This is a genomic window from Pseudomonas sp. TYF_14, assembly GCF_043105275.1.
Taxonomy (GTDB): Bacteria; Pseudomonadota; Gammaproteobacteria; order Pseudomonadales; family Pseudomonadaceae; genus Aquipseudomonas; species Aquipseudomonas alloputida.
On sequence record NZ_JBICLK010000054.1, the window covers coordinates 57,048 to 112,361 of the forward strand.

54 protein-coding genes and 1 pseudogene (1 of these 55 cut by a window edge) are annotated in these 55,314 nt (G+C 62.4%); 29 read left to right on the plus strand and 26 right to left on the minus strand.

Annotated features, from left to right (window positions below):
- Positions 1-129: 129 nt before the first annotated feature.
- Complete coding sequence (gene radC, locus ACF8O8_RS13915) at positions 130-810, minus strand: DNA repair protein RadC (protein WP_121160857.1); 681 nt, start codon at positions 808-810, stop codon at positions 130-132.
- A gap of 125 nt (positions 811-935) precedes the next feature.
- Between radC and coaBC the strand changes: the two genes are divergently transcribed.
- From coaBC to argB, 4 genes and pseudogenes are all read left to right on the plus strand, one after another.
- A complete protein-coding gene (gene coaBC / locus ACF8O8_RS13920; RefSeq protein WP_003253409.1) occupies positions 936-2,147 on the plus strand; it encodes a bifunctional phosphopantothenoylcysteine decarboxylase/phosphopantothenate--cysteine ligase CoaBC in 1,212 nt (403 codons plus the stop codon).
- A 5-nt stretch (positions 2,148-2,152) separates the two neighbouring features.
- Entirely contained in the window at positions 2,153-2,608 is a 456-nt protein-coding gene (dut, locus tag ACF8O8_RS13925; protein ID WP_392509864.1) for a dUTP diphosphatase, read from the plus strand.
- A 144-nt stretch (positions 2,609-2,752) separates the two neighbouring features.
- Positions 2,753-4,120 (plus strand): annotated as a pseudogene (locus ACF8O8_RS13930) (phosphomannomutase/phosphoglucomutase); the annotation flags it as partial.
- Between the two features lie 30 nt (positions 4,121-4,150).
- Positions 4,151-5,056 (plus strand): acetylglutamate kinase, encoded by a 906-nt coding sequence (argB, locus tag ACF8O8_RS13935; protein WP_004575216.1) that lies wholly within the window; start codon positions 4,151-4,153, stop codon positions 5,054-5,056.
- 179 nt (positions 5,057-5,235) lie between these two features.
- Here the strand turns inward: argB and pyrE are convergent, their stop codons facing one another.
- Positions 5,236-5,877, minus strand: coding sequence for an orotate phosphoribosyltransferase (gene pyrE, locus ACF8O8_RS13940; RefSeq protein ID WP_003253405.1), 642 nt, complete (start codon positions 5,875-5,877; stop codon positions 5,236-5,238).
- 80 nt (positions 5,878-5,957) lie between these two features.
- On the opposite strand from pyrE, the gene ACF8O8_RS13945 reads away from it, so the two are divergent.
- The gene (locus ACF8O8_RS13945) at positions 5,958-6,737 is read left to right on the plus strand and encodes an exodeoxyribonuclease III (protein WP_003253401.1); all 780 of its coding nucleotides are present in this window, start codon (positions 5,958-5,960) and stop codon (positions 6,735-6,737) included.
- A 33-nt stretch (positions 6,738-6,770) separates the two neighbouring features.
- Here ACF8O8_RS13945 and ACF8O8_RS13950 read toward each other — a convergent pair whose 3' ends face one another.
- Positions 6,771-7,139, minus strand: a complete 369-nt coding sequence (locus ACF8O8_RS13950) for a DUF4870 domain-containing protein (RefSeq protein WP_003253399.1) — start codon at positions 7,137-7,139, stop codon at positions 6,771-6,773.
- 23 nt (positions 7,140-7,162) lie between these two features.
- Complete coding sequence (rph, locus tag ACF8O8_RS13955; RefSeq protein ID WP_003253397.1) at positions 7,163-7,885, minus strand: ribonuclease PH; 723 nt, start codon at positions 7,883-7,885, stop codon at positions 7,163-7,165.
- Between the two features lie 227 nt (positions 7,886-8,112).
- Here rph and ACF8O8_RS13960 point away from each other — a divergent pair, with 227 nt between their 5' ends.
- Both ACF8O8_RS13960 and gmk read left to right on the plus strand, forming a co-directional pair.
- On the plus strand, positions 8,113-8,976 hold the full coding sequence (locus tag ACF8O8_RS13960) for a YicC/YloC family endoribonuclease (RefSeq protein ID WP_010955794.1): 864 nt from the start codon (positions 8,113-8,115) through the stop codon (positions 8,974-8,976).
- Positions 8,977-8,989: 13 nt separating this feature from the next.
- Positions 8,990-9,610, plus strand: coding sequence for a guanylate kinase (gene gmk / locus ACF8O8_RS13965; RefSeq protein WP_010955795.1), 621 nt, complete (start codon positions 8,990-8,992; stop codon positions 9,608-9,610).
- Between the two features lie 33 nt (positions 9,611-9,643).
- Here the strand turns inward: gmk and ACF8O8_RS13970 are convergent, their stop codons facing one another.
- The 3 genes from ACF8O8_RS13970 to ACF8O8_RS13980 all read right to left on the minus strand — a co-directional run bounded on the left by ACF8O8_RS13970 (position 9,644) and on the right by ACF8O8_RS13980 (position 13,459).
- Positions 9,644-11,185 (minus strand): APC family permease, encoded by a 1,542-nt coding sequence (locus ACF8O8_RS13970; RefSeq protein WP_014592854.1) that lies wholly within the window; start codon positions 11,183-11,185, stop codon positions 9,644-9,646.
- 119 nt (positions 11,186-11,304) lie between these two features.
- The gene (locus ACF8O8_RS13975; RefSeq protein ID WP_392509865.1) at positions 11,305-12,072 is read right to left on the minus strand and encodes a gamma-glutamyl-gamma-aminobutyrate hydrolase family protein; all 768 of its coding nucleotides are present in this window, start codon (positions 12,070-12,072) and stop codon (positions 11,305-11,307) included.
- Positions 12,073-12,076: 4 nt separating this feature from the next.
- The gene (locus tag ACF8O8_RS13980) at positions 12,077-13,459 is read right to left on the minus strand and encodes a glutamine synthetase family protein (protein WP_392509866.1); all 1,383 of its coding nucleotides are present in this window, start codon (positions 13,457-13,459) and stop codon (positions 12,077-12,079) included.
- Between the two features lie 205 nt (positions 13,460-13,664).
- Between ACF8O8_RS13980 and ACF8O8_RS13985 the strand changes: the two genes are divergently transcribed.
- The 5 genes from ACF8O8_RS13985 (at position 13,665) to ACF8O8_RS14005 (ending at position 18,401) form a co-directional block, all read left to right on the plus strand.
- Complete coding sequence (locus tag ACF8O8_RS13985) at positions 13,665-14,537, plus strand: LysR family transcriptional regulator (protein ID WP_003253385.1); 873 nt, start codon at positions 13,665-13,667, stop codon at positions 14,535-14,537.
- A gap of 240 nt (positions 14,538-14,777) precedes the next feature.
- Complete coding sequence (rpoZ, locus tag ACF8O8_RS13990; protein WP_003253383.1) at positions 14,778-15,041, plus strand: DNA-directed RNA polymerase subunit omega; 264 nt, start codon at positions 14,778-14,780, stop codon at positions 15,039-15,041.
- Between the two features lie 59 nt (positions 15,042-15,100).
- Positions 15,101-17,209 (plus strand): bifunctional GTP diphosphokinase/guanosine-3',5'-bis pyrophosphate 3'-pyrophosphohydrolase, encoded by a 2,109-nt coding sequence (gene spoT / locus ACF8O8_RS13995; RefSeq protein ID WP_010955800.1) that lies wholly within the window; start codon positions 15,101-15,103, stop codon positions 17,207-17,209.
- 23 nt (positions 17,210-17,232) lie between these two features.
- Positions 17,233-17,613 (plus strand): RidA family protein, encoded by a 381-nt coding sequence (locus ACF8O8_RS14000; protein ID WP_009684531.1) that lies wholly within the window; start codon positions 17,233-17,235, stop codon positions 17,611-17,613.
- Positions 17,614-17,669: 56 nt separating this feature from the next.
- Positions 17,670-18,401, plus strand: coding sequence for a lipoprotein (locus tag ACF8O8_RS14005; RefSeq protein ID WP_010955801.1), 732 nt, complete (start codon positions 17,670-17,672; stop codon positions 18,399-18,401).
- Between the two features lie 169 nt (positions 18,402-18,570).
- Here ACF8O8_RS14005 and ACF8O8_RS14010 read toward each other — a convergent pair whose 3' ends face one another.
- The gene (locus tag ACF8O8_RS14010; RefSeq protein WP_064493086.1) at positions 18,571-19,428 is read right to left on the minus strand and encodes an NAD-dependent epimerase/dehydratase family protein; all 858 of its coding nucleotides are present in this window, start codon (positions 19,426-19,428) and stop codon (positions 18,571-18,573) included.
- 190 nt (positions 19,429-19,618) lie between these two features.
- Here ACF8O8_RS14010 and exbB point away from each other — a divergent pair, with 190 nt between their 5' ends.
- The 6 genes from exbB (at position 19,619) to ACF8O8_RS14040 (ending at position 26,326) form a co-directional block, all read left to right on the plus strand.
- Complete coding sequence (exbB, locus tag ACF8O8_RS14015; protein ID WP_392509867.1) at positions 19,619-20,581, plus strand: tonB-system energizer ExbB; 963 nt, start codon at positions 19,619-19,621, stop codon at positions 20,579-20,581.
- Positions 20,582-20,584: 3 nt separating this feature from the next.
- The gene (exbD, locus tag ACF8O8_RS14020; RefSeq protein ID WP_003253367.1) at positions 20,585-21,013 is read left to right on the plus strand and encodes a TonB system transport protein ExbD; all 429 of its coding nucleotides are present in this window, start codon (positions 20,585-20,587) and stop codon (positions 21,011-21,013) included.
- Complete coding sequence (locus ACF8O8_RS14025) at positions 21,010-21,741, plus strand: energy transducer TonB (protein WP_010955804.1); 732 nt, start codon at positions 21,010-21,012, stop codon at positions 21,739-21,741. The genes exbD and ACF8O8_RS14025 overlap by 4 nt, the downstream gene beginning before the upstream one ends.
- A gap of 94 nt (positions 21,742-21,835) precedes the next feature.
- Entirely contained in the window at positions 21,836-22,762 is a 927-nt protein-coding gene (locus tag ACF8O8_RS14030; RefSeq protein ID WP_003253362.1) for a hydrogen peroxide-inducible genes activator, read from the plus strand.
- A gap of 3 nt (positions 22,763-22,765) precedes the next feature.
- Complete coding sequence (recG, locus tag ACF8O8_RS14035; protein ID WP_392509868.1) at positions 22,766-24,844, plus strand: ATP-dependent DNA helicase RecG; 2,079 nt, start codon at positions 22,766-22,768, stop codon at positions 24,842-24,844.
- Between the two features lie 78 nt (positions 24,845-24,922).
- Complete coding sequence (locus ACF8O8_RS14040; protein WP_010955806.1) at positions 24,923-26,326, plus strand: aminoacyl-tRNA deacylase and HDOD domain-containing protein; 1,404 nt, start codon at positions 24,923-24,925, stop codon at positions 26,324-26,326.
- A 180-nt stretch (positions 26,327-26,506) separates the two neighbouring features.
- Here the strand turns inward: ACF8O8_RS14040 and ACF8O8_RS14045 are convergent, their stop codons facing one another.
- The 4 genes from ACF8O8_RS14045 to ACF8O8_RS14060 all read right to left on the minus strand — a co-directional run bounded on the left by ACF8O8_RS14045 (position 26,507) and on the right by ACF8O8_RS14060 (position 28,849).
- The gene (locus tag ACF8O8_RS14045; protein ID WP_010955807.1) at positions 26,507-26,881 is read right to left on the minus strand and encodes an SCP2 sterol-binding domain-containing protein; all 375 of its coding nucleotides are present in this window, start codon (positions 26,879-26,881) and stop codon (positions 26,507-26,509) included.
- A gap of 148 nt (positions 26,882-27,029) precedes the next feature.
- Positions 27,030-27,329, minus strand: coding sequence for an HU family DNA-binding protein (locus ACF8O8_RS14050; RefSeq protein WP_003253355.1), 300 nt, complete (start codon positions 27,327-27,329; stop codon positions 27,030-27,032).
- A gap of 187 nt (positions 27,330-27,516) precedes the next feature.
- A complete protein-coding gene (locus ACF8O8_RS14055; RefSeq protein WP_392509869.1) occupies positions 27,517-28,665 on the minus strand; it encodes an NAD(P)/FAD-dependent oxidoreductase in 1,149 nt (382 codons plus the stop codon).
- Positions 28,666-28,681: 16 nt separating this feature from the next.
- Positions 28,682-28,849, minus strand: coding sequence for a rubredoxin (locus ACF8O8_RS14060; RefSeq protein WP_003253349.1), 168 nt, complete (start codon positions 28,847-28,849; stop codon positions 28,682-28,684).
- 224 nt (positions 28,850-29,073) lie between these two features.
- Between ACF8O8_RS14060 and ACF8O8_RS14065 the strand changes: the two genes are divergently transcribed.
- Entirely contained in the window at positions 29,074-29,631 is a 558-nt protein-coding gene (locus ACF8O8_RS14065; RefSeq protein WP_010955810.1) for a chorismate lyase, read from the plus strand.
- The gene (gene ubiA, locus ACF8O8_RS14070) at positions 29,631-30,521 is read left to right on the plus strand and encodes a 4-hydroxybenzoate octaprenyltransferase (protein ID WP_392509870.1); all 891 of its coding nucleotides are present in this window, start codon (positions 29,631-29,633) and stop codon (positions 30,519-30,521) included. The genes ACF8O8_RS14065 and ubiA overlap by 1 nt, the downstream gene beginning before the upstream one ends.
- A gap of 33 nt (positions 30,522-30,554) precedes the next feature.
- Here ubiA and ACF8O8_RS14075 read toward each other — a convergent pair whose 3' ends face one another.
- Positions 30,555-30,926: a hypothetical protein gene (locus ACF8O8_RS14075; protein WP_020190123.1), complete on the minus strand. Its 372-nt coding sequence runs from the start codon at positions 30,924-30,926 to the stop codon at positions 30,555-30,557.
- Positions 30,927-31,100: 174 nt separating this feature from the next.
- Here ACF8O8_RS14075 and phoB point away from each other — a divergent pair, with 174 nt between their 5' ends.
- The 3 genes from phoB to ACF8O8_RS14090 all read left to right on the plus strand — a co-directional run bounded on the left by phoB (position 31,101) and on the right by ACF8O8_RS14090 (position 34,660).
- Positions 31,101-31,790, plus strand: a complete 690-nt coding sequence (gene phoB, locus ACF8O8_RS14080; RefSeq protein ID WP_003253341.1) for a phosphate regulon transcriptional regulator PhoB — start codon at positions 31,101-31,103, stop codon at positions 31,788-31,790.
- 48 nt (positions 31,791-31,838) lie between these two features.
- Complete coding sequence (gene phoR, locus ACF8O8_RS14085) at positions 31,839-33,146, plus strand: phosphate regulon sensor histidine kinase PhoR (protein ID WP_350298424.1); 1,308 nt, start codon at positions 31,839-31,841, stop codon at positions 33,144-33,146.
- Positions 33,147-33,319: 173 nt separating this feature from the next.
- Entirely contained in the window at positions 33,320-34,660 is a 1,341-nt protein-coding gene (locus ACF8O8_RS14090; RefSeq protein ID WP_010955814.1) for a hemolysin family protein, read from the plus strand.
- A gap of 12 nt (positions 34,661-34,672) precedes the next feature.
- On the opposite strand, the gene ACF8O8_RS14095 is transcribed toward ACF8O8_RS14090, so the two are convergent.
- The 8 genes from ACF8O8_RS14095 to ACF8O8_RS14130 all read right to left on the minus strand — a co-directional run bounded on the left by ACF8O8_RS14095 (position 34,673) and on the right by ACF8O8_RS14130 (position 45,187).
- A complete protein-coding gene (locus ACF8O8_RS14095) occupies positions 34,673-35,569 on the minus strand; it encodes a peptidoglycan DD-metalloendopeptidase family protein (protein WP_392509871.1) in 897 nt (298 codons plus the stop codon).
- A 146-nt stretch (positions 35,570-35,715) separates the two neighbouring features.
- A complete protein-coding gene (locus tag ACF8O8_RS14100; protein ID WP_010955816.1) occupies positions 35,716-36,606 on the minus strand; it encodes a response regulator in 891 nt (296 codons plus the stop codon).
- Between the two features lie 162 nt (positions 36,607-36,768).
- The gene (gene phoU, locus ACF8O8_RS14105; RefSeq protein WP_003253329.1) at positions 36,769-37,539 is read right to left on the minus strand and encodes a phosphate signaling complex protein PhoU; all 771 of its coding nucleotides are present in this window, start codon (positions 37,537-37,539) and stop codon (positions 36,769-36,771) included.
- A 101-nt stretch (positions 37,540-37,640) separates the two neighbouring features.
- The gene (gene pstB / locus ACF8O8_RS14110; protein WP_003253327.1) at positions 37,641-38,474 is read right to left on the minus strand and encodes a phosphate ABC transporter ATP-binding protein PstB; all 834 of its coding nucleotides are present in this window, start codon (positions 38,472-38,474) and stop codon (positions 37,641-37,643) included.
- Between the two features lie 72 nt (positions 38,475-38,546).
- Positions 38,547-40,163 carry a phosphate ABC transporter permease PstA gene (gene pstA, locus ACF8O8_RS14115; protein ID WP_173881456.1) on the minus strand — a complete coding sequence of 539 codons (1,617 nt, stop codon included), beginning with the start codon at positions 40,161-40,163 and terminating at the stop codon, positions 38,547-38,549.
- Between the two features lie 71 nt (positions 40,164-40,234).
- On the minus strand, positions 40,235-42,523 hold the full coding sequence (locus tag ACF8O8_RS14120; protein ID WP_049588393.1) for an ABC transporter permease subunit: 2,289 nt from the start codon (positions 42,521-42,523) through the stop codon (positions 40,235-40,237).
- Between the two features lie 138 nt (positions 42,524-42,661).
- Positions 42,662-43,660 carry a phosphate ABC transporter substrate-binding protein PstS gene (locus ACF8O8_RS14125; protein WP_010955820.1) on the minus strand — a complete coding sequence of 333 codons (999 nt, stop codon included), beginning with the start codon at positions 43,658-43,660 and terminating at the stop codon, positions 42,662-42,664.
- Positions 43,661-43,897: 237 nt separating this feature from the next.
- A complete protein-coding gene (locus ACF8O8_RS14130) occupies positions 43,898-45,187 on the minus strand; it encodes an MFS transporter (RefSeq protein ID WP_003253318.1) in 1,290 nt (429 codons plus the stop codon).
- Positions 45,188-45,548: 361 nt separating this feature from the next.
- On the opposite strand from ACF8O8_RS14130, the gene ACF8O8_RS14135 reads away from it, so the two are divergent.
- Both ACF8O8_RS14135 and ACF8O8_RS14140 read left to right on the plus strand, forming a co-directional pair.
- The gene (locus ACF8O8_RS14135; protein ID WP_003253317.1) at positions 45,549-45,947 is read left to right on the plus strand and encodes an acyl-CoA thioesterase; all 399 of its coding nucleotides are present in this window, start codon (positions 45,549-45,551) and stop codon (positions 45,945-45,947) included.
- Between the two features lie 71 nt (positions 45,948-46,018).
- Positions 46,019-46,915 carry a D-hexose-6-phosphate mutarotase gene (locus ACF8O8_RS14140; RefSeq protein WP_392509872.1) on the plus strand — a complete coding sequence of 299 codons (897 nt, stop codon included), beginning with the start codon at positions 46,019-46,021 and terminating at the stop codon, positions 46,913-46,915.
- Positions 46,916-46,976: 61 nt separating this feature from the next.
- Here the strand turns inward: ACF8O8_RS14140 and ACF8O8_RS14145 are convergent, their stop codons facing one another.
- The 5 genes from ACF8O8_RS14145 to ACF8O8_RS14165 form a co-directional block, all read right to left on the minus strand.
- Positions 46,977-47,510 (minus strand): DUF3299 domain-containing protein, encoded by a 534-nt coding sequence (locus ACF8O8_RS14145; RefSeq protein WP_012054120.1) that lies wholly within the window; start codon positions 47,508-47,510, stop codon positions 46,977-46,979.
- Positions 47,511-47,558: 48 nt separating this feature from the next.
- The gene (locus ACF8O8_RS14150) at positions 47,559-47,804 is read right to left on the minus strand and encodes a GlsB/YeaQ/YmgE family stress response membrane protein (RefSeq protein WP_010955824.1); all 246 of its coding nucleotides are present in this window, start codon (positions 47,802-47,804) and stop codon (positions 47,559-47,561) included.
- A 108-nt stretch (positions 47,805-47,912) separates the two neighbouring features.
- Positions 47,913-48,995 (minus strand): 5-(carboxyamino)imidazole ribonucleotide synthase, encoded by a 1,083-nt coding sequence (locus ACF8O8_RS14155; RefSeq protein WP_392509873.1) that lies wholly within the window; start codon positions 48,993-48,995, stop codon positions 47,913-47,915.
- Between the two features lie 10 nt (positions 48,996-49,005).
- Positions 49,006-49,497 (minus strand): 5-(carboxyamino)imidazole ribonucleotide mutase, encoded by a 492-nt coding sequence (purE, locus tag ACF8O8_RS14160; protein WP_003253304.1) that lies wholly within the window; start codon positions 49,495-49,497, stop codon positions 49,006-49,008.
- Between the two features lie 267 nt (positions 49,498-49,764).
- Positions 49,765-50,682: a LysR substrate-binding domain-containing protein gene (locus tag ACF8O8_RS14165; RefSeq protein WP_010955826.1), complete on the minus strand. Its 918-nt coding sequence runs from the start codon at positions 50,680-50,682 to the stop codon at positions 49,765-49,767.
- A 182-nt stretch (positions 50,683-50,864) separates the two neighbouring features.
- Between ACF8O8_RS14165 and aspA the strand changes: the two genes are divergently transcribed.
- The 4 genes from aspA to ACF8O8_RS14185 form a co-directional block, all read left to right on the plus strand.
- A complete protein-coding gene (aspA, locus tag ACF8O8_RS14170; RefSeq protein ID WP_029380744.1) occupies positions 50,865-52,289 on the plus strand; it encodes an aspartate ammonia-lyase in 1,425 nt (474 codons plus the stop codon).
- A gap of 229 nt (positions 52,290-52,518) precedes the next feature.
- The gene (locus ACF8O8_RS14175; protein WP_020191297.1) at positions 52,519-53,511 is read left to right on the plus strand and encodes an AraC family transcriptional regulator; all 993 of its coding nucleotides are present in this window, start codon (positions 52,519-52,521) and stop codon (positions 53,509-53,511) included.
- A 229-nt stretch (positions 53,512-53,740) separates the two neighbouring features.
- Positions 53,741-54,784 carry a histone deacetylase family protein gene (locus tag ACF8O8_RS14180; RefSeq protein ID WP_392509874.1) on the plus strand — a complete coding sequence of 348 codons (1,044 nt, stop codon included), beginning with the start codon at positions 53,741-53,743 and terminating at the stop codon, positions 54,782-54,784.
- A protein-coding gene (locus ACF8O8_RS14185) for a polyamine ABC transporter substrate-binding protein (RefSeq protein WP_003253292.1) crosses the window boundary here: on the plus strand, positions 54,784-55,314 show its start. The gene runs 573 nt beyond the window's last position; the window shows 531 of its 1,104 coding nt (coding positions 1-531); its start codon is at positions 54,784-54,786; its stop codon lies beyond the right edge, outside the window. Before ACF8O8_RS14180 ends, ACF8O8_RS14185 begins: the two co-directional genes overlap by 1 nt.

Consider the following 55,314-nt stretch of genomic DNA (forward strand, 5'->3'; position numbering starts at 1 on the left):
GGCGTTACTGGCCCGAAACAGATGTAGGAGCGAGCTTCGCTCGCGATGCGCCGCGCGGGCGGCGCTCGATCTCCCAGGCACCACAAACCTCAAGACAGGCGCCTGCTAGCCCTGACCGCATTGACCTGCCTACGCCACAATCCACCCATGCTCGACCATCGACAACGGCTCCCCGTCGCCGATGATGATGTGGTCCAGCACCCGCACGTCGATCAACGCCAACCCCCGCTTCAACGTCAGCGTCAAATGCACATCGTCCTGACTCGGTTCACTGATCCCTGAAGGATGGTTGTGGCACAGGATCAATGCCGCAGCGTTGTGCACCAGCGCCCGCCGCACCACCTCTCGCGGATAGACACTCGCCCGATCTATCGTGCCCCTGAACAGGATCTCGAATGCCAGTGGCCGGTGCTTGGTATCGAGAAACAGACACCCGAACACCTCGCTGGCCTCATGCCTGAGCATGGCTTTCAAGTAGCGTCGCACCGCTGCCGGGCTGTCCATGGCAGACTCCCGCTCAATCGACGTTGCAAGGTGCCTGCGGCCTATCTCAAGCAGTGCCTGCAGCTGGCTGTACCTCACCGGGCCCAACCCAAGCTCGCCGACGAAGGCTTCGCGGTCAGCCTCCAGCAACCGACGCAAGCTGCCGAACTTCACCAACAAGCCTCGCGAAAGCTCCACGACATTACGCCCACGTACGCCTGAGCCGAGAAAAACGGCCAGCAGCTCCGTATCTGTCAGGCTCCCTGCCCCTCGCTGCAACAACTTCTCCCTAGGCCGTTCTTGCGCCGGCCACTCCCTGATGTTCATTCCACCCCTGCCTTTGCTGCGGCCCATTTCGGCCCTGTGTTAATCTATTTCGCCTCGTACATGCGACGTTCCGCCGCAGGCATTTCAAACGTCGTCGCCCGCTCTCACTGGAAAAAGGCAAGCCTATGCAGCGGCTGTATCGCAAGCGCATCGTTCTCGGCGTGGGTGGCGGCATTGCCGCCTACAAAAGCGCCGAGCTGATTCGCCGTCTCCTGGAGCACGGCGCGCAGGTGCGCGTCGTCATGACCCGGGGTGGTGCAGAATTCATCACCCCGCTGACCCTGCAGGCGCTGTCGGGCCACCCCGTACACATGGACCTGCTCGACCCGGCCGCCGAAGCTGCCATGGGCCATATCGAACTGGCCAAGTGGGCGGACCTGGTGCTGATCGCCCCAGCTACCGCCGACCTCATGGCACGCATGGCCCAGGGCATGGCAGACGACCTGCTGACCACGCTGGTGCTGGCCACTGACGCCACCGTCGCCGTGGCGCCGGCGATGAACCAGGCCATGTGGCGTGACCCGGCCACCCAAGCCAACCTCGAGCTGCTCAAGAGCCGTGGCATTCAGGTGTTCGGCCCGGCATCCGGCAGCCAGGCCTGTGGCGACGTCGGCCTGGGGCGCATGCTCGAAGCCACCGACCTGGCCTGGTGCGCCGCGGAAAGCTTCAAGCGCCAGGCACTGACCGGCAAGCACGTGCTGATCACCGCCGGGCCGACCCAGGAAAACATCGACCCGGTGCGCTACATCACCAATCATAGCTCCGGCAAGATGGGCTTCGCCCTGGCCGAAGCGGCCGCCGAAGCAGGGGCTCGGGTGACCCTCGTCACGGGCCCTGTGCATTTGCCAACCCCTGACCGGGTCAGCCGCATCGACGTCGTCAGCGCGCGGGACATGCTCGCGGCCTGTGAAGCGGCCATGCCGTGCGACCTGTTTATTGCCTCGGCAGCGGTTGCGGACTACCGCCCCGAAGTGGTTGCCACACAAAAACTGAAGAAAGATCCTACGACCGGCGACGGCATGCTGCTGCAGATGGTGCGTAATCCCGATATCCTTGCCACCATTGCTGGCCGCGCCGACCGCCCGTTCAGCGTCGGCTTTGCCGCCGAAACCGAGCACCTGCTCGATTACGCCACGCGCAAGCTCAAGGACAAGAACCTCGACCTGATCGTCGCCAATGATGTGGCCAACCCCAGCATCGGCTTCAACAGCGAAGAAAACGCCTTGACCGTGATCGACCGCCAGCAGCACCAGACCCTCTTCGCGCAGACCAGCAAGGGCAAGATCGCCCGGCAACTGGTCGCCTTCATCGCCGAACGGCTCAACCAGGTTCAATAAGTTACATGCACGCTCTTCAAGCCAAGATCCTCGACCCACGCCTGGGCAGCGAATTTCCGCTACCCGCATACGCCACCCCCGGCTCCGCCGGCCTCGACCTGCGCGCCCTGCTCAAGCAAGACACCATCCTCGAACCGGGCCAGACCGTTCTGATTCCTACCGGCCTGTCGATCTACATCGGCGACCCGGGCCTGGCGGCAGTCATCCTGCCGCGCTCGGGCCTGGGCCATAAACACGGCATCGTGCTGGGCAACCTGGTCGGCCTGATCGATTCGGACTACCAGGGCGAGCTGATGGTGTCGTGCTGGAACCGCGGCAACACGCCGTTCACCATCGCGGTTGGCGAGCGCATCGCCCAGCTGGTGCTGGTGCCGGTGGTGCAGGCTCACTTCGACATCGTCGAAGCGTTCGACGAAAGCCAGCGTGGCGCTGGCGGCTTCGGTCACTCCGGCAGCCACTGAGCCGGCAAATGACCGTTCAGGCCAAGGATGGCGAACTCTCTGGCGAAACCACCGTCCAAGCGTTCAGTTTGCGCCTGCCCAGAAAGCCTTTGACTAATGGAGCTTCCAGAGATGAACGACATGGCCCACCTGGTCCCCGCCGCATTGCCCGACAGCATTTTCCGCGCATATGACATCCGCGGCGTGGTCGGCAAGACCCTTCACGCCGAAACCGCCTACTGGATCGGCCGCGCCATCGGCGCGCAAAGCCTGGCCCAGGGCGAACCGCAGGTTTCGGTAGGGCGCGATGGCCGCCTGTCGGGCCCGATGCTGGTGGAACAGCTGATCAAAGGCCTGGTCGATGCGGGCTGCAACGTCAGCGACGTCGGCCTGGTGCCTACCCCGGCGCTGTACTACGCAGCCAACGTGCTGGCCGGCAAGTCCGGTGTGATGCTGACCGGCAGCCACAACCCGTCGGACTACAACGGTTTCAAGATCGTCATCGCCGGTGACACCCTGGCCAACGAACAGATCCAGGCCCTGCTGACCCGCCTGAAAACCAACGACCTGACCCTGGCCCAAGGCCGCGTGGAAAAGGTCGAGATCCTCGACCGCTACTTCAAGCAGATCGTCGGCGACGTGAAGCTGGCGAAAAAGCTCAAAGTGGTGGTGGACTGCGGCAACGGCGCCGCTGGCGTGGTTGCACCGCAACTGATCGAAGCCCTGGGCTGCGAAGTGATCCCGCTGTTCTGCGAGGTCGACGGCAACTTCCCCAACCACCACCCGGACCCGGGCAAGCCGGAAAACCTCGAGGACCTGATCGCCAAGGTCAAGGAAACCGGTGCCGATATCGGTCTGGCCTTCGACGGTGACGGCGACCGCGTCGGCGTGGTGACCAACACCGGCAGCATCGTCTACCCCGACCGCCTGCTGATGCTGTTTGCCCAGGACGTGCTGTCGCGCAACCCGGGCGCCGAGATCATCTTCGACGTCAAATGCACCCGCCGCCTGACCCCGTTGATCGAACAGCACGGTGGCCGCGCCTTGATGTGGAAAACCGGCCATTCGCTGATCAAGAAGAAGATGAAGCAGACCGGTTCGCTGCTGGCAGGCGAGATGAGCGGTCACATCTTCATCAAGGAACGCTGGTACGGTTTTGACGACGGCATCTATAGCGCCGCGCGCCTGCTGGAGATCCTCAGCAAGACCGAGCAGAGCGCCGAAAACCTGTTTGCCGCCTTCCCGAACGACATTTCCACGCCGGAAATCAATATTGATGTGACCGACGAGGGTAAATTCAGCATCATTGATGCACTGCAACGCGACGCCGACTGGGGCGAAGCCAACCTGACCACCATCGACGGTGTGCGGGTCGACTACGCCAACGGCTGGGGCCTGGTTCGCGCCTCCAACACCACCCCGGTGCTGGTACTGCGTTTCGAGGCCGACAGCGACGCCGAATTGCAACGTATCAAGGATGTTTTCCGCACCCAGTTGCTGCGGGTAGAGCCTGAGCTGCAACTGCCGTTCTGACCGACTATCTGTTCCTTACAGGAGCCCTGCATGACCCTCGATCGCGATGCCGCTTCCCATGTAGCCGAGGTTTTGTCCGAAGCACTGCCTTACATTCGCCGCTTTGTCGGCAAGACCCTGGTGATCAAGTACGGCGGCAACGCGATGGAGAGCGAGGAGCTCAAGACGGGCTTCGCCCGTGACATCGTGCTGATGAAGGCTGTGGGCATCAACCCGGTGGTAGTCCACGGTGGTGGCCCGCAGATCGGTGACCTGCTCAAGCGCCTGTCGATCGAAAGCCACTTCATCGACGGCATGCGCGTCACCGATTCGGCGACCATGGACGTTGTGGAGATGGTGCTGGGCGGCCAGGTCAACAAGGACATCGTCAACCTGATCAACCGCCACGGCGGCAGCGCCATCGGCCTGACCGGCAAGGACGCGGAGCTGATTCGCGCCCGCAAGCTGACTGTCAGCCGCCAGACGCCTGAGATGACCACTCCGGAAATCATCGACATCGGCCACGTGGGCGAAGTGGTGAGCGTGAACACCGACCTGTTGAACATGCTGGTGAAGGGCGACTTCATCCCGGTCATCGCGCCAATCGGCGTGGGTGCCAATGGCGAGTCGTACAACATCAACGCCGACTTGGTGGCGGGCAAGGTGGCCGAAGCGCTGAAGGCCGAGAAGCTGATGCTTCTGACCAACATCGCCGGCCTGATGGACAAGCAGGGCCAGGTGCTGACTGGCCTGACCACCGAGCAGGTCAACGAACTGATCGCTGACGGCACCATTTATGGCGGCATGCTGCCGAAGATCAAATGCGCGCTGGATGCGGTGCAGGGCGGCGTGAACAGCTCGCACATCATCGATGGCCGCGTGCCGAATGCAGTGCTGCTGGAGATCTTCACCGACAGCGGCGTGGGCACCCTGATTACCAACCGCAAGCCGCGCTGATCGTTGACCTGTCCCGGCCTCATCGCCGGCAAGCCAGCTCCCACAGGATCCTCATAGCGCTCAAAGGCAGCGCGGTCCATACCTGTGGGAGCGGGCAAGCCCGCGAAGAGGCAGGAACTGGCGGCACAAAAAAAGGCGACCTTCACACGAAGGTCGCCTTTTTATTTACCCGGCCAGGATCAGATCCCGTACTGCGCCCGGTAAGCCTCGACAGCCGGCAGATGCTGCTTGAGCTGTGGGTCATCGGCCAGGAACTCCAGCACCTGGGTCAGCGAAACAATGCTGACCACCGGGATACCGAAGTCGCGTTCCACTTCCTGGATCGCCGACAATTCGCCATTGCCGCGCTCTTCACGGTTCAGCGCGATCAGTACACCAGCGGCCTTGGCCTGCTGGGCGTTGATGATCTGCATGACCTCACGAATGGCGGTACCGGCAGTAATCACGTCGTCGATGATCAGCACGTCACCGGCCAGCGGCGCGCCGACCAGGCTGCCACCTTCGCCATGGTCCTTGGCTTCCTTGCGGTTGAAGCACCATGGCACGTCCAGCTGATGCTGGTCGGCAAGGGCCACGGCGGTAGTCGCCGCCAAAGGGATACCCTTGTAGGCCGGGCCGAACAGCACATCGAACGGGATCTTGCTATCGACGATGGCGGCGGCGTAGCAACGCCCCAGCTCAGCCAGTGCGGAGCCGGTGTTGAACAAGCCGGCATTGAAGAAATACGGGCTGGTACGCCCCGATTTCAGGGTGAATTCACCGAAACGCAGTACCCCGCGATCGATGGCAAAACGGATAAAGTCGCGCTGATACGGCTGCATGAATAGTCCCGGACACCACGGATTTAGCTAAATGGGTTGAGCTCGGGTATCATACACGCACGAGATTTATGGGGCCATTTATGCGGATCATCAGTGTGAACGTAAATGGCATTCAGGCTGCGGCCGAGCGTGGTTTGCTCAGCTGGCTGCAAGCCCAGAATGCCGACGTCATCTGCCTTCAGGATACCCGCGCCTCGGCCTTTGAACTCGACGACCCAGCTTTCCAGCTCGATGGCTATTTCCTTTATGCCTGCGACGCGGAGGTGCCTGCCCAAGGTGGTGTGGCCCTTTACTCGCGCATGCAGCCCAAGGCAGTCATCACCGGCCTGGGCTTCGAGACAGCCGACCGCTACGGGCGTTACCTGCAAGCAGATTTCGACAAAGTCAGTATTGCCAGCCTGCTGCTGCCTTCGGGCATGAACGGCGACGAAGACTTGAATCAGAAATTCAAGTTGATGGACGACTTCGCCAAGTACCTGGACAAGCAGCGTCGCAAGCGTCGCGAATACATCTATTGCGGCTCGTTCTACGTGGCGCAGCAGAAGCTCGACATCAAGAATTGGCGTGACAGCCAGCAGTCGCCGGGCTTCCTGGCGCCAGAACGCGCCTGGATGGATGCGATCACTGGCGAGATGGGGTATGTCGATGCCTTGCGCGAAGTCAGCCGTGAAGGCGACCAGTACAGCTGGTGGCCGGACAACGAGCAGGCCGAGATGCTCAACCTGGGGTATCGGTTCGACTACCAGATCCTCACCCCGGGCCTGCGCCGCTTCGTGCGCAACGCTCGCCTGCCGCGTCAGCCACGCTTCTCCCAGCATGCGCCGCTGATCGTCGACTATGACTGGACGCTGACCATCTAAAAGGCCATTGGGGCTGCGTTGCAGCCCCAATGGTTATTTGATCGGCCGCCAGATCATCGGGTAGCGATAAGGCTTGCCCTCATTCGCCCGCACCGCCGCGATGATGATCAATATCATCACTGCCACCGTGAGCATGGCAAACAGCACCAGCCCGATAAACACGAACATCAGCAGGAAGCAGATGAACCCGGCAATGGTCACGCTGATCTGAAAGTTCAGCGCCTCTTTGCCCTGGGCGTCGATAAAAGGGTCTTGCTCGCGCTTGAGGTGCCATAGCACCAGCGGGCCCAGCAGGTGCCCAAGCGGCACTACCAGGCCCAACAGCGCGGAGAGGTGGCAGAACATCGCCCATTGCCGGATTTCGGCATTGGGCGGGGTGATCGACAGGTTCGAATCGCTCATGCCCCGCACCTCCTTGGCCGGTTTCAGTCAGCCAGTGCTGCCTGCTGCAGCTCGAAAATCTCGTTCATGCCCTTCTGCGCCAAAGCGAGCATGGCGTTGAAATCTTCCGGCTGGAACGGTGCGCCTTCAGCAGTACCCTGCACTTCGATGAAACCACCAGCGCTGGTCATGACCACATTCAGGTCGGTCTCGGCTGCGGAGTCTTCCAGGTAGTCCAGGTCGAGCACCGCTTCGCCCTGATACATGCCTACCGACACGGCAGCGATCATGTGCTTGAGCGGGTTGCCGCCCTTGAGGCCGCCGCGCTTCTTGATCACTGCCAAAGCGTCGCACAAGGCAACCATGGCGCCGGTGATGGACGCGGTACGGGTACCGCCATCGGCCTGGATCACGTCGCAATCGACGTACAGGGTGATGTCACCGAGCTTGCTCATGTCCAGCGCGGCGCGCAGCGAACGGCCGATCAGGCGCTGGATTTCCAGGGTGCGGCCACCCTGCTTGCCACGGCTGGCTTCGCGCTGGTTACGTTCGCCGGTGGAGCGCGGCAGCATGCCATACTCGGCGGTCAGCCAGCCTTGGCCCTGGCCTTTGAGGAAGCGCGGTACACCGTTTTCAACGCTGACCGTGCAGATGACTTTGGTGTCACCGAACTCGACCAGTACCGACCCTTCGGCGTGCTTGGTGTAGTTGCGGGTGATGCGGATCGAGCGGAGCTGATCGGCAACGCGACCACTTGGACGTTTCATCTGGGATACCTGTACTGGGACTTTGAATCTGCCGAGCATTATAGAGCCCGCAGCCCGGGGAAGACATGCCTATTGTCGCGCCCGGCACAGCCCGTCGCCTTTTCCTACCGCAGTAGCCACCCGTCAGTAACATAGGCGGATTGGGCGCCACGGCGACACTGCGCTACAATCCTGCGCCTTGCAGCCGAGAGGCTCCCACCGTTCATTCATTACGCGAGGTACTCCCCATGGTGCACAGCATGACCGCTTTTGCTCGTGTCGAGCGCGCCGGCAGCCAAGGCACCCTGGTCTGGGAGCTGCGTTCGGTCAACCACCGTTACCTGGAGCCGCACCTGCGCCTGCCCGAGGCCCTGCGCGACCTCGAAGGCGGCGTACGTGAAGGCCTGCGCCAGGGCCTGTCACGCGGCAAGGTGGAATGCACCTTGCGCCTCAACGAAGACAGCAATGGCAAACCGCTGAAAGTGGACCATGAGCGCGCCGCGCAACTGGTTGCCGCCGCCGAGGAAGTGGCTGGCCTGATCAAGCAGCCGGCCCCCCTGAACCCGCTGGAAGTGCTGTCATGGCCAGGCGTGCTGGTGGCCGACACCAGCGACCCCCAGGCACTGAACGCCGAAGCCATGGCGCTGTTCGACGAAGCGCTGGCCGAACTCAAGGCCGGGCGCCAGCGCGAAGGCCAGGAACTGGCCCGGCTGATCAACGAACGCCTGGACAACATGGCCAGCGAAGTCACTACCCTGCGCGCCCTGGTGCCGCAGATGCTGGCGGCGCAGCGGCAGAAGATTCTCGACCGCTTCGGCGACATGCAAGCCGAGCTGGACCCACAGCGCCTGGAGCAGGAGATGGTACTGCTGGCCCAGAAAAGCGACGTGGCAGAGGAACTCGACCGCCTCAGCACCCACGTCACCGAAGTGCGCCGCGTGCTCAAGGGTGGCGGCGCCGCTGGCCGGCGCCTGGACTTCCTGATGCAGGAACTCAACCGCGAGGCCAACACCCTCGGCTCCAAGGCCTTCGACCCACGCAGCACGCAAGCGGCGGTCAACCTGAAGGTATTGATCGAACAGATGCGTGAACAAGTACAGAACATCGAGTAAGGCCACCCCGACCATGAACCACAGCAGCGGCACCCTCTACATCGTTTCGGCCCCTTCGGGTGCCGGCAAGACCAGCCTGGTCACCGCCCTGACCAAAGACGACCAGCAGATCCGCGTCTCGGTCTCGCACACCACTCGCGCCATGCGCCCGGGCGAGCAGCACGGGGTGAACTATCACTTCGTGGTCCACGAGGAATTCAAGGCGCTGATCGCGCAAGGTGACTTTCTGGAGCATGCCGAAGTGTTCGGCAACTTCTACGGCACTTCACGCAGCGCGCTGCAGCAGACCCTGGACCAGGGCTACGACCTGATTCTGGAAATCGACTGGCAAGGTGCACAGCAAGTGCGCAAGCTGATGCCACAGGCGCTGTCGGTGTTCATCCTGCCTCCAAGCCAGGAGGCGCTTCGCCACCGCCTGGACGGACGCGGGCAGGACAGCGAAGAGATCATTGCCGGGCGCATGAAGGAAGCGGTCAGCGAGATGGTGCACTACGACGAGTATGACTACGTCATCATCAATGATGATTTCGACACGGCGCTGGCAGACTTGAAAGCAGTGTTCCGCTCGAATCGGCTGCTGCTGAAGAAGCAGCAGCAGCGTCATGCGGCATTGCTCAAGCAAATGATCGGCTGAAGATCGATGGGGCTGCATTGCAGCCCCAATGGTTTAGTCCTGCAGCGGCAAGGTAGCCTGCTGACGCAGGGTAGCCCCGAGGAAGTACGCCGGCGCACGCATGCGCGACAGCATCATCAGGCCGATGCCAAGCACCGAGATGATCGCGGCAATCACGAACACCAGCCCCAGCCCGCCCACATGCGAGCCGCTGCCAAAGTCCGGCGAAGCACTGTCGATGGCGGTGCGCACGAAGATCACCGACAAGATAACACCCCCCACCAGCGGGCACAGGCCGCGCATGATGAAGTGGCGCAGGCTGTCGAACAGGCTGCCGCGGAAATACCAGACGCAGGCAAACGCGGTCAGCGAATAGTAGAAGCAGATCATCATGCCCAATGCCGTGATGGTATCTGCCAGCACGTTCTCGCTCAGCGTACGCATGGTCACGTAGAACAGGCCTGCGGCCAGGCCGGCGCAGATGGTGGCATAGCGCGGCGTTTGCGAGCGCGGGCAGACGCTGGCGAACTTCTGCGGTACCGCACCGTAATAACCCATGGCCAACAGGGTGCGCGCCGGCGCCACGAAGGTGGACTGCAGCGACGCCGCCGTACTGGCCAGCACGGCGATGGACATCAGGATCGCCAGCGGCCCCATGACCGGGCCGGCCAGGTGGGCAAAGACGTTCTCCTGGATGCGCGGGTTGTTCAGGCCCAGACCCGTTTCACTGATACCGGCAAACTGCAGGGTGGCGATGGCGGTGAACAGGTACAGGCCCAGGATCAACATCACGGTCCAGGTAGCGGCCTTGCCCGGCACCTCTTCGCTGCCCACCGACTCTTCACTGACGGTCAGACAAGTGTCCCAGCCCCAGAAGATGAAGATCGACAATGACAGGCCAGCGGCAAAGGCCGAGAACGACTCGACACCGAACGGGTTGAACCAGGCGAAATCGAACGCCAGCGGTGGCGGCGCGGTAGTGCCGCCGAAAGCGGCGAAAGCAAAGCCGATCAACACCAACAGCTGCAGGGCCACCAAGCCGTACTGCACGGTCATTGTGGTGGCGATACCCCGACAGCAGATCCACACTGCCAGGCCAATGAACACGCAACAGGTAACGATGTTGATCAACAGGTTGTCGGCCAACGCTGCCAGCTCATGCTTGCCGGTGATCTGGCCAAGGAACAGGTAGAAGAAATCCACCGCCACACCTGCCAGGTTCGACAGCACGATCGTGGTGGCAACCACCAGTCCCCAGCCGCCGATCCAGCCGATCATCGGGCCGAATGCACGCGCCGACCAGGTAAACGAAGTACCGCTGTCAGGCTCCGCCGAGTTCAGCTCGCGATAGCCCAGGGCCACCAGCAGCATCGGCAAGAAGCCCACGATGAACACGGCCGGCAGGTGGGCGCCCACCTCACGCACGGTAGGGCCAAGGGCGCCGGTCAGGGTATAGACCGGGGCGATGGTGGAAATGCCCAGCACCACGCTGGCCAGCAGCCCCAAGCGGCCCTTGGCCAGGCCTTTGCTGCGCTGAGTGTTGCCCGCGTCGGCCGCCACATCGGGTGGGCGGCCGGCTTCTGTGTAATTGCTCATGAGTATTTGCCGTAAATTTTGGAATTGTTTTAACAAGCCTTGGGTACAAGGCTTGCTTTCACTCATTGAAAGCTTGCTATCGGGAACGAGTCATCCGAGACCTTCGGCTGACGTCAGAATCATTCCTGCCGTAAGCCCTCCCGTGCTGCGTAGGCATTGCAGGCCTCGCGAAACGCCTGAAACAGACGCAGCGAGACCGGGTTTTCGTTGAAGCGCCACTCCGGGTGCCATTGCACCCCGAGCACAAAGCCCGGTGCCGCAGGCATGGACACCGCCTCGACCAGGCCATCCGGGGCCCGTGCCTCGACGCGCAGGCCCGGGGCCAGACGGTCGATGCCCTGGCTGTGCAGCGAATTGACCTCGAACTGCGCCCCCAGGCCCAGGCGCTCGAACAACCCGCCAGGCTCGATACTGACCGAGTGGCGAGGGCTGTATTGCACCTCCAGGGGGGCATCCTCGGGTTCGCGGTGGTCAAGGTAGCCAGGCAGCTCCTGCACACGCTGGTGCAGGCTGCCGCCAAGGGCCACGTTCAGCTCCTGGTAGCCTCGGCAGATGCAGAATACGGGCACACCGACGGCAATGGCTGCCTGCAGCAGCGGCAGGGTCAGGCGATCACGCGCCAGATCATGCCGGGTACCCGCCACACTGGGGGCGCCATTGTAATGATGCGGCTCGATATTTGAAGGCGAGCCGGTAAAAACAATGCCGTGCAGGCGAGCCAGCAGCGCTTGCGTGTCGCTGCCGCCATCACGGGCCGGCAAGATCAGTGGCAAGCCGGCAAAGCCGGCCGCCTCGACATACTTGTCGCCGACCGTGTGCGAGGAGTTCTTCCCTACCTGCTGACGGCAGGCGCTGACACCGATCAAAGGGACCGCATTTGCGCTCATGGGCTTACACCGTGTGCAGGTACCAGTTGTACTCAAGATCGGAAATCGACACTTCGAACTCGGCCAGTTCGCTTTCCTTGCAGGCCACGAAGATATCGATGTAGTCCGGGCTGATGTATTGGTTGAGGACTTCGCTGTCATCCAGCGCGCGCAGGGCATCGCGCAGGTTGTTCGGCAGGCTTTGCTCCAGCTGCTCGTAGGAGTTGCCTTCGATCGGCGCCTCGGGCTCGACCTTGTTGGTCAGGCCATGGTGAACGCCGGCAAGGATCGCCGCGAGCATCAGGTACGGGTTGGCATCGGCGCCGGCTACACGGTGCTCAAGGCGCACGTTTTCGCTGCTGTCGGTGGGCACGCGTACGGCCACGGTGCGGTTGTCCAGGCCCCAGCTCGGCGCATTGGGCACGTAGAACTGCGCACCGAAGCGGCGGTAGGAGTTGATGTTGGGGCACAGGAAGGCCATCGACGCCGGCATGGTTTCCAGCACGCCACCAATGGCGTGGCGCAGCGTATCGCTTTGCAGCGGATCGTCACTGGCGAAGATGTTCTTGCCGGTTTTCTTGTCCAGCAATGAAATGTGCACATGCAGGCCGTTGCCTGCCTGGCCCGGGTAGGGCTTGGCCATGAAGGTGGTGTCCATTTCATGGTCGTAGGCGATGTTCTTGATCAGGCGCTTGAGCAGGATCGCGTAATCGCAGGCCTTCAGCGGATCCGCCACGTGGTGCAAGTTGACCTCGAACTGCGCCGGGGCGCTTTCCTTGACGATGGCGTCGGCGGGCAGGCCCTGTTCCTTGGCCGCTTCGAGCATGTCCTGCAAGCAGTCGGCGTACTCGTCGAGGTCGTCGATCAGGTACACCTGGGTCGACTGCGGGCGCTTGCCGGAGATCGGCGAGCGCGGCGGCTGTGGGCGGCCGTTGAGGTTGTCCTGGTCGATCAGGTAGAACTCCAGTTCGAACGCGGCGCAGATAGTCAGGCCCAGGTCGTCGAACTTGCTCACCACCTGGCGCAGCACTTCACGCGGGTCGGCGAAGAACGGCTGGCCATCCAGCTCGTGCATGGTCATCAGCAGCTGGGCGGTGGGGCGCTTTTGCCACGGCTCGTCCGACAGCGTGCCGGGGATCGGGAAACAGAAGCGGTCGGCGTCGCCGATGTCCAGGCCAAGGCCGGTGCTTTCGACAGTGGAACCGTTGATATCAAGGGCGAACAGCGATGCGGGCAGGTTGATGCCCTTCTCGTACACCTTGTGCAGGCTGGCCCGCTCGATGCGCTTGCCACGTACCACGCCATTCATGTCGGAGATCAGCAGGTCTACGTACTGCGTGTCCGGATGGGCCTGGAGGAAGTCATTCATCTCGCTGGAAGAACTGGCGCACGGGGTTACCGACGTCATGGTGTACATCCTTTGATGTGCTGCGGCGATGTGGGGATACGGCTGGCGCCTCACGGGCGACGATGGTTGCAGCTGTTGTTGTTTTCACTTTCCCATCGTGGGGACTGGTTACCCGACCGGGCGCATTGATTCCGGGGGGCCGTTTCACTATAAAATGGCCCAGACGCAACAGACATTGGCAATTTGGCAAGCAGAGCGTGCATCAATGCAATATCAGATAACCCACGCAGACCTCTCTCTGGTCCTGGCACTGGAACGTGGCCGCTCGCTGGCCAAAGCCGCCGAACTGCTCAAAGTCGACGTTTCGACCGTATTCCGCTCGATCCGCCGATTGGAGTCGGCGCTGGGCACCGCCTTGTTCGTCAAGAGCCGAAAGGGCTATCTGCCGACTGACACCGCCCAGGCCTTGGCCGAGCAGGCCGAACGTGCCGAGCAGGCGCTGGAAGCGGCGCGCATTGCCATGACCAGTGGCGAGCAAGTGGTCAGCGGCACGGTGCGCCTGACCTGCACGGAGGCGGTGATGCACAGCCTGTTGCTGCCCGCACTGGCCGAGTTCATGTCCAACTACCCGGCCTTGTCGCTGGAGATGGGCACCTCCAACACCTTCGCCAACCTCAGCCGGCGCGACGCCGACATCGCCCTGCGCCTGACCAATACGCCACCGGAGCACCTGGTGGGCCGCAACCTGGGTTCGACCTCCTATGTGGTCTGCGGCCAGCCACAGTGGCGCGAGCGCCTCAGCGAGTCCCCCGCCAGCGTGCCGTGGATCGCACCAGACGACTCGATGCAGGACCACCCTACGGTGGTCTGGCGCAACCAGCAACACCCGGGCCTGAGCCCGCGCTACCAGTGCAGCAGCATGTCGACCATCGCCCAGTTGGTAATGGCCGGCCTGGGCGTGGCAGCACTGCCGGACTACATGGTGCATGCGCTGCCCGGGGTGGATGCACTCAGCGGCCCCCTGCCCGGCTGCGACACTCAGCTGTGGTTGCTGACCCGGCCGGATTGCCGGGCGTTGCGCTCGGTGCAGACCTTGTTCGAAGAGCTGACCCCGCGGTTGCGTGACGCGATGCTCTGAGGTTATCGTCAGGCTCATGCACTGAGGGTGTCTGTTCCGGCCCTTTCGCGGGTAAACCCGCCGCTACAAGCTACGCGGCCCCTGTAGGAGCGGGTTCACCCGCGAAGAAGGCATCGCTGGTTTTGCAGGTACCGCCCGGCAAAACAGCGCTTCCCTATTGGCTGGTGAATTTTTATACTATCGAGTCCGCCTGCCCATTAATGGGCTGCACGCCCACCGCAATTGCTACTGAGGAAGACCATGGCCCGCGTAACTGTTGAAGACTGCCTGGAACACGTGGATAACCGCTTTGAGCTGGTCATGCTCTCGACCAAGCGCGCTCGCCAGCTGGCGACCGGCGGCAAAGAGCCACGCGTTGCGTGGGAAAACGACAAGCCAACCGTTGTTGCCCTGCGTGAAATTGCCGAAGGCATCGTCACCAACGAGTTCATCGCCGCTGAAGAGATCGTCACCGAGGATCCGGTGTTCGCCGCGTTCGAGGACGAGAACAACGAGGCTGTCTGATTGATGCCAGGTCGACGTCGTACGGCGCAAGGCCCTCTTCCTCGGCAGGAGGTGAACCCATGCCGGGTATAGAAGCCTTGGCCGAACGGCTTTCGACCTATCTTGGCCCCGAACAGGTCAACCTGGTTCGGCGTGCCTATTTCTACGCCGAACAGGCCCACGATGGGCAACGCCGCCGCAGTGGCGAGCCCTACGTGACCCACCCGCTGGCCGTGGCCAGCATCCTCGCCGACATGCACATGGACCATCAGAGCCTGATGGCGGCCATGCTGCACGATGTGATCGAAGACACCGGCATCGCCAAGGAAGCCCTCAGCCAGCAGTTTGGCGAGACCGTGGCCGAATTGGTCGATGGGGTCAGCAAGCTGACCCAGATGAATTTCGAGACCAAGGCCGAGGCGCAGGCGGAAAACTTCCAGAAGATGGCCATGGCCATGGCCCGCGATATCCGCGTGATCCTGGTCAAGCTGGCCGACCGCCTGCACAACATGCGCACCCTGGAAGTGCTGTCTGGCGAAAAGCGCCGGCGCATTGCCAAGGAAACCCTCGAGATCTACGCCCCCATCGCAAACCGCCTGGGGATGCACACCGTGCGCGTAGAGTTCGAAGACCTTGGCTTCAAGGCCATGCACCCGATGCGCTCGTCGCTGATTCATCGTGCAGTGAAGAGCGCGCGCGGCAACCGCAAAGAGATCGTCGCCAAGATCGAGCACTCGCTGGCCAACTGCCTGGCCGCCGACGGCATCGAGGGCGAAGTCAGCGGTCGGCAGAAACACCTCTATGGCATCTACAAGAAGATGCGCGGCAAGCGCCGTGCCTTCAACGAGATCATGGACGTGTATGCCTTCCGCATCATCGTCGACAAGGTTGACACCTGTTACCGCGTGCTCGGCGCCGTACACAACCTGTACAAGCCGCTGCCCGGACGCTTCAAGGATTACATCGCGATCCCCAAGGCCAACGGCTACCAGTCGTTGCACACCACCCTGTTCGGCATGCACGGCGTGCCCATCGAAATCCAGATTCGCACCCGCGAAATGGAAGAGATGGCCAACAACGGCATCGCCGCGCACTGGCTGTACAAGTCAAACGACGACGAGCAGCCCAAGGGCAGCCACGCGCGTGCCCGCCAGTGGGTCAAGGGTATCCTCGAACTGCAGCAACGTGCCGGCAACTCCCTGGAATTCATCGAGAGCGTGAAGATCGACCTGTTCCCGGACGAGGTCTACGTGTTCACGCCCAAAGGCCGGATCATGGAGTTGCCCAAAGGCTCCACGGCCGTCGACTTCGCCTACGCGGTGCACACCGACGTTGGTAACAGTTGCATCGCGTGCCGCATCAACCGCCGCCTGGCGCCGCTGTCCGAACCGCTGCAAAGCGGCTCGACAGTGGAAATCGTCAGCGCCCCGGGCGCTCGGCCAAACCCGGCATGGCTCAACTTTGTGGTCTCGGGCAAGGCACGCACGAATATCCGCCACGCGCTCAAGCAACAGCGCCGCTCGGAGTCCATCAGCCTGGGCGAGCGCCTGCTGAACAAGGTACTCACTGGCTTCGACAGCAGCCTGGAGAAAATCCCCCAGGAACGCATCCAGTCTATTCTCGCCGAGTACCGCCTGGAGCTCATAGAAGACCTGCTCGAAGACATCGGCCTGGGCAACCGCATGGCCTACGTGGTCGCGCGCCGCCTGCTGTCGGCCGAAGGCGAACAGCTGCCGGCGCCAGAAGGCCCACTGGCGATCCGCGGCACCGAAGGCCTGGTGCTCAGCTACGCCAAGTGCTGCACGCCGATCCCGGGTGACCCGATTGTCGGCCACCTGTCGGCCGGCAAGGGCATGGTCGTGCACCTGGAGAACTGCCGCAACATCAGTGAAATCCGCCACAACCCCGAAAAGTGCGTGCAACTCTCCTGGGCCAAGGACATCACTGGCGAGTTCAATGTCGAACTGCGTGTCGAACTGGAACACCAGCGCGGGCTGATCGCCCTGCTGGCCAGCAGCGTCAACGCCGCCGACGGCAACATTGAGAAGATCAGCATGGACGAACGCGACGGCCGTATCAGCGTGGTCCAACTGGTGGTCAGCGTGCACGACCGCGTGCACCTGGCGCGTGTGATCAAGAAGCTGCGTACCCTGACCGGTGTGGTCCGCATCACCCGCATGCGTACGTAGTCCGCCAACCGCAAGGAGTCATCATGAGCAAAACCGTCATCAACAGCGACAAGGCCCCTGCCGCCATCGGCACCTACTCGCAGGCGATCAAGGCCGGCAACACCGTGTACATGTCGGGCCAAATCCCTCTGGACCCGAAGACCATGGAGCTGGTCGAAGGCTTCGAAGCCCAGACCGTGCAGGTGTTCGAGAACCTCAAGGCCGTGGCTGAAGCTGCTGGCGGTTCGTTCAAGGACATCGTGAAACTGAACATCTTCCTCACCGACCTGAGCCACTTCGCCAAGGTAAACGAGGTGATGGGCCGCTACTTCGAACAGCCCTACCCGGCCCGCGCCGCCATCGGCGTTGCCGCACTGCCGAAAGGCGCCCAGGTCGAAATGGACGCCATCCTGGTCATCGAATGATGCCCTGGTGACGGGCCCTGCCCGTCACCCTCCTTCCTCTGCAAGGTTACCCCGTCATGCGTCAAGCACTGCCCTTCGCGCTGGCAGCCCTGCTACTGGGCGGCTGCACCAGCCACAAACCCGAAGATTTCAACGGCATCTGGATCAACCAGGAAGCCATCACTGCGGCGGTCAAAGCCGGCAGCCTGCGCCAGGCGCTGAATGAGCACGGCCCAGTGTTCGAGTGGAAGCTCGACGTGGCCAATCAGCAAGCTAGCTATAGCAATGGTTTCGAGGCCGCCGACGGCCAGCTGAGCGCCAATGAAAAGCAATGGCAGGCCCGTTTCCAAGGCGGCCAGACCGAGCAGCTTTCGCTCGATGGCGACGAGCTGCTGGCCGTCGACCAGAACGGCACCAAGCAAACCTTCGTGCGCGCCAAGGCGCAGGCTGCAGCCAATGCACCACTGGGCAGCAGCTTCGAGAAAGCGCTTTACCAGGCCTACCTGGGTGGTAACTGGAAGATCGTCGAAGGCCAAGGCAAGGGCGCCAGCGTGCGCTTCAGCGACACCGGCAACGTCACCGGCCTACCGGGGCCGGACCGCTTCGCCCTGTGCCTGGCGGGTGATTGCGCGACCATGGGTGGCAACAATGACAGCCTGTGGCTGGAGCGCAACCAGCGTGGTGCACCGTTCATCATCAAGCGCGATGGTGACAAGCTGGAGATTTTCCAGGCAGTGAACCGTGCACAGCCGGATGAAATGCCAGAGCTGGCAGCGGGCAAGCGTCAGTGGACGCTGGAGCGCAGCTGAGATGATGCGCGGTCCCTGTAGGATCGGGTTTACCCGCGAAGAAGACACCGCGGTGGATGGCACGGGCTTCGCCCGTGTTCGCGGGCAAGCCCGCTCCCACAGGGATCGCGCCAGCTTTTAGAAATTGAGCAAGACAGTTGCTCCCACAAGGCATCGCGCCAGTTGCCAGCTAGGCTTTTCCTGCCAGGATCGCGGCGTAGCCTTCCTTGTAGCTCGGATATACCGGCGCCCAACCCAGCGCCCGCGCCCGGGCATTGCTGCAACGCTTGCTACCAGTACGCCGCACCCGCTGCTCATCGGACCATTCGGTAACGCCCATATACGCCCGCAGCCAGGCCACCACATCGGCCAGCGGCGCCGGGTCATCATCGACGCCAATGTAGCAGTCGTCTAGAGCCTTGCCATCAGCATCGGCCTGCAGCAGAAACGCCAGCAGGCTGGCGGCATCTTCGGCATGAATGCGGTTGCCATACAGCGGCGGCTCCTCGGCAACGCGGTAACCCTGACGCACCTGGCTCAGCAACCACTCGCGCCCTGGGCCATAGATACCGGTCAGGCGGACCACGCTCGCCGGGATGCCGCTGGCCAGTGCCAACCGTTCAGCCTCCAGCATCACCCGTCCGGAATAGCCCTCGGGCTCGGTGGCAGCGCCCTCAGCTATCCACTCGCCGTCCTTCTGCGCATACACGCTGCTGCTGGAGACGAACAATAGCCGGCGCGGGCGTTGGCCACGCTCGGCCAACCAGGCCAACACATGGCGCAAACCATCGACATAGGCTGCCTGGTAACCCGCCTCATCGTGCTGGCTGGCCGCCACGCAGTACACAAGGTAGTCCAGCGGGCCCTGTGGCCAGGCCTGCGGTATCGACGGTTCGGCCAAATCTGCGGCAACCGGCTGAACCCCTGCGGGCAGCTGACCAACAGAACGGCGCAGGCCGCTCACCTGCCAGCCTTTAGCCAACATCTGCCTGGCCAGACGCCCACCCACATCACCACAACCCACCACCATCACGGAAAGGTCTGACATCTCTAAACTCCCTAGACCAATTAATCAGCTTGGCCACGCTACACGATGGGCGGCTAGACCATAGGCGAAAAAAGCTACAATATTACTTTTGTTAACAAGAATTACTTGCAATAATGACCGCCAAATTGTTCTCGGCCTACATCGAGGCCTTGGAGAACGCTCACTTTTTTCTTCATCAGGTCCGGCCAGCATGACACGTACTCAACCTTCCGCTTCGCCAACCCCGTCGCGCGCCTGGCGCGCCATCGCCGCGCTGACAGTTAGCCTGGTGCTGGCCCCGGTGGCCATGGCCGATGAGCCAACCACCAACGCCGCCACACCTGCTGCTGCCACTGCCCCGGCCGCACCTGCTGCTGCCCCGGCGGATGCTCCGGCGCCTGATGCCACTGCCAGCAACCCGGCCGCAGCAGACCCGAGCGTTCAAGCCCTGGTCGAAGACACCTCGCTGGGAATGGCCCATGACCTGTCCCCATGGGGCATGTACAAGAACGCCGACATCGTGGTGAAGATCGTCATGATCGGCCTGGCCATCGCCTCCATCATCACCTGGACCATCTGGATTGCCAAAGGCTTCGAGCTGATGGGCGCCAAGCGTCGCCTGCGTGGTGAAATCGCCCAGCTGAAGAAGTCCACCACCCTGAAAGAAGCCAGCGAGGTCACCAACAAGGAAGGCACCCTGGCCCACACCCTGGTCCACGACGCCCTCGAAGAGATGCGTCTTTCGGCTAACGCTCGCGAAAAAGAAGGTATCAAGGAACGCGTCAGCTTCCGTCTGGAGCGCCTGGTGCATGCCAGCGGCCGTACCATGAGCAGCGGCACCGGCGTCCTCGCGACCATCGGTTCCACCGCGCCGTTCGTCGGCCTGTTCGGTACCGTATGGGGCATCATGAACAGCTTCATCGGCATCGCCAAGACCCAGACCACCAACCTGGCCGTCGTTGCCCCAGGTATCGCCGAAGCGCTGCTGGCCACTGCTCTGGGCCTGGTCGCGGCAATCCCGGCCGTGGTCATCTACAACGTCTTCGCCCGCTCCATTGCCGGTTACAAGGCGCAGGTGTCCGATGCCTCCGCCCAGGTACTGCTGCTGGTCAGCCGTGATCTGGACCACCAGGGTAGCGAGCGCGCCGCCCCGCACATGGTGAAAGTGGGGTAAGCCATGGGCCTGCATCTCAACGAAGGTGGCGACGACCTCGCCGAAAACCACGAAATCAACGTTACGCCGTTCATCGACGTGATGCTGGTGCTGCTGATCATCTTCATGGTCGCAGCCCCCTTGGCCACGGTCGACATCAAGGTCGACCTGCCGGCCTCAACCGCCAAACCGGCGCCAAGGCCGGAGAAACCGGTGTTCGTCAGCGTCAAGGCCGACCAGAAGCTGTATGTCGGCGACGATCAGGTTGCTGCACCCGACCAGCTTGGCCCGATGCTCGACGCCAAGACCAAGGGTGACAAGGAAACCACCATCTTCTTCCAGGCTGACAAAGGCGTGGATTACGGCGACCTGATGGAAGTGATGAACAACATGCGCGCGGCCGGCTACCTGAAAGTCGGTCTGGTAGGTCTCGAGACGGCAGCCAAGAAATGATGAAAACGCGCTCTAACATGGCGCGCTACGGTGGCAGCCTGGCGATCGTGCTGGGTGTGCACGTGGTCGCCGTGCTGCTGACGCTCAACTGGTCGGTGCCACAGGCCATCGAGCTGCCCCCGGCAGCGATGATGGTCGAACTGGCACCGTTGCCGGAGCCTGCGCCACCACCACCCCCAAAGGCAGCTCCGCAGCCACCGGCCCCGGTCGAGGAACCACCGTTGCCGAAGCTGGCAGAAGCGCCCAAGCCCAAGATCGCCATCCCCAAGCCGCCCAAGCCGAAGGCCAAGCCCCAGCCGCCCAAGCCCGAGAAAAAGCCTGAGCCGCCGAAGGAAGCACCGCCCACCGAGCAAACGGTGGACGCACCGCCCAGCAACTCGCCACCGCAGAAGTCCGCGGCACCGGCACCGAGCATTGCGTCCAACAGCAACGCCTTGCCAACCTGGCAGAGCGACCTGCTGCGCCACCTTGCCAAGTACAAGCGTTACCCGGAAGACGCGCGCCGTCGCGGCCTGCAAGGCATGAACCGCCTACGCTTCGTGGTCGACGCCGAAGGCAAGGTCGTGTCGTACTCCATGGCCGGTGGCTCAGGCAGTGCCGCACTGGACCGGGCGACCCTGGAAATGATCCGTCGGGCCGGCACGGTACCCAAGCCGCCACCCGAGTTGCTGAACAATGGCACGATTGAAGTCGTGGCACCGTTCGTCTACTCACTGGACCGCCGCTAAGACTTTTGCTTCTGTCACAATTCGGCAAGTCTGATAACGTGCGTCTATCGATTGCAGCCGCTATGCTGGGCCCGCAACTTCATGGACGCACGTTATGACCCTTACAGAATTACGCTACATCGTCACACTCGCCCAGGAACAGCACTTCGGCCATGCCGCCGAGCGCTGTCACGTGAGCCAACCCACCCTGTCGGTCGGTGTGAAGAAGCTCGAGGACGAGCTTGGCGTTCTGATCTTCGAGCGCAGCAAAAGCGCAGTACGCCTGACGCCGGTCGGCGAAAATATCGTCGCCCAAGCGCAGAAGGTACTGGAGCAGGCCCAGGGCATTCGCGAGCTGGCCCAGGCCGGCAAGAATCAGCTGACCGCTCCGCTCAAGGTCGGCGCCATCTACACCGTCGGCCCCTACCTGTTCCCGCACCTGATCCCGCAGCTGCACCGCGTAGCGCCGCAAATGCCGCTGTACATCGAAGAAAACTTCACCCACGTACTGCGTGAAAAGCTGCGCAACGGCGAACTGGACGCGGTGATCATCGCCCTGCCGTTCAACGAAGCCGACGTGCTGACGCTACCGCTATACGATGAACCGTTCTGCGCCCTGATGCCTGCCGACCACCCATGGACGGCGAAAAAGACCATCGACACCGCCATGCTCAATGACAAGAGCCTGTTGCTGCTTGGTGAGGGCCACTGCTTCCGTGACCAGGTACTGGAAGCCTGCCCTACCCTGAACAAGGGGGGTGAAGGCTCAAGGCACACCACGGTCGAGTCCAGCTCACTGGAAACCATCCGTCACATGGTGGCTTCCGGCCTTGGCGTATCGATCTTGCCGCTGTCGGCAGTGCACAGCCACCACTATGCCCCCGGCGTCATCGAAGTGCGCCCGTTGACGGCACCGGCACCGTTCCGCACGGTAGCCATCGCCTGGCGCGCCAGCTTCCCGCGGCCAAAGGCCATCGAGATCCTCGCCGATTCGATCCGCCTGTGCTCGGTCGCCAAAAACCCTGCGGAACAACCGGCCTGAGTCATGAGTGAGCTGTCGAAGGTCCCGGTCACAGTACTGAAAGGTGTGGGCGAGGCGATGGCGGAGAAACTCGCCAAGGTCGGCCTGGAAAACCTGCAGGACGTGTTGTTCCACCTGCCCCTGCGCTACCAGGACCGCACGCGCGTGGTGCCAATCGGCCAGCTGCGTCCCGGCCAGGATGCGGTTATCGAGGGAGTGGTCAGTGGTGCCGATGTGACCATGGGCAAGCGCCGCAGCCTGGTGGTGCGCCTGGGCGACGGCAGCGGTGTGCTGACATTGCGCTTCTACCACTTCAGCAACGCGCAGAAAGAGGGCCTGAAGCGGGGCACCCACCTGCGCTGCTACGGAGAAGCCCGCCCCGGCGCTTCGGGCCTGGAAATCTACCACCCGGAGTACCGTGCGCTGAACGGCAACGAGCCACCACCACCGGTGGAGCAGACCCTGACGCCAATTTACCCGTCCACCGAAGGCCTTACCCAGCAACGCCTGCGCCTGTTGTGCCAGCAGAGCCTTGCGCTGCTTGGCCCGCGTAGCCTGCCCGACTGGCTGCCTGACGAACTTGCCCGGGACTACCAGCTGGCACCCCTGGACGAAGCCATCCGCTACCTGCACAACCCGCCGGCCGACGCTGACCTCGACGAGCTCGCCGAAGGCCAGCACTGGGCTCAACACCGCCTGGCCTTCGAAGAGTTGCTGACCCATCAGCTGTCGCAGCAACGCCTGCGCGAAAGCCTGCGCAGCCTGCGTGCGCCGGTACTGCCCAGGGCCACGCGCCTGCAGGCGCAATACCTGGCTAACCTGGGCTTCCAGCCGACCGGCGCGCAGCAGCGGGTAGCCAACGAAATTGCCTACGACCTTAGCCAGCACGAACCGATGATGCGTCTGGTGCAGGGCGACGTGGGTGCCGGCAAGACCGTTGTCGCTGCACTGGCGGCGTTGCAGGCGCTGGAGGCGGGCTACCAGGTGGCATTGATGGCACCCACCGAGATTCTCGCCGAGCAGCACTACATTACCTTCAAGCGCTGGCTGGAACCGCTGGGCATCGAAGTCGCCTGGCTAGCCGGTAAACTCAAGGGCAAGGCCCGGGCCGCCTCCCTGGAGCAGATCGCCAACGGCGCACCCATGGTGGTCGGCACCCACGCACTGTTCCAGGAAGAGGTAAGGTTCAAGCACCTGGCCCTTGCGATCATCGACGAACAGCACAGGTTCGGCGTGCAGCAACGCCTGGCCCTGCGCAGGAAGGGCGTGTCCGGCGAGCTGTGCCCGCACCAACTGATCATGACCGCCACGCCTATTCCGCGCACCCTGGCCATGAGCGCCTACGCCGACCTGGACACCTCGGTGCTCGACGAATTGCCGCCAGGGCGTACGCCGGTGAACACCGTGCTGGTGGCCGACAGCCGCCGCTTCGAAGTGGTCGAGCGGGTACGCGCCGCCTGCGCCGAGGGGCGCCAGGCCTATTGGGTATGCACGCTGATCGAAGAGTCCGAAGAACTCACCTGCCAGGCCGCCGAAAGCACCTATGAGGAGCTTGGCAGTGCGCTGGGTGAACTGAAGGTGGGGTTGATCCATGGGCGCATGAAACCGGCAGAAAAAGCCGAGATCATGGCCGAGTTCAAGGCTGGCAACCTGCAGCTTCTGGTCGCCACCACGGTCATCGAGGTGGGCGTGGACGTGCCCAACGCCAGCCTGATGATCATCGAGAACCCCGAGCGCCTGGGCCTTGCGCAGTTGCACCAGCTGCGTGGCAGGGTTGGCCGGGGCAGCGCCGTGAGCCATTGCGTGCTGCTGTACCACCCGCCGCTGTCGCAGATCGGCCGCGAGCGCTTGGGGATCATGCGAGAGACCAACGACGGCTTCATCATCGCCGAAAAAGACCTTGAACTGCGTGGCCCGGGCGAGATGCTCGGCACCCGCCAGACCGGTCTGCTGCAGTTCAAGGTCGCCGACCTGATGCGCGACGCCGACCTGCTGCCGGCCGTGCGCGACGCGGCCCAGGCTCTGGTATCACGCTGGCCGGAACACGTCAGCCCGCTGCTGGACCGCTGGCTGCGCCACGGCCAACAATATGGCCAAGTGTGACGCTAGTCCCAGAATGGATCCAGATTTGCTCGCAGGCTGGTTATACTTCGCGTTTAAAAGATACAGTGGATACGGACCATGACTGAAGTTGCCCTGGACACCGCAACCCCACACGCCCCCTCCGTCATCAGGCTGCTGCTCGACAAACTCGGCGTGCCCTACCGCCAGGTGGTCGAACACTCGCACCTGCCTGCGGCTTCGCGGGTGCAGGCTGTCCTTCTCGACGACGAGGTCGGCGCCCTCATGGTGCTGTTCCCGCAGAGCCACCTGCTGGACCTCAACCGGCTGGCCGAGCTGACCGGGCGCAAGCTGACCGCCGTGTCGGTGCCGCGCCTGAAGCAGATGCTCGACAAGCACCACCTCAAGGCCCTGCCGGGCATCCCGGCGCTGACCAGCTCGCCATGTCAGTACGAAAAGAGCCTGCTCGACGCTGAAACTGTCTTTATCCAGTCAGGCGAAGCCGGCCTGTTGCTGGAAATCGAACGCGCACACTTCAAGCGCATGCTGGCCAAGGCCAGCGCCAGCAGCTTCGGCCAGCAAGTTGAAGCCATCAGCCCCAATCTCGACCGCCCCGATGACGACACCCGGGAAATCACCGATGCGGTCCAGGCCTTCACTGCCCGACGCATTCAGAAACGCCTGGAAGAAACCATCGAAATTCCACCGCTCGCCGACACCGCGCAGAAGATCATCAAGCTGCGGGTAGATCCCAACGCCAGCATCGACGACATCACCGGCGTGGTCGAAACCGACCCGGCGCTGGCGGCACAGGTGGTGAGCTGGGCTGCATCGCCCTACTACGGTTCGCCAGGCAAGATCCGCTCGGTGGAAGACGCCATCGTGCGTGTGCTGGGTTTCGACCTGGTGATCAACCTGGCCCTGGGCCTGGCGCTGGGCAAGACCTTGAGCCTACCCAAAGACCAACCGCAGCAGGCCACGCCCTACTGGCAACAATCGATCTACACCGCCGCGATCATCGAAGGCCTCACCCGCGCCATGCCTCGTGCAGAACGCCCCGAGGCCGGGCTGACCTACCTGGCCGGGCTACTGCACAACTTCGGCTACCTGCTGCTGGCGCACGTGTTCCCGCCGCACTTCTCGCTGATTTGCCGCCACCTTGAGGTCAACCCGCATTTGAACCACACCTATGTGGAGCAACACTTGCTGGGCATCAGCCGCGAACAGATCGGTGCCTGGCTGATGAAGCTGTGGGACATGCCAGAAGAGCTGTCGACTGCCTTGCGCTTCCAGCACGATCCGGCCTACGACGGCGAATATTTCGCGTTCCCCAACTTGGTGTGCCTGGCCACCCGCCTGCTGCGCTCGCGAGGTATAGGCTCAGGGCCGCAGGAAGAGATACCTGACGAACTGCTGGAACGCCTGAGCATTACCCGGGACAAGGCCGAGGATGTGGTGAACAAGGTGCTCGAGGCCGAGAACCTGTTGCGTGAGCTGGCTTCGCAGTTCCATGCACCGCATTAAGCATTAACACATAGCCTGCGGGAGCAACTGTCTTGCTCAATTTCTAACAGCTGGCGCGATTTTGGACTGTGGGAGCGGGCTTGCCCGCGAACACCGGCGAAGCCGGTGCCATGCACCGCGTCGCTTGTTTCGCGGGCACGCCCGCTCCCACAGGTAAAGCGTCATCATCCCCGTCGGGCTTCAGCCTTTCTTCTTTGGTTTCAGGTATTTCATCAACCCCTGGAACCACATCACCAGCGCCGGGTTGCCCTTGATCTGGATGTGCTTGTCCTGAATCCCTTGCATGAACGCCAGCTGCTTGTTACCCGCCTGCATGGTGGCGAAGCCATAGGCGGCGTCCTTGAAGGCAATGGCGAATGCCGGCTGTGGGTGCGCGCCGCCCTTGCTGCTGATGCGCTCGTTGTTGACGATGAAGTGCCGGGCGACCTTGCCGTCCAGGGTCTGCATCTGGAACACCAGGTCCTTGCCCTTGAGCTGCTGCTGGAATGCGGGGTTATTACGGCTGGCCCTGGCCATCAACAGCCCCATGGCCCAGAGAAGAAAGCGGAACTTCATCAACGCGCCTCGAATGAAAAGTGACTAAGGCGCGCAGTTTATCCTTTTCCAGAACTATTTATGCAAGTTCGAAACATTTTGCCTGCAGAAAGCACAACGGGCGCCTTGGGGCGCCCGCTTGGCCGACACTGGGGTTGTCAGAGAGCGATCACTTGCCTTTCTTGGCTGGCTTGGCGGGGGCGTTAACGCTGTCACGCAGGTTCTTGCCAGGCTTGAAGGCCACGGTATTGCTGGCCTTGATCTTGACCGGTTCCCCAGTTTGCGGGTTCTTGCCGGTACGCGCACCGCGATGACGTTTTTCGAAGGTGCCGAAACCGACCAGGGTCACGGTGTCCTTGTCCAGGGCACCGGTGATGCTGTCGAGAATCGCGTTCAAAACCTGATTGGCCTTCTCCTTGGTCAGATCAGCCTTATCGGCGATGACGGCGGCGAGTTCTGGTTTGCGCATAGTGAAGCCTCTTTGACGGAATTCTTGTTGTTATGCCGTGCTGCCTCTGGGAGCAGCGCTCAAGGCACCGCAGGCTCTAATCTGCGGCAGACGGGAGTGAGAATGGCACGAGCTCAGGGGCCGCGCCAGTATCTGGGCGGCCATTGTGCAGGCAACAACAGGATAAATCCGACAGAACGCGCGCTATTTACGCCATAACCGGTGGCAACTGACGATTCAGCGCCAGCTTCTCCATCACCGCCGCTCCGGTCAGGGCGTAGCCCAGCAGCTTGCCGTCGGCATCAAGGCAGAGCACCTTGAGGTCACTGCCCTGCCCCTCTACCTGCCAGATGCCTTCGCAGCCCTTTGGCGCTGGCGAGACCACCAGCGGACAGGCCGGGGTTTTCACGGTGATAGGCATCGGCCCGTAGGAAACTGCCGTCGGCTTGCCGGCCAGGGTTTGCGCCAGCGCCCGGGCACAGCTCATCAGCGGCATCACGTACAGCAGGTTGATGCCATCGACTTCGGCACAGTCGCCAAGGGCGAAGATGTTGGCGTGTGAAGTACGTAGCTCGCGGTCTACGCTTATGCCACGGTTGGTCTGCAGGCCGGCCGCGGCAGCCAGGTCGGTACGTGGGCGCAGGCCGATGGCCGAAACCACCAGGTCGCAGGCGATCACGCTGCCGTCCGACAGGTGCGCCTCCAGGCCTTGAGTCACCTGCTGAAGACGGGTCAGCACCGGCCCCAGGTGGAAGCGTACACCCAGGCCCTCCAGCCCACCCTGCACAGCCGCCGCAGCGGCCGGGTGCAGCAGGGTCGGCATGATCTGTTCACACGGGGCCACAACGTCGACCTTGAAGCCGCCCAGGCTCATGTCGTTTGCGAATTCGCAGCCGATCAGGCCGGCACCGAGGATCAGGACTCGCTGCTTGCCAGCGGCGGCAGCACGGAAGCGTGCGTAGTCTTCCAGGTCGTTGATCGGGAATACCAGATGGCCGCCGTCACCCTCGATCGGCACCTGTACGGTCTGCGCCCCCCAGGCCAGCACCAGGTCGCGGTATTCCACGGCCTCTTCGCCGATCCACAGCCGCTTGTGGCCCGGGTCGATGCCGCTGATACGGGTATGGGTACGGATCTCGGCGTTCAATTGCTCGGCCATGGCGCCCGCCTCGGCCATGCACAGGCCGTCGGCGTCCTTCTGCTTGGCAAAGCCCATGGAAAGCATCGGCTTGGAGTACGAACGACCATCGTCGGCGGTGATCAGCAACAGCGGCGTCTGCGCATCGAGCTTGCGAAATTCACGGGCCAGGTTGTAGCCCGCAAGGCCGGTACCGATGATTACCACAGGGGACGTCATGTCGTGCTTTCCTCGATTAACCGATGGAGATCATTTCAAAGTCGCTTTTGCCGACACCGCAGTCGGGGCACAGCCAGTCTTCAGGCACATCCTCCCAACGGGTGCCGGGGGCGATGCCGTCGTCGGGCCAGCCTTCGGCTTCGTCGTAGATCAGGCCACAGACAATACATTGCCACTTTTTCATCAGGTCTATTTCCTCGGTTCAGGCTGGGGCTTGTGTTGCTGCTGATGGCCTCTTCGCGGGCAAGCCGCTCCTACAGTGACCGCGCAGGCCTGGCGGGCTTGCCCGCGCACAGGGCCAGCGCGCAATGCGTGGGGGCTTTGTAGCGGCCCTGCCGCCAGTATGCAAGCAGTTGGGGCAATCATGCTAAGCTCGCCGCCTCTCTGGCTGTAACAAAGCATACCGACGTGTCGTACGAATCCCCGCAAGCAGCCGCTGTCGCGTGGCTGCCGTATTCACAGCTGGCGACCGACATCGACCAGCCCACCCTTGACTGGCTGTTCGACGAGGGCTCGCTGACCCGCCGCCTGACCCGTCTGTCCATTGATCACTTTTCCGTCACCCCGTTGTTCGAGGGCTGGCAGCCGCTGCGCGATGACGAATGCCAGGCGCTGGGCATCGCTGCCGGCGCCGAAGGCTGGGTGCGCGAAGTGTATCTGCGCGGCCATGGCCAACCTTGGGTATTCGCCCGCAGCGTGGCCAGCCGCAGCGCCCTGGAACGTGGTGGCCTGGACCTGGAAACCTTGGGCAGCCGCTCGCTGGGCGAGCTGCTGTTCTGCGACCAGGCGTTCATCCGTCATCCACTCGAAGTGTGCACTTATCCACAGGCCTGGCTGCCGTCCGAAGCTGCACATGCGGCGCTTTGGGGCCGCCGCTCGCGCTTCGAGCGCAACGGCCTGGACCTGCTGGTGGCAGAAGTGTTCCTGCCGGCATTGTGGCAAGCGGCCAAGGAGGAAAACCGCTGATGTACCTGCAACTGCTCAAGTCGCTCAACCGCCTGCACCCACGGGCCTGGGACTTCGTCCAGCTCAGCCGCATGGACCGGCCGATAGGCATCTACCTGCTGTTGTGGCCGACCCTGTCGGCAGTGTGGATTGCCGGCAATGGGTCACCCACCCTGGCCAATGTGCTCATCTTCGGCCTTGGTGTGGTGCTGATGCGCGCGGCCGGCTGCTGCATCAACGACTTTGCCGACCGCAAGGTTGACGGCCACGTCAAGCGCACAGCAGACCGCCCCTTGGCCAGCGGCCGGGTGCGGCCACGCGAGGCGCTGACACTGTTCGCGATTCTGGTCGGGGTGAGTTTCCTGCTGGTGCTGTGCACCAACAGCCGCACTGTCTGGCTGTCGTTCGGGGCGGTGGCCTTGGCGTTCTGCTACCCGTTCATGAAGCGCTACACCTACTACCCGCAGGTGGTGCTGGGGGCGGCGTATTCGTGGGGCATTCCCATGGCTTTCACAGCCGCTGGCGGTGAACTGCCGGCCGGCGCCTGGCTGCTGTATATCGCCAACCTGCTGTGGACGGTAGGCTACGACACCTACTACGCCATGGTCGACCGCGATGACGACCTGAAGATTGGCGTGAAATCCACCGCGATCCTGTTCGGCGACGCTGATCGCAGCATCATCCTGCCCCTGCAGCTGCTGTCGCTGGGCTGCCTGTTGCTGGCCGGTAGCCGCTTCGACCTGGGTGGCTGGTTCCACCTTGGGTTGCTGGGTGCGGCGGCGTGCTTTGCCTGGGAATACTGGTCAACGCGCAAGCTGGACCGGGAATCGTGCTTCAAGGCATTTCTGCACAACCACTGGGCAGGGATGCTGGTGTTTATCGGAGTTGTGCTGGATTACGCGTTGCGCTGAGTAGTTTGGGGCCGCAAAGCGGCCCCTGCTATCTCATGGCTTGGCAACGTGCCAGACGTCTTTCATGCCGTCACCGGTCATGTCACCGGCCTTCTTGTCCTTGATGAAGGTATACAGCGGCTTGCCGTCGTAAGCCCACTGCATCGAACCGTCGTCACGCGTTACATGGGTCCATTTATCCTTCGGTGCTTCGTCTTCTTTCTTGACCATCAACGGTGGCCAGTTCTTGGCGCACTCGCCATTGCACATCGACTTGCCACCCGCATCCTTGTCAAAGGTGTACAGGGTCATGCCGGCATGATCGACCCACATGCCATCCTTCTCCATGGCATGGTGGGCCAACGCCACCCCCGGCAGCGCCAACGCAGTGAAAAGGGCCATCCAGCTCAGCGTATGTCGTGTCATTGGATTCACCATTGTTTCGGGGGGGAAATGAGTTCGGATTGCCATCAAAGCGGCCCTCTGTAGCCTAGTTCAGTCACGGAATGTCGCCAGAACGGCCAACACCCTGTCACACAGCTGCAATAATTCCGTTATCTAATGCGGGCCAAGACACCGAATCCAGGAGAGGTTTTGAGCATGGTAGGCAGGAACATTCTGATCGTCGACGACGAAGCGCCCATTCGCGAGATGATCGCCGTTGCCCTGGAAATGGCCGGCTATGACTGCCTGGAAGCGGAAAACTCCCAACAGGCCCACGCGATCATCGTCGACCGCAAACCGGACCTGATCCTGCTCGACTGGATGCTGCCGGGCACCTCCGGCATCGAGCTGGCCCGCCGCCTGAAGCGCGACGAACTGACCGGCGATATCCCGATCATCATGCTCACCGCCAAGGGTGAAGAGGACAACAAGATCCAGGGCCTGGAAGTGGGCGCCGACGACTACATCACCAAGCCGTTCTCGCCGCGTGAACTGGTAGCGCGACTGAAAGCCGTGCTGCGCCGCACTGGCCCGAGCGACAGCGAGGCGCCGATCGAGGTCGGCGGCCTGCTGCTCGACCCGATCAGCCACCGTGTGACCATCGACGGCAAGCCGGCCGAGATGGGCCCTACCGAATACCGCCTGCTGCAGTTTTTCATGACCCACCAGGAGCGCGCCTATACCCGCGGCCAACTGCTGGATCAGGTGTGGGGCGGCAACGTCTATGTCGAGGAACGTACCGTCGACGTGCACATCCGTCGCCTGCGCAAGGCACTGGGTGAAGCTTACGAGAATCTGGTACAAACCGTCCGGGGCACTGGCTACCGTTTCTCGACCAAGAGCTGATCGAGTTCCCGAGCGCCAAGCTGCACGTCGTTGTACAAGGACCGTCAATTGAACCAGAACTGGCACGCAACCCTGATTCGCCATCTGCTGTTGCTGATTACCGTCTGCCTGATCGGCGGGCTGGTCAGCGGCTACTACGGCTGGAGCCTGGCCATTGGCCTGGCGCTCTATCTGGGCTGGACCCTCAAGCAACTGCTGCGCTTGCACGACTGGCTGCGCAATCACCAACCCGACGAAGCACCGCCCGATGGCTACGGCCTGTGGGGCGAGGTATTCGATAGCATCTACCACCTGCAACGCCGCGACCAGCGCGTACGGGGCCGCCTGCAGGCAGTGATCGACCGGGTGCAGGAGTCCACCGCTGCGCTGCGTGACGCGGTGATCATGCTCGACAGCGACGGCAACCTGGAATGGTGGAACCGCGCCGCCGAGACTCTGCTGGGCTTCAAGACCCCACAGGACGGCGGCCAGCAAGTGACCAATCTGGTGCGCCACCCGCTCTTCAAAGAGTACTTCGAGGCAGAAAACTACCTCGAACCGCTGGAAATCCCTTCGCCGATCAATGACCGCATGCGAGTGCAGTTGCACATCACCCGCTACGGCAACAATGAACACCTGATGCTGGTGCGCGATGTCACCCGCATTCACCAGCTGGAACAGATGCGCAAGGACTTCGTCGCCAACGTGTCCCACGAGCTGCGCACGCCGCTGACGGTAATCACCGGCTACCTGGAAACCCTGCTGGACAACGTCGAGGACGTGAACCCGCGGTGGAGCCGTGCCCTGCAGCAGATGAGCCAGCAAGGCTCGCGCATGCAAACCCTGCTCAACGATTTGTTGCTGCTGGCCAAACTGGAAGCCACCGATTACCCATCGGACAACCAGCCGGTGGCAGTCGATGCCCTGCTCGCCGCCATCAAGAACGACGCCCAGGCCTTGTCCGGGCCGCGCAACCAGCGCATCAGCCTGGAAGCGGCGCCTGGCGTCAAGCTGAAGGGCAGCGAGTCGGAATTGCGCAGTGCCTTTTCCAATCTGGTGTTTAACGCGGTCAAGTACACCCAGGACGAAGGCAACATCCGCATCCGCTGGTGGGTCGATGCCCAGGGCGCACACCTGTCGGTACAGGACTCGGGGGTGGGCATCGATGCCAAGCACTTGCCACGCCTGACCGAGCGCTTCTACCGCGTAGACTCCAGCCGTGCATCGAATACCGGCGGTACCGGGCTGGGGCTCGCAATCGTCAAGCATGTGCTGATGCGCCACCGGGGCAAGCTGGAAATCAGCAGTGTACCGGGGCATGGCAGCACCTTTACCTGTCACTTTGCGCCAGCACAATTGGCCAACGAAAAGGCTTGAGATTGAGGCTGCGGCGCAGCCCTTCGCGGGCATGCCGGCTGCCACTGGGCCCGCAATGAGTCCGCTGCCCTTTGCTTTTACGGCCCCAGCCGCTACATTGGATCCCCTGTGCCAGCAAAAGCTGGCACTTTTTTTCTCTCTATCTCAAAGACGGACCCCGTAAAAACTCCATCATGGACCCTTCCTCTGGTATTAGCCTCACCTCGTTATTCGCCGACTTCGGCATGATCATCTTTGCCTTCCTGCTGGTGCTGCTCAACGGCTTCTTCGTTGCTGCGGAGTTCGCCATGGTCAAGCTGCGCGCTACACGCGTAGAGGCCATCGCCGAAAAGCACGGCTGGCGTGGCAACATCCTGCGCAAGGTTCACAACCAGCTCGACGCCTACCTGTCGGCCTGCCAATTGGGCATCACCCTCGCCTCGCTGGGCCTGGGCTGGGTGGGTGAGCCCGCCTTCGCCCACTTGCTGGAACCATTGCTGGCCTATCTCGGCGTGGACAGCGCCGAGCTGGTCAAGGCGATCTCGTTCTTCGTCGCCTTCTTCGTCATCTCGTACCTGCACATCGTGGTCGGCGAACTGGCCCCCAAGTCCTGGGCTATCCGCAAGCCAGAGCTGCTGTCGCTGTGGACCGCCGTGCCGCTTTACCTGTTCTACTGGGCGATGTACCCGGCCATCTACCTGCTCAATGCCAGCGCCAACACCATCCTGCGCATTGCCGGCCAGGGCGAGCCTGGCCCGCACCATGAGCACCACTACAGCCGCGAAGAACTCAAGCTGATCCTGCACTCCAGCCGTGGCCAGGACCCAAGCGACCAAGGCATGCGCGTGCTGGCCTCGGCCGTGGAAATGGGCGAGCTGGAAGTGGTCGACTGGGCCAACTCGCGTGAGGACATGATCAGCATCGACGCCCATGCGCCTCTGAAGCAGATCCTGGCCCTGGTGCGCCGCCACAAGTTCAGCCGCTACCCGGTGTACGACGCCGAGCGCGAAGAATTCACCGGCCTGCTGCACATCAAGGACCTGCTGCTGGAGCTGGCTGAGCTGGAGCACTTGCCAGAGACCATCGACCTGGAGGACCTTGCCCGGCCACTCGAACGCGTGTCGCGGCACATGCCGCTGGCACAGTTGCTGGAGCAGTTCCGTAAGGGCGGCGCGCACTTCGTGCTGGTCGAGGAAGCCGATGGCAAGGTGATCGGCTACCTGACCATGGAAGACGTGCTGGAAGTGCTGGTAGGCGACATCCAGGACGAGCACCGCAAGACCGAACGTGGCATTCTTGCCTACCAGCCGGGCAAGCTGCTGGTGCGTGGCGACACCCCACTGTTCAAGGTCGAGCGCCTGCTGGGTATCGACCTTGACCACATCGAGGCCGAAACCCTGGCCGGGTTGATCTACGAGACGCTCAAGCGCGTGCCTGAAGAAGAGGAAGTGCTGGAGGTCGAAGGGCTGCGCATCATCATCAAGAAGATGAAAGGGCCCAAGATCGTCCTGGCCAAGGTGCTGAAGCTGGATTGATGGCTAAATCGGTCAGGGGTTGCCGGCAGTGAAATCCGGCAATCCGCTGATCGGTCTGTCGAAGCGGTAAGGTATCGATTCCAGCGCCAACCCCACATTGCGCTGCACCACAAAATGCAGGTGCGGCCCAGTGCTGTTGCCGGTATTGCCCGACTTGGCCAGCATCTGGCCCTGCCGTACCCGTTGCCCCTCCGCTACCACCACCGAACCACGCATCAGGTGAAGGTATACGCCCATGGTGCCATCCGGGTGCAAAATCCTGACAAAGTTACCCGAGGGGTTGGGGCCGCGCCCGCTCTGGCTGTTCTGCGTCTTCACCACCACCCCTTCCCGCGCCGCGATGATGGGTGTGCCTTCGGGCATGGCGATATCCATGGCGTAGCGCCCTCGGGGCCCAAAATGACTGACACGGCCATTGGGGCCCTGAGTGACGCCGAACGGCCCGCCAATCCACGGGAACGCATAGCGGAAGCCTAGCGGCCGTTTGCCCGGATCACCCATGGCCTGCAGCAGGGTCGAACGGTAGTTCAGCAGCAGCCCGGGCCGCCCCCTGAGCACACTGAGCATCTGCGTGGTGCGCGGCGGCAGCAGCCGGCGCACGATACGCGGGGCATCACCGCCTTGTGCGTTGACCAGGTTGTCCAGCCGCAACTCTACCTCTACCGGCACATGCAGCTCGTTTCGTGCCGAAAAGCTCACGCCACCGTCGAAGGTTTTCGCGTTCAGCAGTACCTGGCCTTCGAGCGTTTCGACCATGGGTTCGAGCAACACCAAGGGCTTGGCGCCGGGGCCAGGGCGGTCGGAATAGGAGACGACACCGGAATCGTCAGTGATCTTGTAGAGCGTCACGCCCTGGCTCGACGCCGAGGCCATGAGCAATGCACAGAACAGCAGCAGGCGCGCGGGCATGATAGTGGCTTTTTGACAGTTATGATCTGTCGAAGCCTAGCAGCGGGTTTTACGGTAGGTATTGCAGTTGGTCGGATGGGGCAACTCGGGCTTGGGCAGAAGCAGCCTTGTGCTGCTCCTGCCCAAAGCATGACGCGGGGCCGGGGTCAGGCACCGGGGGTGAAGTGCTTCTGCGCTGTGCCGCGGGCAATCAACCGAGACAGGTAGTCGAGCTTCTGGGCATCCTGGTCGACAAACTTGAACGTCAACTGCAACCAGTCGCTGTCAGGTTTTGGCTCCAGCGCCGCCACCGCATGCAGGTAGCCGTTCAGGCGAGCAACTTCGGCACTTTCGCCCTGCTCCAGGTCCAGCACCGCACCTTCCAGCACCTGTGGCAGCGCTTCGCTGCGGCGTACCACCAGCAGTGCCTCTTTCAGGCTCAACGCCTTGATCACGCATGGCTGCATGCCACTGGCCAGGCGCAGCTGGCCCTGGCCACGGCCGCTCGGCGCGGGGGCGGCAGGTGCGGGCGCCGCGACCAAAGGCTTGGCCGGTGCCGGTGTCGGCGCCGCCACCTTGACCGCTTCGGGCTTGCCCGCAGTCAGCGCGTTCAACGAGTCGTTGGCAAAGGCCGGGTTGGCTCGCGCCGGGCCGATGGCCATCAGGCTGTCGAGCTTACCGATCTTGGTCAGGGCTTTCTTTACCTTGGTCAGCAGTTGCTCGTTGGTGAACGGCTTGCCTACAAAATCGGAAACACCCGCCTGGATCGCCTGAATGACGTTCTCCTTGTCGCCACGGCTGGTCACCATGATGAACTGCAGGTTCTTCAGTGCAGGCTGCTGACGGCACCAGGTCAGCAATTCCAAGCCAGACATTTCCGGCATTTCCCAGTCGCACAGGACCAGGTCGAACGCTTCCTTGCCGAGCATGGCCATGGCCTTGCGACCGTTGATAGCGTCGTCGATGGCCATACCCGGGAAGGCATTACGCAGACACTTGCGGACCAGATCACGGATAAACGGGGCGTCATCCACGACCAGCACATTCACTTTACTCATCGATACTCCTTTTGAATCCCGACTAGCCTACTGCCAATGATGGCCACTTGCTACAACCTGGTCACGCCGGGACTTCTTCACATCGTTCGCGGGTGCCTGCCGGCTCTCGACCGCAAACGAAAACGCCCGGCCAAGGCCGGGCGTCGATGCTCGGGAGCAACCTTACTTATCGTCAGATTCACCCGGAACATTAGCCTTTTCGCCGTTGGCGACAGCAGTGCCCTGCACTTCTGCCGTCATGCGCTTGAGGCCCATGTGGCGCACGTCGGTGCCGCGCACCAGGTAGATCACCAGTTCGGAGATGTTGCGCGCATGGTCGCCAATACGCTCCAGCGAGCGCAGCACCCAGATCACGCTCAGCACCCGCGAGATAGAGCGCGGGTCTTCCATCATGTAGGTCACCAGCTCACGCAGCGCGGTCTTGTATTCGCGGTCGATGGTCTTGTCGTACTGGGCCACCGACAGCGCCAGGTCGGCGTCGAAGCGGGCAAAGGCGTCCAGCGCATCCCGGACCATGTTGCGCACCTGGTCGCCAATGTGGCGAACTTCGACATAACCACGCGGCGACTCGCCCTCTTCGCACAGCTGGATGGCGCGGCGGGCGATCTTGGTCGACTCGTCACCGATGCGTTCCAGGTCGATCACCGACTTGGAAATGCTGATGATCAGGCGCAGGTCCGAGGCCGCTGGCTGGCGGCGGGCGAGGATGCGCAAGCACTCCTCGTCGATGTTGCGCTCCATCTGGTTGATCTGCTCGTCAACCTCGCGCACCTGCTGGGCCAGACCAGAGTCGGCTTCGATCAGCGCGGTAACCGCGTCGTTGACCTGCTTTTCCACCAGCCCGCCCATGGCCAGCAGGTGGCTGCGCACCTCTTCGAGCTCGGCGTTGAACTGCTGGGAAATGTGATGGGTAAGGCTTTCTTTGTTGATCATCGTTTTGTCCTTTGGTAGCGCGGCCCTGTAGGAGCGGGTTCACCCGCGAACACCGGCAACCCCGGTGCCAGACACCAAGGTGCCTGTTTCGCGAGCGGCGCTTAGCCGTAGCGACCGGTGATGTAGTCTTCGGTCTGCTTCTTCGCCGGGTTGGTGAACAGGGTATCGGTATCCCCGAATTCGACCAGTTTGCCCATGTACATGAACGCGGTGTAATCCGAAACACGCGCCGCTTGCTGCATGTTGTGGGTCACGATGACGATGGTGTACTTGGATTTCAATTCATAGATCAGTTCTTCGACCTTCAAGGTCGAGATCGGGTCCAGCGCCGAGCACGGTTCGTCAAGCAGCAGCACCTCCGGCTCCACGGCAATGGTGCGGGCGATGACCAGACGCTGCTGCTGGCCACCGGACAGGCCCAGCGCCGACTCGTGCAGGCGGTCCTTGACCTCGTCCCACAAGGCCGCGCCCTTCAACGCCCACTCGACGGCTTCATCGAGCACGCGCTTCTTGTTGATGCCCTGGATGCGCAGGCCGTAGACCACGTTCTCGTAGATGGTCTTGGGGAACGGGTTCGGCTTCTGGAACACCATGCCCACACGCCGGCGCAGTTCGGCAACGTCTTCGCCCTTGCGGTAGATATTGTTGCCGTACAGGTTGATGGCACCTTCCACACGGCAACCGTCAACCAAGTCGTTCATCCGGTTGAAGGTGCGCAGCAGGGTCGACTTGCCGCAGCCGGATGGGCCGATGAAGGCGGTCACGCGCTGCTTCGGGATGTTCATCTGCACGTCGAACAGCGCTTGCTTGTCGCCATAGAACAGGCTCAGGCCCGGCACTTCGATGGCCACGGTTTCTTCAGCCATCCGCAGGCTCTGCTTGTTGCGGCCCAGGGCAGACATGTCGATGCCATGGGTGTGGGAATCTTGCTGCATGGTCAACTCCATACGCTATCAAGTCGTTTCAAAGGGCCGCCCGGCTTACGGGCGGCACGCTTGCAATCAGGGTCAGCCGTCCAGCGCCTTGTACTTCTCGCGCAGGTGGTTGCGAATCCACACGGCAGAGAGGTTGAGGGTCGCGATCACCAGCACCAGCAGCAGCGCAGTGGCATAAACCAGCGGCCGCGCAGCTTCGACGTTCGGGCTCTGGAAGCCGACGTCATAGATGTGGAAGCCCAGGTGCATGATCTTCTGGTCCAGGTGCAGGTACGGGTAGTTACCATCCACCGGCAGCGACGGCGCCAGCTTCACCACACCTACCAGCATCAGCGGCGCCACTTCGCCAGCGGCACGGGCCACGGCGAGGATCATGCCAGTCATCATGGCCGGGCTGGCCATGGGCAGGACGATTTTCCACAGGGTCTCGGCCTTGGTTGCGCCCAACGCCAGCGAGCCTTCACGCACGGTGCGCGGGATTCGCGCCAGGCCTTCTTCGGTGGCCACGATCACCACCGGTACCGCCAGCAATGCCAGGGTCAGCGATGCCCACAGCAGGCCCGGGGTACCCAGGGTCGGCGCCGGCAACGCTTCGGGGAAGAACAGGCGGTCGATCGAGCCGCCCAGCACATAGACGAAGAAGCCCAGACCGAACACACCGTAGACGATCGCAGGAACACCGGCCAGGTTGTTCACCGCAATGCGGATAAGCCGGGTGACCGGGCCCTGCCTGGCGTATTCACGCAAGTACACGGCAGCCAGCACGCCAAACGGGGTAACGATCACGGCCATGATCAGGGTCATCATCACGGTACCGAAGATGGCCGGGAAGATACCGCCCTCGGTGTTGGCTTCACGCGGGTCGTCGCTGAGGAACTCCCAGACCTTGCCGAAGTAGGTGCCCAGCTTGGTAAACGCCGACATGCCGTTCGGCTGAACGGCATGCACCACCTTGCTCAGGTTGATTTCCACTTCACGGCCGTTGCCATCCCGGGCCACCAGGCTGTCGCGGGAGAAAGCCTGGTGCAGGCCGGTCAGGCGTTCTTCGATAGCCTTGTAGCGGCTGTTCAGTTCGGCACGGTCGGCGTCCATGTCGGCCTGGGCGGCGGCGTCCAGCTTGCCGTCCAGCTCCAGCTTGCGCGCTTGCAGGCGCAGGCGCTCAAGGCCATGGTTGATGGCACCGATGTCCTTCTTCTCCAGCTGCTGCAGCTCGCTGTTGAGCTGGTTGGCACGCTTGAGGCGGGCCTGCAGTTCGTTCCAGGCAGCCGGGCCTTCGGCAACCACGCGGCCTTGTTCCTTGACGCTGACCAGGTAGCCATAGAAGTTGCCCCACTCGCGGCGCTCAAGGGCCATCAGGTCAGCCGGGCGCTGTTCGTCGACCAGCCAGTCGCCGACCACCCAGGTAAAGTCGCTGCCGTTGAGGTCGCGGTTACCTACCTTGATCAGCTCGCGGGTCATGAACTCCGGGCCCTGGTCAGGCACTGGCAGGCCAGCCCCCTTCAGACGAGCACGGGGTACTTCCTCCTTCTGCACCACTTCGCCAATGACGACGTGATCGGCCTGGCCTGGCACCTTGTAGGTGGCCTGGACAAGATCGGCTGGCCAGAAGTGGCCCAGGCCGCGCACGGCGATCACCGCCAGCAGGCCGACGGTCATGATCACGGCCATGGCCACCGCACCGCCGCTCATCCAGACGCCTGGGGCGCCGCTCTTGAACCAGCCTTTGAGGGAATCCTTTTTCACGGATCGCTACCTTTCTATCAAAGCGACGAGTATTTCTTGCGCAGACGCTGGCGAATCAGCTCGGCCAAGGTGTTCATGATGAAGGTGAACATCAGCAGCACCAGGGCGGCCAGGAACAGCACGCGATAGTGGCTGCCACCGACTTCCGATTCCGGCATTTCCACAGCCACGTTGGCGGCCAAGGTGCGCATGCCCTCGAACAGGTTCATCTCCATCACCGGCGTGTTGCCGGTAGCCATCAGCACGATCATGGTCTCGCCTACCGCACGGCCCATGCCGATCATCAACGCCGAGAAGATGCCCGGGCTGGCGGTGAGGATGACCACGCGGGTCAGGGTCTGCCAAGGCGTCGCCCCCAGTGCCAGCGAGCCCAGGGTCAGACTGCGCGGCACACTGAACACGGCATCTTCGGCAATCGAGTAGATGTTCGGGATGACCGCGAAGCCCATGGCGATACCGACTACCAGGGCGTTGCGCTGGTCGTAGGTGATGCCTAAATCGTTGGTGATCCACAGGCGCATGTCGCCGCCGAAGAACCAGCTTTCCAGGTGCGGGCTCATGGTCAGGGCGAACCAGCCAGTGAACAGGATGACCGGAATCAGGATCGCCGCTTCCCAACCATCCGGTACACGCAGGCGGATCGACTCCGGCAGCCGGCTCCAGAAGAAGCCGGCCAGCAGGATACCGATCGGCATCAGCAGGAACAGGCTGAACACACCGGGCAGGTGGCCTTCCAGGTACGGGGCCAGGAACAGGCCGGCGAAGAAGCCGAGGATCACCGTCGGCATCGCTTCCATCAGCTCGATCACCGGCTTGACCTTGCGGCGCATGCGCGGGGCCATGAAGTAGGCGGTGTAGATGGCTGCGGCAATGGCCAGCGGGGCGGCCAGGATCATGGCGTAGAACGCGGCCTTCAGGGTTCCGAAGGTCAGCGGCGACAGGCTCAGTTTGGGCTCGAAGTCAGTGTTCGACGCGGTCGATTGCCAGACGTATTTCGGCTCGTCGTAGTTCTCGTACCACACCTTGCCCCACAGCGCGCTGAACGAAACTTCCGGGTGCGGGTTGCGCAGGCTCAACGGCAACAACTTGCCGCCTTCTTCGATGATGATGCGGTTGGCGCGTGGCGACAGGGCCAGCGTACCAGGGCCTTCGGCAGCCGGCTCTACCAGCAGGGTTCGGTGTGCAGTGCTGTGGAACACGCCCAGTTTGCCTTCGGCGTCCAGGGCGATGAAGCCCTTGCGGCGCTCTTCGGCGTCGATCTGCACGATCGGCGCCTTGCCCATCTGGAAGGTACGGATCTGCTTGAAGCGCGATTCGCCATCCGGGTCACGGGCCATGAACCACTGGGCCAGCCCCCCCTTGGAGTCACCGATGATCAGCGAAATGCCGCCAACCAGCTGGGCCGTGGCAGTAATTTCGGTGTCGGCGCTATCAGACAACTTGTAACGGCCGTTGAGGCTCTTGTCGCGCAGGCTGAACACGTCGGCCGTGGCACGGCCGTTGATCACGTACAGCCAGTGCTGGCGTGGGTCGATGAAGATATTCTTCACCGTCTCGGTCATTTGCGGCAGTTCGATGCGGTTCTGCTCGGTGGTGACCTCTTCGGTCATCATGTTTTCCGTGCGGGTCAGCTCGACCACCTGCAGATGAGCACCGGTAGAGCCGGCAAGCAGCAGGGTGTCGCCATTGACGTTGACGCTGACGTGGTCCAGCGCACGCCCCTGCTCGTCGAGCACGAACGATTGCTCGCCGTACGGGTAGTCGATGCCAGGGCTGATGGTTTTCTTGTTGTCCGGGTAGGTGATCTTGTAGGTGTGCTGGAAAACCAGCGCCTGGCCATTGGACAGGCCCAGCACCACCAGCGCGCTGCCCGGCTGGTCAGTACTGATGGACGTGACCTGGGTGTCTGCCGGCACGGGTAGTTCGACACGCTTGAGTTCGTTACCGGTCTTGGTATCGAAGAACAATGCCTGGCCCTTGTCCGAAACACGCATCCCCACCTGATTCTGCTCTTCAAGCGCGATCATCAGTGGCTTCCCGGCATCCTGCTGCAGCCAGGTCGGCTCCAGGGCTTTCTTGCTGGTCAGCTCGGCGCCCTGGAACAGTGGCAGCACCACATAAGCCAGGTAGAAGAAGATCAACGTGATTGCCGCCAATACGGCAAGCCCGCCTACCAGCACATACCAGCGGGTCAGGCGGTCCTTGAGCGCGCGCATGCGGCGCTTGCGTTGCAACTCGGGCGTATTGAAATCAATGCGCACGGGCTGGGAGTTTTGGGTCATGTTGGAATTGGCCAGATCATTCATGCGCACACCCTAGCGGTCCCGTGTGACAAAAACATTACAAAGTGGTGACGCGCGAAAGCCCGCCGCACAGGGAACCTGGCTTCGGACTGGAAATTCGTGGAAGAGGCCGGGCAGTGGCACCGGCCTCTTCTTAATTACTTACTTCTTTGCAACGTTACCGGTGTGCGACAGGCCCAGGTCAGCCAGGGTCTTGTCGACGACTTTGGCCGGCAGCGGAATGTAGCCATCCTTCACCACCACCTGCTGGCCCGCTTGCGACAGCACCAGCTTGACGAACTCGGCTTCCAGCGGGGCCAGAGGCTTGTTCGGCGCCTTGTTGACGTAGACGTACAGGAAGCGCGACAGCGGGTAGGTGCCATTCAGGGCGTTGGCTTCGTTGTCTTCAACAAACTCGCCGCCTTCTTTCTTGGCCAGGGGTACGGTCTTGACGCTGGCGGTCTTGTAACCAATACCGGAGTAGCCGATGCCGTTCAGCGAGGAGCTGATCGACTGCACGACCGAAGCCGAGCCAGGCTGTTCGTTGACGTTAGGCTTGAAGTCGCCTTTGCACAGGGCTTCTTCCTTGAAGTAGCCATAGGTGCCCGATACCGAGTTGCGGCCGAACAGCTGGATTGGCTTGTTGGCCAGGTCGCCGGTCACACCGACGTCACCCCAGGTCTTGATGTCGGCCTTGCCACCGCACAGGCGAGTGGAGGAGAAGATGGCGTCGACCTGAGCCATGGTCAGGCCCTTGATTGGGTTGTCCTTGTGCACGAACACGGCCAAGGCGTCGACGGCGACCGGGATGGCGGTCGGCTTGTAGCCGTACTTCTGCTCGAAGGCTTGCAGCTCGACGTCCTTCATCTTGCGGCTCATCGGGCCGAGGTTGGCGGTGCCTTCGGTCAGCGCGGGTGGCGCGGTAGAGGAGCCGGCAGCCTGGATCTGGATGTTTACGTTCGGATATTCCTTCTTGTAGGCCTCGGCCCACAGAGTCATGAGGTTCGCGAGGGTGTCGGAACCAACGCTGGAGAGGTTGCCCGAAACACCAGTGGTCTTGGTGTAGGTCGGGATCGCAGGATCGACAGCGGCTACCGCGTTGGCGGTTGCAACGCCAGCGGCGGCAAAGGTAAGGGCCGCCATCAAACGCTTCAGTTTCATGCCTTGCTCCTAGCAGGAATATTGGGGTGTTGGATGGAACGGGCCCAAGTATCGGCAGGCCGCATGAATACGATATGACTTCATTGTGACAATTGGATGAAAGGCCATCACTGGAAGCAGGTCTGGCCTCTTCGCGGCTAAAGCCGCTCCTACAGGTTAGGTGTCGGCCTTGAGGCCTGTGCAACCCCCCTGCAGGAACGGCTTTAGCCGCGAAGAGGCCAGTAGCCGAAGCGCAGATCAGCGCTTGTTGGCGAGCAGGTACAGGCCCACGGCCAGACCGACGGCGCACAGGCCTGCCACGTAGTAGGCAGGCGCCATCGGGCTCACCTTCAGCAGTGCGGTCACCACCATCGGCGTCAGCCCGCCAAAGATGGCGTAGGCCACGTTGTACGAGAACGACAACCCGCTGAAACGCACCACCGCCGGGAACGCCTTGACCATTACATAAGGCACTGCGCCAATCACCCCCACGCACAGGCCGGTCACGGCATACAGCGGGAACAGCAACTCGGGGCGGGTCGGCAGGCTGTGGTAGAAGGTCCAGGAGCTGGCCAGCAGCAGCAGGCTGCCGATCACGAACACGCGGCCTGCACCAAAGCGGTCGGCCAGGCTGCCGGCACCTATACAACCAAAGCTGAGCAACACGATGGCCAGGCTGTTGGCTTTGAGCGAGTCGGTCGGGCTGATGTGGTAGAAGCTCTGCAGCAGCGCCGGGGTCATCAGGATGACCACCACGATGCCGGCAGAAAGCATCCAGGTCAGCAGCATGGACAGGATGATCGGACCACGGTGATCGCGCAGCACAGCGCGCAGAGGCAACTCCTCGGCCAGTGCCTTGCGTTGCTGCATTTCGGCGAACACCGGGGTTTCGTGCAGCCAGCGGCGCAGGTACACCGAGAACAGGCCGAACACACCGCCAAGCAGGAACGGGATTCGCCAGGCGTAGTCAGCCACTTCTTCCGCGCTGTACACGCTGTTGATCAAGGTCGCTACCAGCGAGCCCAGCAGAATGCCGGCGGTCAGGCCGGCGGTCAGGGTGCCGCAGGCATAGCCGGTGTTGCGAGCCGGCACGTGTTCAGAGACGAACACCCATGCGCCCGGTACTTCGCCGCCGATTGCCGCGCCTTGGATCACGCGCATCAGCAACAGCAGGATCGGTGCCCACATGCCGATCTGCGCATACGTCGGCAGCAGGCCCATGATCAGGGTCGGCAGGGCCATCATGAAGATGCTCAGGGTGAACATCTTCTTGCGCCCGAGCAAGTCGCCGAAGTGGGCCATGATGATGCCGCCCAGCGGCCGCGCCAGGTAGCCGGCGGCGAAGATGCCGAACGTTTGCATCAGCCGCAGCCACTCGGGCATGTCGGCCGGGAAGAACAACTTGCCCACCACCGTGGCGAAGAACACGAAGATGATGAAATCGTAGAACTCCAGCGCACCACCCAGGGCGGACAGTGAGAGGGTCTTGTAGTCGCTGCGGGTCAGCGGCCGCGAGGGCTGCTCGATACTGCTGGGCACGGAAGTCATCGCTCGTTGTTCTCTTTGTAGGGCATGCAGGCCGCTTGGCGCGCGGCTTCTGGATTGGAGACAGGCGAAGATAGCAAATTGCCGAGCTACGCCGAAAGCGATACAAAATCCACACAGATATTCGTGAATGCGCGGTCGTCGCTGGCCGTTATGCCCTATATACTGGCGAATCGTAGGATTATGTTGCTCCTAACGTGGGATGTTGTGCGAAAACGCCGGTCACTATTGTCAGGCGGTTTCGCAGAGTTTCCCTACGGCCGCCCAGTGAAACGAAATCGGCGTAGTATGTTTCAAGCTGAATCGTTTACCCGGCCTTTGCGCCACACCAACGAAAAGCGTCACGGGTCAGAGGCCCCATCGCATGATTGAGCTCGAACAAGAAGATCCAATCCCGCAAGGCGACCTGGCCTTGCAAATCACCGCATTGCCGCGAGAAACCAACGGGTTTGGCGATATTTTCGGCGGTTGGCTGGTTGCGCAGATGGACCTGGCAGGCACGGCCATGGCCAGCCGTGTCGCCGGCGGCCGCGTAGCCACCGTCGCCATCGACCGCATGGCCTTCCTGGTACCCGTCGCGGTCGGCGCACAGCTGTCTTTCTATACCCAGACCCTGGAAATCGGCCGCAGCTCGATCCAGATGATGGTCGAAGTGTGGAGCGATGACCCGCTGTCCAGCGAATGGCGCAAGGTCACCGAAGCGGTATTCGTCTTCGTCGCCATCGACGGCAGTGGTCGTACCCGCTCGGTGCCTCGTCGCTGAGCCACGCTGGCGGTAAACTCATTGCATCTGCCCGGGTCCAAGGCCCACTGGCAATCAATGAGAAGAACGCAATGGCTACCTTTCAGGTCGTAACCGAGCAACATGGCGAACTCAACTGCTGGCGTATCAGCAGTGACCGTGCCGAACTCCTGATCGCCCAGCAGGGCGCACAGGTCCTCAGCTACCAGCAGGTGGGCGAACCGCCACTGCTGTGGCTGAGCGACCAGGCCATCTTCCGCCAGGGCAAGTCGGTACGCGCCGGGGTACCGGTGTGCTGGCCATGGTTTGGCAACCTGCAGCGCAACCCTCAGGCCGTCCAGGCCATGTACCAGGGAACACCGGCGCCTGCCCACGGGCTTGCGCGCACGCGTGACTGGCAATTGCTGGGTATCGAGGAAGTGGGCGAAACCCTGCGGATCGAGTTCGAACTGCCTGAAGCGCAGGGCGACCTGCCCGGTTGGCCCCATGATGTCGAGCTGAAACTGGTGGTGGAGATGGGCGCAGAGCTGAAACTGAGCCTGACCAGCCGCAACATGGGCAATACCCCCGTGACCATCAGCCAGGCCCTGCATAGCTACTTCGCGGTCAGCGATGTGCGCCAGGCGCGGGTCGAGGGCGTCGACGGGCTGGGTTATATCGAAACCCTGGCGAGCTGGGAACAGCGCCAGCAGCAGGGGGCACTGACGTTTGCCGGGGAGACGGACCGGATCTACCTGAACACCCCGCAGACCCTCAGCATCGTCGACCCGCATTGGAATCGGCGGATTACCTTGACCAGCAGCGGCTCGCGCTCGGCGGTGATCTGGAACCCGTGGACCGAGCGGGCCAAGGAGCTGGCGGACATGGCTGACGATGGATGGCAGCGAATGCTGTGCATCGAGACAGCGAATGTGTGGGATGACCTGGTGGAGTTGAAGCCTGGGGCGAGTCATTCGCTGGGCGTCCAGATCGGTTGTGAAAATATCTGAGCCCTGCTCTTTTATTACCGGCCTCTTCGCGGGCTTGCCCGCGAAGAGGCCGGGGCAATTATCAAAGGTCTGCGTCTTCCACCACCCTCACCTTGTCTGCATCCAGCGCATAGGCCGCATCGGCCAGGTCATTGCTGACCTTCTCCACCTTCAGCTTGCCGCTGACCCACAGCGGGGTGTAGATGTCATCGATCTTCAGGCCTTTCGGGTAGCGCACCAGTACCAACTGGTTGGGCGGTGGTGGCGGCACATGGATGCACGCACCCGGGTACGGCACCAGGAAGAACAACGTGCTGTTGCCCTTGGCGTCACTCTCCAGCGGCACAGGGTAGCCACCCAGGCGGATGTCCTTGCCATTCATGGCCGCAACGGTCTTGGTCGAGTACATCACCGCAGGCAGGCCCTTGCTCTGCTTGAGGCCACCCTTGGCGGTAAAGGTGCCCATGGCTTCCGGCGAGTTGTGGTCGATTTCAGGCATTTGTTCGAGCGCCTTCTGGTCCGACCTGGGCATCAGCTCCAGCCAGTCGGTTTCGGGCAGTTCGGCATGGGCCAGGGTACTGGCCAACAGCAAGGGGACGAGGAAAAAGGCACGCATGAAAATGCTCGGCAACTCGAATGAATTGCCGAGCATTCTAACCAGTAATCAGCGTTTCTTGATGAATCCGTAGATCACCAGCAGGACCACGGCACCGACTAGCGCACCAAAGAAGCCCGCCGCCTGCCCAGCCTGGTATATACCCAGCGCCTGGCCGCCATAGGTAGCCAACAAGGAGCCGGCAATACCCAGCAGGATGGTCATGATCCAGCCCATGCTGTCATCGCCCGGCTTGATGAAGCGGGCCAGCAGGCCGACGATGAGGCCGATGAAGATGGTTCCAATGATACCCATGGCAATCCCTCTGCAGTGAAGTTGGAACAAGCCAAAGCCTAGACGGGCTTCGGCTTGTTGCCATATTCAGAGGGCATGCCGCTTGCAGAAGTTCGATTCGAAGCCCGATCAGTTACTGATCAGCGCCTCTACTTCGGCAATCTTGCGCTCGAGGGTGGCCATGTCAGGGCAGCGCAGGGTGGCGTGTCCTACCTTGCGGCCAACCTTGAAGGCCTTGCCGTAGTGGTGCAGGTGGCAGTCCCCGATGGCGACAACCTTGTCCACGGCCGGCACTTCACCGATGAAGTTGAGCATCGCGCTCTCGCCCACCTTGGCGGTCGAGCCAAGTGGCAGGCCGGCCACGGCACGCAGATGGTTCTCGAACTGGCTGCACTCGGCGCCTTCGATGGTCCAGTGCCCGGAGTTGTGCACGCGCGGGGCGATTTCGTTGGCCTTCAAGCCACCATCAACTTCGAAGAACTCGAAGGCCATCACGCCAACGTAATCCAGCTTCTGCAACACGCGGCCGACGTAATCTTCGGCCAGAGCCTGCAGCGGGTGTGCCTGGCTGGCTACCGACAAGCGCAGAATGCCGCTCTCGTGGGTATTGTGCACCAGCGGGTAGAAGCGGGTTTCACCATCGCGGCCACGCACGGCCACCAGCGACACCTCGCCGGTGAACGACACGAAGCCCTCCAGCAGGCATGGCACGCTGCCCAGCTCGGCGAAGGTACCCACCACGTCTTCTGGCGTGCGCAGCACCTTCTGGCCCTTGCCGTCGTAACCCAGGGTGCGGGTTTTCAGCACGGCCGGCAGGCCGATGCTGGCCACTGCGGCGTCCAGATCGGCCTGTGAGAGGATGTCGGCGAAGGCCGGGGTGGGGATGCCCAGGTCGCGGAACATGCTCTTTTCGAACAGGCGGTCACGAGCGATGCGCAGCGATTCGGCGCTGGGGTACACGGGCACGAACTGCGAGAGGAAGGCCACGGTCTCGGCCGGGACGCTTTCGAACTCGAAGGTGACCAGGTCGACTTCGTCGGCCAGCTGACGCAGGTGGTCCTGATCGCCGTAGTCGGCACGCAGGTGCTCGCCCAGGGGCGCAGCGCAGGCGTCCGGTGCCGGGTCGAGGAAGGCGAAGTTCATGCCCAGCGGGGTACCCGCCAAGGCCAGCATGCGGCCCAGCTGGCCGCCACCGATTACACCGATCTTCATGGGTTGAGCCTCAAGCCTGGCGCGGGTCTGGGTTGTCCAGCACGGTGTCGGTCTGTTCCGTGCGGAACTGCTTCAACGCCGCGTGGTACTGCGGGTACTTGGCGCCCAGAATGCTGGCCGACAACAGGGCAGCGTTGACCGCACCGGCACGGCCGATGGCCAGGGTGGCAACCGGTACACCGGCAGGCATCTGCACGATCGACAGCAGCGAATCGACGCCCGACAGCATCGACGACTGCACCGGCACGCCCAGCACCGGCAGGTGGGTCTTGGCGGCGCACATGCCTGGCAGGTGGGCTGCGCCACCGGCACCGGCGATGATCACCTCGATGCCACGGCCCTCAGCCTCCTCGGCATACTGGAACAGCAGATCCGGGGTGCGGTGGGCGGAAACCACCTTCACTTCGTAGGGAATGCCGAGTTTTTCCAGCATATCGGCGGTGTGGCTAAGGGTGGACCAATCGGACTTGGAGCCCATGATCACGCCAACCAGTGCACTCATCGTCGAGCCTCTCCTGCAAGCGCCTTCTGGCGCGCTAAAAGCAACAAGCCACGCAGGTGGGCCGGCGTGGCTTGTCATACGGATTCTGAATCGACCAGGTCGGCCGAAGGCGCGGGATTGTAACGTATTTAAAGGCTGGCCGCCCACCCCTACAAGCACATGCCGGATCAAAGGGCAAGCTGTCTCGTGGGACAACTTTTTCCTGCTGCCTCGGGGTCGACGAGCGCTGCACGCCTGCATCAAATCACTGAATACCTGAAGGACAATTCAAAGTGACGCTTCACCTTGTGCTCCAGACGACTCCAGCTTGCGCCATAGCAAGCGGACGTTAGCCTTACGCACCAGCGCGCAGCGGTACAGGCGGATTTCCAGCGGCACATGCCATTGGCTACCGCCGCAGATCGCCAGTTCACCGCGTTCGAGCTCGCCACGCATGGACAGACGCGGCACCCAAGCGATGCCCATCCCTTCCAGGGCCATGCTCTTGAGGCTGTCGGCCATGGCAGTTTCATAAACGGTGGTATACCGCAGGTTGCGCTGGCGCAGCAGCAAGTTGACCGAGCGGCCGAGGAATGCGCCGGCGGTGTAGGCTAGCAACGGCACACTGCCCTCGCCCTCCAGGTCGAACAATGGCTTGCCATCGGCATCCACAGCGCACACCGGCAGCATTTCAGTGGTGCCCATGTGCAGCGACGGGAAGATCTCGGCATCCATCTGCAAGGCCGCGTCCGGGTCGTAGAACGCCAGCATCAGGTCGCAGCCGCCTTCGCGCAGTGCATGTACGGCATCTCCGACGTTAGTCGCAACCAGGCGGGTGGCGATGTTCAACCCGTCGTTGCGCAACTGGGCCACCCAACGGGGGAAGAAACCCGACGCCAAGGAGTGTGCCGCAGCCACCTGCACCACCTCGCCCTGCCCGCCTTCCAAGTGATGCAAATGGCGGAGAATTTCGCTCAACTGGTCGACAACAGTACGTGCTGTGACGAGAAATAGCTGACCCGCCTCGGTCAGCTCGATGGGTGTGCGAGAGCGGTTCACCAGTTGCAGGCCCAACGCCGCCTCAAGGCTGCGAATGCGCCGGCTGAAGGCCGGTTGGGTCACGAAACGCCGCTCTGCGGCCTGGGAAAAACTGCGGGTAGCGGCCAGAGCACTGAAGTCTTCCAGCCATTTGCTTTCAAGGTTCACGAAGCACATCTCCCGGCGCGCACCAAAATGGAACACGCTCGAATATCAATTGGCGTCACATGAAACACTATGCCGTTTGTGCATAGGTTAGCGTGCAATAGCATTGGCCGCAAAAACACCTTCAGGCCTAGGATTGGCGCCATTCCGGCATGTGCCGGGTCAAAATCGAGATGATATACATCATGTCCTCTGCTGCATCGTTCCGCGTCGAAAAAGACTTGTTGGGTACCCTTGAAGTTCCTGCAGATGCCTACTACGGCATCCAGACCCTGCGCGCTGCCAACAACTTCCACCTCTCCGGTGTTCCGCTGTCGCACTACCCGAAGCTGGTCGTGGCCCTGGCCATGGTCAAGCAGGCCGCTGCCGACGCCAACCGTGAGCTGGGTCACCTGAGCGATGCCAAGCACGCTGCCATTTCCGCAGCCTGCGCCCGCCTGATCAAAGGCGATTTCCACGACCAGTTCGTGGTAGACATGATCCAGGGCGGCGCTGGTACTTCTACCAACATGAACGCCAACGAAGTCATTGCCAACGTTGCGCTGGAGGCCATGGGCCACCAGAAGGGTGAGTACCAGTACCTGCACCCTAACAACGACGTGAACATGGCGCAGTCGACCAACGACGCCTACCCGACCGCAATCCGCCTGGGCCTGCTGCTGGGCCACGACGCGCTGCTGGCCAGCCTTGATAGCCTGATCCAGGCCTTCGCTGCCAAGGGTAAAGAATTCGACCACGTACTGAAGATGGGCCGTACCCAGCTGCAGGACGCCGTACCGATGACCCTGGGCCAGGAATTCCGCGCCTTCGCCACCACCATGACTGAAGACCTGCAGCGCCTGCGCTCGCTGGCTCCGGAACTGCTGACCGAAATCAACCTGGGCGGTACCGCCATCGGTACTGGCATCAACGCCGACCCTGGCTACCAGGCCTTGGCCGTACAGCGCCTGGCCACCATCAGCGGCCACCCGCTGGTACCGGCTGCCGACCTGATCGAAGCCACCTCCGACATGGGCGCCTTCGTGCTGTTCTCCGGCATGCTCAAGCGCACCGCGGTCAAGCTGTCGAAGATCTGCAACGACCTGCGCCTGCTGTCCAGCGGCCCACGCACCGGCATCAACGAGATCAACCTGCCAGCGCGTCAGCCAGGCAGCTCGATCATGCCAGGCAAGGTCAACCCGGTTATTCCAGAAGCTGTGAACCAGGTGGCCTTCGCCATCATGGGCAACGACCTGGCCCTGACCGTCGCCGCCGAAGGTGGTCAGCTGCAGCTGAACGTGATGGAGCCGCTGATCGCCTACAAGATCTTCGACTCGATCCGCCTGCTGCAACGCGCCATGGACATGCTGCGCGAGCACTGCATCGTCGGCATCACCGCCAACGAACAGCGCTGCCGTGAACTGGTCGAGCACTCGATCGGCCTGGTTACCGCACTGAACCCGTACATCGGCTACGAAAACGCCACCCGTATTGCCCGCGTTGCCCTGGAAAGCGGCCGCGGCGTACTGGAACTGGTGCGCGAAGAGAAGCTGCTGGACGACGCGATGCTCGACGACATCCTGCGTCCGGAAAACATGATCGCTCCACGTCTGGTTCCGCTGAAGGCGTAATCAGGCCGCTGTAAACAGTCTCACCAGGTCGAGGGACTAGACACCTCTCAACCTTTCCAAGGCCCGAGCGCTTGCTTCGGGCCTTTTTTTTGCCTGAAGGTTTTGGAGGCCGCTATGCAGCCTTCGCAACACCCGGCCGCGCCGGCAGGGTATGTGGTTTGCCTGCAGCCCCGGATATCGGCACATAACTTGCTCCGTAATGCGTCCCAGCCAAACGGGATTACCCAGCATGCTGCACAGCCACCTGACCACCCTCAACGCAGTTTCGCTGATCCTCAACGTCTTCCAGGCAGACGGTTGCGAGGCGTCGGCGTTGCTGGCCGGCAGCGGCATTGGCCCGGCAGACCTGGGGCATGCCGATGCGCGCATCACCACCCAGCAGGAGCTGCAGGTTTGCGCCAATGCTGTGGCCCGGCGCGAGGACATTGGCCTGGAACTGGGCCAGCGCATGCGCGTGTCGTGCTACGGCATGCTCGGTTACGCGCTGCTCTCCAGTGCCACTTTGGGTGACGCCCTACGCCTGGCGCTGCAGTATCCGGCACTGCTGGGAACAGTCTTCAAGCTGCGCTTGCTCGACGACGGCCAACGTGTCTGGTTCAGCGCCAGCGATTACCAGGACAGCCCGGCGCTGAGCGCTTTCAACGCCGAGTTCTGCCTGGTGTCGCTGAAAGTCATCTGTGATGACCTGCTTGGCCGGCCGTTGCCGCTGCTTGGCGCACGCTTCGAACACCCTCGCCCTGGTTACCACGCGCTCTATGCCGGAGCCTTTCAATGCCCGATCGGTTTCGCCGCCGAGGACAATGCCTTTGCCTTCGAACGGCGATGGCTGGATATGCCGCTGCCGCTGGCCGACCCGATTACTCACAAAGCCATGAGCGAGCGCTGCCGGCGCCTGAACCTTGAATTCACCGGTCGCCAGGCATGGCTGGGACGGATTCGCCAGCTGCTGGCGCAGCAACTGGACGCAGCACCCGGGCTGGAAGGGCTTGCGCGGCAGATGAACTGCTCTTCGCGCACTCTGCGCCGGCATTTGCAGGCGCTGGGCAGCAGTTATCAACAGCTGTTGGACGAGCTGAGGTTCGAGCGGGCCAAGCAGTTGCTGGCCGATGAACAGATGCCGATCTACCGGATTGCAGAGACTTTGGGGTTCAGTGAGACGGCCAGTTTTCGGCATGCCTTCCAGCGCTGGAGTGGCGTGGCGCCCAGCCATTTTCGTGGTTGACCTGTTCTGGCCTCTTCGCGGGTAAACCCGCTCCTACAGGGGCGTCACAACCCCTGACGCCCTGGTGGCCATTGTAGGAGCGGGTTCACCCGCGAAAAGGCCGGATAGGTCACCACCCATCCGGCCAAAGACCTTGGCCATATCGATCCCCTTTTGGCCGTTTGCGTCGTTCTCCCCTGCTGATCAGCCCATGACAATGGACCCACGCCAGTCCCACCGGAGAACAACAATGCTGACGATCTATTCCGATGACCACCGCCTGCACCACGGCCGCTGCGAGCTGATCGATGGCAAGCTGATGCCCTGTTTCGAAATGCCTTCGCGCGCCGACCATGTGCTCGACCAGGTGAAAAAACGCAAGCTCGGCGACATCAAGGGCCCGACCGACTTCGGCCGTGCGCCGTTGTTGCGCGTCCACAGCGCCGATTACCTGGATTTCTTCGAAGGCGCCTGGGCCCGCTGGGCTGCGCTGGGCCAAGAGGGTGACCTGCTGCCCTTCACCTGGCCGGCCCGCACACTGCGCCAGGTCAAGCCGACCGGCCTGCATGGCGAACTGGGTTACTACAGTTTCGATGCCGGCGCCCCCATCACCGCGGGTACCTGGCAGGCGGCCTACAGTGCTGCGCAAGTTGCCCTGACCGCCCAGGCTGCAATTCAGCAAGGCGCCCATGCCGCGTTCGCCCTGTGCCGTCCGCCAGGGCACCACGCTGCCGGCGAAGTGATGGGCGGCTACTGCTATCTGAATAATGCCGCCATCGCCGCCCAGGCCTTCCTCGACCAAGGCCGACGCAAGGTCGCCATCCTTGACGTCGACTACCACCACGGCAACGGTACGCAGGACATCTTCTACAGCCGCGACGACGTGTTCTTCGCCTCGATCCACGGCGACCCGCAGGACGAATTCCCGTTCTTCCTCGGCTATGCCGATGAAACCGGCGAAGGCGCAGGCCAGGGCTACAACATCAACTACCCCTTGCCCGCCGGTAGCGACTGGGCCGCCTGGAGCGCAGCCCTGGAGGATGCCTGCAAGCGCATCGCCAGCTATGACGCCGACGTGCTGGTCATCTCCCTGGGTGTGGACACCTTCAAGGACGACCCCATCTCGCAGTTCAAGCTGGACAGCCCGGATTACCTGGAAATGGGCAAGCGCATCGGCCAACTCGGCAAGCCGACCCTGTTCGTGATGGAAGGCGGCTACGCTGTGGAGGAAATCGGCATCAACGCGGTCAATGTGCTGGAAGGCTTCCAGCGCGCCCAGCCAGGAGCCCGATAATGGTCCGACTCAAACGTCTGCTCGCCCCATTCATCGCTGCCACCCTGTTCGCGGGCGCCCTGCATGCGCAAGCCGAGCAGCGAACCCTGCGTGTATATAACTGGTTCGATTACATCACCCCGCAGACCTTGACTGCCTTCCAGAAGGACAGCGGCGTGAAGCTGGTGTACGACATCTTCGACACCAATGAGGCATTGGAAGCCAAGCTGCTAACCGGCAACTCCGGCTATGACGTGGTAGTACCGTCCAACGTATTCCTCGCCAAGCAGATCGAAGCCGGGGTGTTCCAGCCGCTGGATCGCAGCAAGCTGCCGAACTGGCAACACCTGGACCCGGCACTGATGAAGCTGATCGAAGCTAACGACCCGGGCAACAAGTTTGCCGTGCCGTATATGTACGGCACCGTGCTGATCGGCTTCAACCCGGCCAAGGTCAAGGCTGCACTCGGCGACAACGCGCCGGTGGACAGCTGGGACCTGATCTTCAAGGAAGAGAACATCGCCAAGCTCAAGCAGTGCGGCGTGGCCCTG

Excerpts from the sequence above, each read along its gene's own strand:
- radC (WP_121160857.1), bottom strand. The coding sequence starts at position 810 with ATGAACATCAGGGAGTGGCCGGCGCAAGAACGGCCTAGGGAGAAGTTG.
- coaBC (WP_003253409.1), top strand. The coding sequence starts at position 936 with ATGCAGCGGCTGTATCGCAAGCGCATCGTTCTCGGCGTGGGTGGCGGC.
- dut (WP_392509864.1), top strand. The coding sequence starts at position 2,153 with ATGCACGCTCTTCAAGCCAAGATCCTCGACCCACGCCTGGGCAGCGAA.
- argB (WP_004575216.1), top strand. The coding sequence starts at position 4,151 with ATGACCCTCGATCGCGATGCCGCTTCCCATGTAGCCGAGGTTTTGTCC.
- pyrE (WP_003253405.1), bottom strand. The coding sequence starts at position 5,877 with ATGCAGCCGTATCAGCGCGACTTTATCCGTTTTGCCATCGATCGCGGG.
- ACF8O8_RS13945 (WP_003253401.1), top strand. The coding sequence starts at position 5,958 with ATGCGGATCATCAGTGTGAACGTAAATGGCATTCAGGCTGCGGCCGAG.
- ACF8O8_RS13950 (WP_003253399.1), bottom strand. The coding sequence starts at position 7,139 with ATGAGCGATTCGAACCTGTCGATCACCCCGCCCAATGCCGAAATCCGG.
- rph (WP_003253397.1), bottom strand. The coding sequence starts at position 7,885 with ATGAAACGTCCAAGTGGTCGCGTTGCCGATCAGCTCCGCTCGATCCGC.
- ACF8O8_RS13960 (WP_010955794.1), top strand. The coding sequence starts at position 8,113 with ATGGTGCACAGCATGACCGCTTTTGCTCGTGTCGAGCGCGCCGGCAGC.
- gmk (WP_010955795.1), top strand. The coding sequence starts at position 8,990 with ATGAACCACAGCAGCGGCACCCTCTACATCGTTTCGGCCCCTTCGGGT.
- ACF8O8_RS13970 (WP_014592854.1), bottom strand. The coding sequence starts at position 11,185 with ATGAGCAATTACACAGAAGCCGGCCGCCCACCCGATGTGGCGGCCGAC.
- ACF8O8_RS13975 (WP_392509865.1), bottom strand. The coding sequence starts at position 12,072 with ATGAGCGCAAATGCGGTCCCTTTGATCGGTGTCAGCGCCTGCCGTCAG.
- ACF8O8_RS13980 (WP_392509866.1), bottom strand. The coding sequence starts at position 13,459 with ATGACGTCGGTAACCCCGTGCGCCAGTTCTTCCAGCGAGATGAATGAC.
- ACF8O8_RS13985 (WP_003253385.1), top strand. The coding sequence starts at position 13,665 with ATGCAATATCAGATAACCCACGCAGACCTCTCTCTGGTCCTGGCACTG.
- rpoZ (WP_003253383.1), top strand. The coding sequence starts at position 14,778 with ATGGCCCGCGTAACTGTTGAAGACTGCCTGGAACACGTGGATAACCGC.
- spoT (WP_010955800.1), top strand. The coding sequence starts at position 15,101 with ATGCCGGGTATAGAAGCCTTGGCCGAACGGCTTTCGACCTATCTTGGC.
- ACF8O8_RS14000 (WP_009684531.1), top strand. The coding sequence starts at position 17,233 with ATGAGCAAAACCGTCATCAACAGCGACAAGGCCCCTGCCGCCATCGGC.
- ACF8O8_RS14005 (WP_010955801.1), top strand. The coding sequence starts at position 17,670 with ATGCGTCAAGCACTGCCCTTCGCGCTGGCAGCCCTGCTACTGGGCGGC.
- ACF8O8_RS14010 (WP_064493086.1), bottom strand. The coding sequence starts at position 19,428 with ATGTCAGACCTTTCCGTGATGGTGGTGGGTTGTGGTGATGTGGGTGGG.
- exbB (WP_392509867.1), top strand. The coding sequence starts at position 19,619 with ATGACACGTACTCAACCTTCCGCTTCGCCAACCCCGTCGCGCGCCTGG.
- exbD (WP_003253367.1), top strand. The coding sequence starts at position 20,585 with ATGGGCCTGCATCTCAACGAAGGTGGCGACGACCTCGCCGAAAACCAC.
- ACF8O8_RS14025 (WP_010955804.1), top strand. The coding sequence starts at position 21,010 with ATGATGAAAACGCGCTCTAACATGGCGCGCTACGGTGGCAGCCTGGCG.
- ACF8O8_RS14030 (WP_003253362.1), top strand. The coding sequence starts at position 21,836 with ATGACCCTTACAGAATTACGCTACATCGTCACACTCGCCCAGGAACAG.
- recG (WP_392509868.1), top strand. The coding sequence starts at position 22,766 with ATGAGTGAGCTGTCGAAGGTCCCGGTCACAGTACTGAAAGGTGTGGGC.
- ACF8O8_RS14040 (WP_010955806.1), top strand. The coding sequence starts at position 24,923 with ATGACTGAAGTTGCCCTGGACACCGCAACCCCACACGCCCCCTCCGTC.
- ACF8O8_RS14045 (WP_010955807.1), bottom strand. The coding sequence starts at position 26,881 with ATGAAGTTCCGCTTTCTTCTCTGGGCCATGGGGCTGTTGATGGCCAGG.
- ACF8O8_RS14050 (WP_003253355.1), bottom strand. The coding sequence starts at position 27,329 with ATGCGCAAACCAGAACTCGCCGCCGTCATCGCCGATAAGGCTGATCTG.
- ACF8O8_RS14055 (WP_392509869.1), bottom strand. The coding sequence starts at position 28,665 with ATGACGTCCCCTGTGGTAATCATCGGTACCGGCCTTGCGGGCTACAAC.
- ACF8O8_RS14060 (WP_003253349.1), bottom strand. The coding sequence starts at position 28,849 with ATGAAAAAGTGGCAATGTATTGTCTGTGGCCTGATCTACGACGAAGCC.
- ubiA (WP_392509870.1), top strand. The coding sequence starts at position 29,631 with ATGTACCTGCAACTGCTCAAGTCGCTCAACCGCCTGCACCCACGGGCC.
- ACF8O8_RS14075 (WP_020190123.1), bottom strand. The coding sequence starts at position 30,926 with ATGACACGACATACGCTGAGCTGGATGGCCCTTTTCACTGCGTTGGCG.
- phoB (WP_003253341.1), top strand. The coding sequence starts at position 31,101 with ATGGTAGGCAGGAACATTCTGATCGTCGACGACGAAGCGCCCATTCGC.
- ACF8O8_RS14090 (WP_010955814.1), top strand. The coding sequence starts at position 33,320 with ATGGACCCTTCCTCTGGTATTAGCCTCACCTCGTTATTCGCCGACTTC.
- ACF8O8_RS14095 (WP_392509871.1), bottom strand. The coding sequence starts at position 35,569 with ATGCCCGCGCGCCTGCTGCTGTTCTGTGCATTGCTCATGGCCTCGGCG.
- ACF8O8_RS14100 (WP_010955816.1), bottom strand. The coding sequence starts at position 36,606 with ATGAGTAAAGTGAATGTGCTGGTCGTGGATGACGCCCCGTTTATCCGT.
- phoU (WP_003253329.1), bottom strand. The coding sequence starts at position 37,539 with ATGATCAACAAAGAAAGCCTTACCCATCACATTTCCCAGCAGTTCAAC.
- pstB (WP_003253327.1), bottom strand. The coding sequence starts at position 38,474 with ATGCAGCAAGATTCCCACACCCATGGCATCGACATGTCTGCCCTGGGC.
- pstA (WP_173881456.1), bottom strand. The coding sequence starts at position 40,163 with ATGAGCGGCGGTGCGGTGGCCATGGCCGTGATCATGACCGTCGGCCTG.
- ACF8O8_RS14120 (WP_049588393.1), bottom strand. The coding sequence starts at position 42,523 with ATGAATGATCTGGCCAATTCCAACATGACCCAAAACTCCCAGCCCGTG.
- ACF8O8_RS14125 (WP_010955820.1), bottom strand. The coding sequence starts at position 43,660 with ATGAAACTGAAGCGTTTGATGGCGGCCCTTACCTTTGCCGCCGCTGGC.
- ACF8O8_RS14130 (WP_003253318.1), bottom strand. The coding sequence starts at position 45,187 with ATGACTTCCGTGCCCAGCAGTATCGAGCAGCCCTCGCGGCCGCTGACC.
- ACF8O8_RS14135 (WP_003253317.1), top strand. The coding sequence starts at position 45,549 with ATGATTGAGCTCGAACAAGAAGATCCAATCCCGCAAGGCGACCTGGCC.
- ACF8O8_RS14140 (WP_392509872.1), top strand. The coding sequence starts at position 46,019 with ATGGCTACCTTTCAGGTCGTAACCGAGCAACATGGCGAACTCAACTGC.
- ACF8O8_RS14145 (WP_012054120.1), bottom strand. The coding sequence starts at position 47,510 with ATGCGTGCCTTTTTCCTCGTCCCCTTGCTGTTGGCCAGTACCCTGGCC.
- ACF8O8_RS14150 (WP_010955824.1), bottom strand. The coding sequence starts at position 47,804 with ATGGGTATCATTGGAACCATCTTCATCGGCCTCATCGTCGGCCTGCTG.
- ACF8O8_RS14155 (WP_392509873.1), bottom strand. The coding sequence starts at position 48,995 with ATGAAGATCGGTGTAATCGGTGGCGGCCAGCTGGGCCGCATGCTGGCC.
- purE (WP_003253304.1), bottom strand. The coding sequence starts at position 49,497 with ATGAGTGCACTGGTTGGCGTGATCATGGGCTCCAAGTCCGATTGGTCC.
- aspA (WP_029380744.1), top strand. The coding sequence starts at position 50,865 with ATGTCCTCTGCTGCATCGTTCCGCGTCGAAAAAGACTTGTTGGGTACC.
- ACF8O8_RS14175 (WP_020191297.1), top strand. The coding sequence starts at position 52,519 with ATGCTGCACAGCCACCTGACCACCCTCAACGCAGTTTCGCTGATCCTC.
- ACF8O8_RS14180 (WP_392509874.1), top strand. The coding sequence starts at position 53,741 with ATGCTGACGATCTATTCCGATGACCACCGCCTGCACCACGGCCGCTGC.